The following is a 57,065-nucleotide window of genomic DNA, read 5'->3' as shown; positions in this document are numbered from 1 at the left end:
CAGCCAGAGCCTGTTGTCCACAGGTTGTACACAGGTTTATCCACAGGATGGCAGATCTCTGTGCGCAGCGCCGGGTTATCCACAAATCCCAGTTCACAAGCTGTGTAAAACGGATTCTTCGGCTTGCCTGGGGGGCGGACGGAGGACGAGGGGCGGGTTATCCACAGGTTGAGGTTATCCACAGGGCGGCTCGGATGTGGACGCGCCACACCCTGTGGACAACCGGTTGTCCACAGGGTGTGGCGCGGGCCCCGCGCGTGGTCCGCGCCACCGTCGCGCCCGCCCCTCGCCGGAGGGCGGGGCGGGGACGGGGGCGCCGTCTGATTTGACCCCGACCCGACCTGGTCGTATCTTCTTTATGCTTATGCCGATGATCTGCCCGCGCCCGTGTCCACAGGACGGCGCGGCCTCGGTTCATGCACCGTGAGGCCCCGCATATGCTTGGGGGTCTGTCGTAGTACTTTCCTGACACGCCCCTGGAGCCAGCAGTGAGCAAGCGTACGTACCAGCCGAACAACCGGCGTCGCGCGAAGGTCCACGGCTTCCGGCTGCGCATGCGTACGCGCGCCGGTCGCGCCATCATCGCCTCGCGTCGCCGCAAGGGGCGCGCCGCGCTGACCGTGAGCCACTAGGCCACGCCCAGCGCCACGTTCCTCGGGACCGGTCCGGCCTCTCGCCGGCCGGTCCCTTTGTCGTGGGACGAGGCCCGAGTCCCGGAGGGAGTCTCCATGCTGTCGTCGCGGAACCGGATGCGCCGTAGCTCCGAGTTCGGCTCCGTCATGCGCTCGGGACGCCGCGCCTCGCGCGGGGCCGTGGCCGTGGTCTACCTCCCCCCGCCTCCGGACGCCCCGGAACCCGCCGAGCCGCCGCGTGTCGGTTTCGTCGTGAGCAAGGCGGTCGGGGGAGCGGTGGTCCGCAAGCGGGTGCAACGCCGCCTCCGTCACGTGATGCGGACCCGGTTGGCTGTTCTGCCAAACGGTAGCCTGCTGGTGGTGCGTGCCAAGCCCGCCGCCGCCACGGCGCGGCAGGCGGAGCTGGACGCGCAACTCGACAGTGCGATCGCCGCGGCGATGCGGCCCCGAGGGACGTCCCGCCGCCGGCGGGGCCGAGGCGGATCGCCCGCGTCGGCGGCCGTGCCGACGGGGAACGGGACGGCGTCCGGGCGCCGCCCGGACGGGGGCGGAGAACGGACGGGCCGATGACCGAGCACAGACCGACGGCTTTCGCGCGGCTGCTGATCCTCCCGATCCGGGGCTACCAGCGCTTCATCAGTCCGCTCTTCCCCCCGGTCTGCCGTTTCTACCCCTCGTGCAGCGCGTACGCCGTCGAGGCGTTGCGCGTGCACGGGGCCCTGCGGGGGGTGTGGCTGGGAACCCGGCGCATCGCCCGCTGCCACCCCTTCAACCCGGGGGGTCTCGACCCGGTGCCGCCGCCGAGGACGCGGGGGCACACCGGGTCCGAGGAGTCGGCGGGCGGAGCCGGAGGCACCGGACCCGCTCCCGGGGACCAGTAGCTGAACCGAGGCAAATAGGAGTTGGCCGGTGCTCGACTGGCTTTACAACATCGTCGGCTGGACGTTGGCCAGGATCCATGAGGGTCTGACCTTCGTCGGTCTCAACCCCGACAGCGGGTGGGCGTGGGGTCTGTCCATCCTGCTGCTCACCGTGCTCATGCGGCTCCTCATGGTTCCGCTGTTCGTCAAACAGATGAACACGCAGCGGAAGATGCAGGAGATCCAGCCGAAGATCATGAAGCTCCGGGAGCGCTACAAGCACGACCGGGAGCGCCTGAACCGCGAGTCGATGAAGCTCTACCAGGAGAGCGGCACCAACCCGATCATGGGTTGCCTTCCGCTCCTCCTGCAGATGCCGGTCTTCTTCGCGCTGTTCAACGTCCTGCGCAGCGTCGCCGAGGGCAACGCCCAGTACGGCTTCTCCGAGGAGCTGGCCGACAGCGCCCGCCAGGCGCTGATCTTCGAGGCGCCGATCGCCGCCCAGTTCAACAGCTCCCCCGAGGAGCTGCTCGCCCTGGGCGCCTCGAACGCGGTGCTGGCGAAGGCCGTCATCGCGATCGCGTGCGTCATCATGGGCACCACGACCTTCCTCACCATGCGTCAGAGCATCAAGCGCAGCACCGCGCAGATGCCGGACAACCCGATGATGCAGACGCAGAAGATCATGATGTACATGGCGCCCCTGTTCGGGCTCTTCGGCCTCATGATGCCGGTGGGTGTGCTGGTCTACTGGGTCACCTCCAACGTCTGGACGATGGTGCAGCAGCACTTCCTCTACAAGAACCAGCCGACCCCCGGCGCCGAGGGCGCCAAGACCGACGGCACCCCCTCCGGTGGTCCGGCCAAGGGCATGCTCGGCAGGAAGAAGGCCGCCGAATCCGCGCCGGAGCCGAAGGAACAGCCTAAGATCGAACGCAGGCAGCCGAAGAAGCAGCCGCGCTCCAAGCGCGGTGGCGGCGGGTCCCGCTAGGGGCGTCGTCACGTCGGCCGCGGAGGATCTCAACGAAGTGCGCAGGCGACACAGCCCCTGAGGCGTACGACGGTCAGGGCGTGCATGATGAGGAGACGGGAACGCTGTGGGACATAGTGAGGAAGAGAGCGGTGGAGTAGCGGTGGCCGACGCGCCCGAGCCCGAGATCGACATCGAGGCCCTGGAGAACGAGGGCGACATCGCCGCGGACTACATCGAGGGGCTCCTCGACATCGCGGACTTCGACGGTGACATCGACATGGACGTCGAGGGCGACCGGGCGATGGTCTCGGTCGTCGGCGCCACGCTCGACGAGCTGATCGGCGACCACGGCGAGGTCCTGGAGGCGCTCCAGGAACTGACCCGACTCGCCGTCCACCGGGTCACGGGGGAGCGGAGCAAGCTGATGCTCGACATCGGCGGCTACCGCGAGGAGCGTCGCCGGGTGCTCACCCGGATCGGCGCCGACACCGCGGAGAAGGTGAACAGGACCGGCGAGATCCAGGCGCTGGAGCCGATGACGCCGTTCGAGCGCAAGGTGGTGCACGACGCCGTCGCCGCGGCCGGTCTGCGGAGCGAGTCGGAGGGCGAGGAGCCGCACCGCTACGTGGTGGTCCACCCCGCCGACTGAGCGCGTTCTCCCGCCCGGGAGGGAACGCGGGGGCGATGTTTCACGTGAAACATCGCCCCCTTGTCGTGTGCGGGGGTCGAGAAGTCGACGGGTCGACACGGCGTCCGGGCCGCGGCGCGGCGCACCGACCCGTGGCCGGGGGGACATCCCGGGGCGGGCGCATGTTTCACGTGAAACCATGGTGCCTCGCGACCATAGGATCAGTGGGAAGTGATGATGGACGAGTTCCGACAGGTGGTGACCGATGACCTCGGGCGCTGAGGAGTCCGGCGCCGTGCCGCCCGCCCCGCCGACCGCGGCGGAGGCGGTCTTCGGTGACACGCTGCCGAAGGCACGGCGCTACGCCGAACTTCTCGCCGACGACGGTGTGCGGCGGGGGCTGATCGGTCCGCGCGAGGTGCCCCGCCTCTGGGAGCGGCACCTCATCAACTGCGCCGTCGTGGAGGATTTGCTCCCGGAGGGGGCGGAGGTGGTCGACATCGGTTCGGGCGCCGGTCTGCCCGGTCTGGTGCTGGCGCTGCTCCGTCCCGACATCAGGGTGACGCTCCTGGAGCCGCTCCTGCGGCGGACGGTCTTCCTGAACGAGGCCGTCGAGGCCCTCGACCTGACCAACGTCGTGGTACGGCGCGGGCGAGCCGAGGAGGCGCACGGGGAGCTGTACACCGACTTCGTGACCGCCCGGGCGGTGGCCCCGCTGCCCCGCCTCGCCGGGTGGGCGCTACCCCTTCTGCGCAAGGGCGGCAGTCTGCTGGCGCTCAAGGGGGAGCAGGCGGAGGCGGAGTTGGCCGCCGCGCGCGACGACGTTGTCAAACTGCGCCCGAGTGAGTGCGATGTGATCAGGGTCGGCCGGGGTAAAGTCGATCCCGCTACCACGGTCGTTCGCGTCACGGTGACATCCGAGGGTGGTCCGCCTCCGTCAGTGGGATCCCGGAAAGGGCGGGGCGGCAAGAAGAAGCGCGGACGGAAGAGGTGAACTCATTCGTGCCCCAGAACCCAGCCGACCACGACGGTGTTTCACGTGAAACCTTCGCGGGTGCCCACGGGGACCTGCTCGATGTTTCACGTGAAACCTCCCCCGACGACCAGCGCCGTGTTTCACGTGAAACATGGGCCGGTGACGCCCCCGCCCCCGGTGGAGCGGACGTCCCCGACACACCCCTGGCGCGCGCGGCGCGCGCCGCGATGGCGGTTCGCGGGCACGATGACGCCTGGCCCCGCCCGAAGTCCTGCCGCGTGATCAGCGTCGCCAACCAGAAGGGCGGCGTCGGCAAGACCACGACGACGGTCAACATCGCGGCCGCCCTGGCGATGCACGGCCAGCGCGTCCTGGTGGTCGACCTCGACCCCCAGGGGAACGCCTCCACCGCGCTCGGCATGGAGCGCGACAACCAGACCCAGTCCATCTACCACTGCCTGGTGGAGGACGAGGAACTGCGCAAGCTCGTCCAGGCGGCGCCGGACATCCCGAACCTGTGGTGCGCCCCGGCCACCATCGACCTGGCGGGGGCGGAGATCGAACTGGTCTCCCTCGTCGCCCGTGAGGCCCGGCTCAAGCGCGCGCTCGACGCCTACGACACCTCGGAACTCGACTACATCCTCATCGACTGCCCGCCGTCGCTCGGCCTGCTCACGGTCAACGCGATGGTGGCGTGCGACGAGGTCATGATCCCGATCCAGTGCGAGTACTACGCCCTGGAGGGTGTGGGGCAGCTGCTCCGCAACGTCGAACTCGTCCAGTCCCACCTGAACCCGGGACTGGCGATCAGTACCGTCGTGCTGACGATGTACGACGGTCGGACCCGTCTCTCGCAGCAGGTCGCGGACGAGGTGCGCTCGCACTTCGGCAAACTGGTGCTCACGACGCTGGTGCCGCGCAGCGTCCGCGTGTCCGAGGCGCCCAGCTACGGCCAGTCCGTGATGACCTACGACCCCGGGTCCACCGGTGCGGTGGCCTATCTGGAGGCGGCCCGGGAGATCGCGCACCGCGCGCCGGGACTCGGCGGCTGACGGCGGTGTCGCCCCGGCGCGGAGCCGGGGCGCCGATGTGTTCGAGCAGAGTGGAGGTAGTTGCCGGTGAGTCAGCAGCGGCGCGGACTGGGCAAGGGACTGAACGCGCTCATCACGCAGGGGCCCGCGGTCCCCGCGCCCTCAGGGGGCGCCCCGGAGACGGCGGGCCTCTCCGACGGGACGTACCTGGAGGAGATCGAGCTCGGCGCGATCACCCCCAACCCGCGCCAGCCCCGTGAGCGCTTCGACGAGCAGGCGTTGGAGGATCTGCGCGACTCCATCCGGGAGGTGGGGGTGCTCCAGCCCGTCGTCGTGCGCAGGATCGAGGGCGAGGCGGGGGTTCCCCGGTACGAACTCATCATGGGGGAGCGGCGGTGGCGCGCGAGCAAGGAGGCCGGTCTCGACCGGATCCCCGCGATCGTCCGTGAGACCGACGACTCCGAGCTGCTCCGCGACGCGCTCCTGGAGAACCTGCACCGGCAGGAACTCGACGCCCTGGAGGAGGCCCTCGCCTACCAGGACCTGCTGGACGACTTCGGCATCACCCAGGGCGAGCTGGCCGAGCGCGTCGGCCGCTCCCGGTCGCACATCTCCAACACGCTGCGCCTGTTGAACCTGCCGCAGAAGGTGCAGAACCGCATCGCCGCCAAGGTCCTCAGCGCCGGACACGCCCGCACCCTGCTCTCCGTGGACGACCCCGAGCGCCAGGAGCGGCTCGCGCAGCGGGTCGTGGAGGAGGGCCTGTCGGTCCGCTCGCTGGAGGAGATCGTCCACCTGGGCGAGGAGATGGACGAGCCTCGGGAGAAGCGGCCCCGGATCACTCCGACGCGTCGGTCCACCCCGCCCCAGGTGGAGGAGTGGGCGAGCCGTCTCGCCGACCGCCTGGACACCACGGTCAAGGTCGACCTGGGCAAGAAGAAGGGCAAGATCGTCGTGGAGTTCGCGACGATGGAGGACCTGGAGCGCATCATCGGCCAGATGGACTCCCGCGAGCCCTGACCCCTGTTTCACGTGAAACATCGCCCGCCGCCCCGGCCGGACGTCGAGTCCGCGCACGGGGCGGCGGGCTGTTCGGGCGCCCTCGGGGGGCGCGTGGTGGCCGTGGGGGCCGTGGGGGCTCCCAGGGGTGAGCGGTGGACCCCAGGGGTGCCCGTGACGGCGGAAGGCCCCCAGGGTCGCCCTGGGGGCCTTCCGTCTCGCTTCGCCGGTCACAGGAAGTCGGCGAGCTCCTTCTCTAGCAGGCGCAGCGGCTTGGCGCCGATGATCTGCTTGACGACCTCACCGTCCTTGTAGAGGTTCATCGTCGGCAGGGAGAGGACGTTGTACTCGCGAGGAGTGTCGGCGTTCTCCTCGGTGTTGAGCTTGACGACCTCGATCTTGTCCCCGTGGGCCGCCGCCAGCTTCTCCAGGACCGGCTCCATCTGCTTGCAGGGACCGCACCAGCTCGCCCAGAAGTCGACGAGGACCGGCTTGTCGCTGGACAGGACGTCGTCCTTGAAGGACGCGTCGGTGACGTGCTTGAGAGTGGACATGGTGCTCCTTGGTTCGGTGAGACCGGGGGCGGGCTGGACGGGCCGGGACTCGGGGCTCAGTTCCCCATCTCGGCGAGGTGGCGCTCGGCGTCCAGGGCGGCGGCGCAGCCGGTCCCGGCGGCCGTGATCGCCTGGCGGTACTGGTGGTCGACCACGTCACCGGCGGCGAAGACACCGTCGAGGTTGGTGCGGGTGGACGGGGCGTCGACCTTGACGTAGCCCTCCTCGTCCAGCTCGACCTGCTTGTTGAACAGCTCCACGCGCGGGTCGTGGCCGATCGCGATGAAGACGCCGGTGACGTCGAGCGTGCTGGTCTCGTCGGTCTGGTTGTTGACGACCTTCAGGCCGGTGACGCTCTTCTCCCCGAGCACCTCGACGACCTCGGTGTTCCACACGAACGAGATCTTCTCGTTGGCCTGGGCGCGTTCGGCCATGATCTTGCTGGCGCGCAGCTGGTCGCGGCGGTGGACCACCGTCACGGACTTGGCGAAGCGGGTGAGGAACAGCGCCTCCTCCATGGCGGTGTCGCCACCGCCGACGACCGCGATGTCCTGGTCGCGGAAGAAGAAGCCGTCGCAGGTGGCGCACCACGAGGTGCCGCGGCCGGACAGCTCCTTCTCCCCGGGCACGCCCAGCTCGCGGTAGCCGGAGCCGGTGGCCAGGATCACCGTGTGGGCGAGGAAGGTCTCGCCGCCCGCGACGACCTCCTTGACCGGCTTGGTGAGATCGACCTCGGTGACGTCGTCGGGGACCAGCTCGGCGCCGAAGCGCTCGGCCTGCTTGCGGAGGTTGTCCATCAGGTCGGGTCCCATGATGCCGTCGGGGAACCCGGGGAAGTTCTCGACGTCGGTCGTGTTCATGAGCGCGCCGCCCGCGGTGATGGAGCCCTCGAACACCAGGGGTCGCAGTTCGGCGCGCGCGGCGTAGACGGCCGCGGTGTACCCCGCGGGACCGGAACCGATGATGATGACATTGCGGACGTCACTCACGCTCGTAGGCCCTTCACACAGTCGCTGCCCTGGCCACGGACGTGACCCCAGGGGAAAGTCGGTTAGTCACAACCGATGGTAGGCGCACCGCATTCCCGGTCGGACATCGCCGCAGCGTACGGGGGTGGGGTATGGGTGGGGGGCTCCGGACGGCGGGGGCCGGGATCCGTAGAATCCTCGCATGACACGTCAGTCCGGCCGCCGGGACGTCATCGTCGACGCCCTCCTCGGGATCGCGGTCTTCGCCGTGGTGGCGATCGCGGCCGGGGCCGACGTCACCGGGACCGGGAACCTCACCCCCCTCGCGTACGCGCTGGCGGCGACCCTCGGCGGCCTCATGCTCGTCCGGAGGCGGTGGCCGGTCCCGGTCGTGCTGGCCACCTCGGTGCTCATCGTCATCAACTACGTGCTCGACCTGCCGACCATCGGCCTGGCCGTGCCGGCCGCGGCGGCCCTGTACTCCGCGGCCGAGGCGGGGCGGACCGCCTGGTCCGTGGGGTCGGCCTCCGCGTTGCTGCTCGTCTCCACCCTGGCCCGGCTCGGCCAGGGGACCGACCCCGCCTACCTGCTGGGGTACGAACTGGCCTCCAGCGTGGCGATCATGGGCGCCGCCACCGCTCTCGGACACGTCCGGTGGCAGCGGTTCCGGGCGGAGGGGCAGCGGGCGCGGATCGCGGCCCTGGACGCGCAGGCGCGCGCGGCGGAGGCGGCGGAGATCGTGGCGCTCGAACGCACCCGGATCGCCCGCGACCTGCACGACGCGGTCGGCCACCACCTCTCCGTGGTCTCCCTGCACGCGGCCGTGGCCGCCGAGGCGCTCGACGACGTTCCGGCGGACGTCGACGGGGCCCGCGCCGAACTCGGGCACGTCCGTCAGGCCTCCCGTGCCGCCCTCGGCGAGATGCGCGCGACCGTGCGCGCGTTGCGGGGCGGTGACCCCGACGGAGGACGCGTGGCCTCCCTCGCCCGTCTGGACGAGCTCGTGGCGCCGGTCCGGGCGGCCGGGGTCGAGGTGCGGGTGGAGGGCGTCCCGAGGGCGGGCGAGATCCCGGCCCTGGTCGACGCCACCGCCTTCCGGATCGCCCAGGAGGCGTTGACCAACACGCTCCGGCACGCGGCGGCGAACCGCGCCCGGGTGGTGTTCACACGTGAGGGTGAGGAGTTGGACGTGGTGGTGACCGACGACGGCGGGGGACGGACCGAGGACCCGTCTCGGGGCAGCGGTCTGGCGGGCATGCGGGAGCGGGTCCGCATGGTCGGCGGGACGGTGGCGGCCGGGCCCGCTCCCGGGGGCGGGTTCCGGGTGCGTGCCCGGCTGCCGCTCGGGGGAGACCGGTGATCCGCGTCCTGCTCGTCGATGACCAGCCCCTCGTTCGCGCGGGGGTGCGTTCACTCCTGGAACGGGACGAGGGCGTCGAGGTGGTGGGGGAGTCCGGGGACGGCCGCGCCGCCCTGGCCGACATCGCCCGGCTGCGGCCGGACGTGGTCCTGCTCGACCTGCAGATGCCGTCCGTGGACGGGCTCGCCGTCCTCCGGGAGTTGGAGCGGCGCCGTGTCGACACGTCGACGGATCGACGAGCCGACACGGGCCGACACGTCGACACCCGGGTGGTCGTGCTCACCACCTTCGGGGAGGACGACAACGTCTTCAGCGCACTGCGGCTGGGCGCCTCCGGTTTCCTGCTCAAGGACGCCGAACCGCGCGCGCTGCGGGAGGCGGTGCGTACCGTGGCCCGGGGCGAGGCGCTGCTGTCGCCGGGGGTCACCCGCCGGGTGATCGAGCGGCTCTGCGACACCACCGTCGCGCCCGAGGCGTCGGCACGGCTGGACGTGCTCACCGATCGCGAGCGCGAGGTCCTGGCCCTGGTCGGGCGGGGGATGTCCAACCAGGAGATCGGGGCGCGGCTGCATCTGAGCCCCGCGACCGCCCGCACCCACGTGGGGCGGGTGCTGAGCAAGCTCGGGGCCCGCGACCGGGTCGGCCTGGTGGTGATCGCCTACGAGAGCGGGCTGGTCCGCCCCGGAGGCGGGGACTGACCCGGGGACGGAACGGAGGGGTCAGGGGGCGTCGACGGTCGTCCGGTCCAGGACGCTGGGCTCGACGTCGCCGTTCTGGGCGCAGCGCGGATCGACCACGAACACGTCGAACCGATCGCCCTGCCGCGCGTACAGGACCCAGGCGGGCTCGGCGTCGGCGCCGTAGAAGGCGTCGTCGACCAGGTCGACCCGGGTGCCGAACTCCTCCTCCAGCAGATCGGAGCAGCGTTCGACGGCGGGTGTGAGGGACCGCTCCTCCAGCACGGCCGCCCCGCCCGCGGCCCCGCCGTCGGGCTGGGCTCCGCCGTCGGACGGCGCCTCGGCGTCGCCGACCGACGCGTGTCCGAGGGTCCGGGCCGCCTGCTCGTCGAGCGCGGCGGCGGTGTAGACCGTCCCGCTGCGCACCACCTCCGGCGCGTAGGCCAGGGCGGCCTCCCCGTCGTCGGGGGCGTCCTCCATCTCCAGCAGCGGAGTGGCGCCCTGCATCGCGTCCTCGCCGCCCGAGAGTACGCCGTTGACGACGGCGACGCCCCCGCCGACGACGAAGACCGCGGCGGCGGCCGCCGCCAGGAGCCTGGGCAGACCGTTGGAGGAACGCCGGCGGCGCGCCGCGGCGAGGGGGACCACGGCGGCGTCGGCGGAGGGGTGCTCCGCCGGCACCGGGTCGGTGGGTTCGGTGTCGGGCCCCCGCTCGGCGCGTTCACGCACGGCGTCCGCGATGCGCCGGTCGAGGAGGTCGGCGACGTCCTGCGGCAGTTCGGGAGCCGGGGTGGCGGCGAGGACGCGGGACACGCCCGTGAGTTCGTCCAGGGTGGCGGCGCACGTGGCACAGGTTTGGATGTGGGCGGTGACGGTGCGTTCCTCGGAGGGGTCGAGCAGGTCCTCGGCGAGGAAGGCGAGTGCCTCCGCGTCCGGGTGGGGCGTCACGATGGGTTGGCACCTCCTCTCCCAGATGTGACGTCTGGCGGAGGCTGAGGGTTCCTCAGATGGGCCAGAGAGGGAAGAAGTTTCGCGCGGCCCCGCGCGCACCTGCTCTTCACCGTTCCCGCGGCCACGTCGAGGATCCGGGCGGCCTCCTCCACCCGGTAGCCGAGCATGTCCACGAGCGTGAGCGCCAGGCGCTGGTCCAGCGGCAGCTGCTCCAGCGCGGCCTGCACGTCGAGCCGTGACTCGGTCTGCGAGGCGTGGTCGGGAGGCCCGCCCAGACGCCCCAGGCGTTCGTTGGACATCACGTCGAGGGTGTCGTCCTCGGTCGGGGTGGCCGGGCGCACCTTGCGGCGGCGCAGGCGGTCGTGGCAGGCGTTGACCACGATCCGGTGCAGCCAGGTGCTCACCTGGGCCTCGCCCCGGAAACGGTCGGCGGCGCGGAACGCGGACAGGAAGGCGTCCTGGAGGGCGTCCGAGGCCTCCTCGGGGTCGCCCATCATCCGGACGGACACAGCCCAGAGGCGCTCACGGTGACGGTGTACCAGGACCCCGAAGGCCTGGTCGTCACCCTGAGCGTGCCTCGTCAACAGCTCCTTGTCGGGGAGCTCCTGGACCGCGTCCATCAGTTCAGCTCACGTATCTCCGCACCTAGGCCACACCTCGGATCTCGACCTGGTTGACGGCGCCGCGGTAGCGGTCCCCGTCCGTGGGAAGCTCGGTGAACCACACCACGACGTACCGGCCCGTAACACCGCCCTCGATGCTAATGGTCTCCGAGTCGTTCACCGTCCCCTCCCAGTGGGAGGGCAGGTCGGCGTCCAGACCGGCCGGGTCGTCGACCTCACGGTTGTCGCCGATCCGGATCTGCACACCGTAGTCGCTGGCGGGTACGTCGAGGACCACCTCGTGGACCTCCCGGCTGGAGCCGAGGTCCACCAGCAGGCCCACGCCGGACTTCTCCACGCCGAGCTGGTCGAAGTAGCCCTCGGTCTTCCAGGGCTCGCCCCCGGGGTCGCCGTCGATGGCCCGCTGCGCGTTGTCGCCGTGCTCGCTGCCGTCACCGAGCGGGTCGAAGCCGTCGGCCGCGGTGGGCTCCAGAGCCACCAGCTCGGGGCCGTCCGAGGTGCTCTCGGAGGGCTGCGCGTCCGGCGGCGGTTCCTCCCCGCCGGAGCTCATCATCGAACCGACCGTCCACGCGCCCACGACCACGGCGGCGAACACCACCAGCGCGACCACGCCGATGAGGACCTTCCTGAACGATCCCTGGGCGCGCGCGTCGCGCTCCTCCATCCGGGTGGGCTGACGGCGCTCGGCCGCCGCGCCCCGACCCTGCGTGGAGCGTTCCGGGGGGCGCGGCGCCGCCCCGTTCCTGGCGCTGCGGCGGGGGCCCGTCGGCTCGAACTCACCCGTCCGGCGGGAGGTGCCCGGCTCGGGCTGCGGAGCGGGTTCGGCCGGGGTGACGGGGAGTGGGATGAGCCGCGGCACCTCGGCCAGCTCGGCGCACAGCGCCGCGGGCGAGGTGATCGGCGCTCCGGGCACCATCTGACCGGCCAGGTGCGGCAGGGCCGCCCGGGTGGTGATGGTGGCGAGGGGTTCGGTGAGCCCCGTCCGCACCTGCGCGGGGGGATAGGGGCCTGCCGGGCCCTGGGGCGCGGGAGGGAGGCCGTCCTGCGGGCCGCCGGGCCAGCGGCCGGTGAGCGCGGCGTACAGCAGGTTGCCCAGTCCCTGGGCGTCGACGGCGCCGGGGTCGGCGACGTTCGCGCCCAGCAGGGCGGCGTCCACCCCGATTCCGACGACCTTCACCGCGCCGCCGCTGCTCCACATGAGCTTGGCGGGGGTGAGGCACAGGTGGTGCAGGCCGCCCGTGTGCGCGGCGGCGATCGCCTCGGCGGCCTCGGCGACGAGACCGGCGGCGCGCTCGGGCTCCATCGGGCCCTGGGCGATGAGGTCGGCGAGGGAGGAGCCGGTGACCCACTCCTCGACGACGTAGGGGGTGGGGGCGGAGTCGTCGGCGTCGAAGACCTGCGTGACGCGGGCGTCGGGGATGCGGCTGGTGGCACGGGCGGCGCGGACGACCTCGGAGGTGCGCGGGAAGCCGTCGGCGAAGGTCCACACGCCGACGGGGCGCGCGAGGGTCTCGTCGGTGGCCTTCCAGCGGGTCGCTCCACCGGTCTCGCTCACGACGTGGTCGAGTCGGTACCGGTTGGCCAGCTTCGCCCCGGGCTCGATCAGAAAGGTGCTCATGATGGGAGTGACGGGCGCCAGTGCCGACGGCTCACGCGTGCCACCGCCGCGCCGCGGGACGCGGTGCGTGCCGGTTCGGGGGTGTGTCGCGTGCGGGGGTGTCGGCCCTGCTTGCTGTCCCCAGCCTCCCTTCGGGCAGCTCGGTCGGAAGTTGCTATGTCGATTGAGCGATGCCAGTCCATGCTAGGACGCTTGAACAGCATCTTTGGAGGACAAGGGGGCACTGTTCACCTTCTCGGGCGATCGGGGGATCGACTACCCAACGTCATCCATTCCTGGTGATCAGCGACGTCGCAGTCGGGTTCTCAGCAATTCGAGGAAGGATGTGACTTCGGTCACTTTCAGGATTCTCGCGGTGAGGACGAACAGGACGGCGCCCCCCGCCCCACCTGCGGCCATCGCGGCGAGGGCGGGCCACACGTCACCGGGCAGCCCCCGGAACGCGTGGATCATCGCCCAGCCGAGGAGAGCCGCGGGGACGGTGGCGAGGTGCAGCTTGGCCAGGACCAGCGCCGTGCGGCGGCCGTCCAGGCCGTTGAGCCTCCGGTGCAGCAGGCCCCACATGATGATCGCACCGATGACGTAGTAGAGGCCGTACGGCACGGGCAGCCACAGGACGACGTGTTGCGGCTCCATCCACCACAGCAGGGCGAACGCCGTGGTCGCGTGCGCGGTCTCCGCCGGGATCGACACCAGCGCCGGGGTCCGGGTGTCGCCCAGGGCGTAGAACACCCGCATCTGGAGCTGGAAGAGCGTGAAGGGGATCAGCATCACGACGAAGACCATCAGGATGCGCCCGATCGCCTCCGCGTCCGCCGTGCTGGTGCTGCCCTGGGCGTAGATCATCACGCAGAACGGGACGGCGAAGACCAGCATCGCCACCGAGATGGGGACGATGAGCACCGACGACAGCCGGAACCCCCGGGAGAAGTCCGAGCGGACCTGGTCCTTGCGTCCCGCGGCCACGTGCTCGCTCATCCGCGGCAGGAGCGCCGTGATCACCGACACGGCGATGATCGCGTACGGCAGTTGGAACAGCATGGACGCGAACTTGTAGGCCGCGATGCCCGAGCCCGTCTCGTACCCGAGCCCGGCCGCCGCCGCGCCCGCCCGCGTCGCCACGTTCGTGGAGACCAGCGCCCCGGCCTGGGCCACGACGATGTAGAGCATCATCCACGACGCGGCCCCGGCCGCCTCGCCCAGGCCGGAACCCCGCAGGTCCAGCCGCGGTCGCCAGCGGAACCCCGCCGAGGCCAGCGCCCACACCAGGACGGCCGCCTGGACGACCTGGCCGAGCGCGGTGCCCAGGCCCAGCAGGGCGATCCGGGACGGGTGGGCGAGCAGGTCCTCGGGCGTGCTGCCCGGACCGGCGATCGACAGGAACCACAGGCAGATCCCGATGATGACCAGGTTGTTCAGGACCGGTGCCCACATCGGGGCGCCGAACCGGTGCCGGGCGTTGAGCATGGCGCTCGCCAGACCGCTCGCCCCGATGAAGAAGATCTGGAGGACGAGGTACCGGGCGAGGATCACCGAGACGTCGTACTGGGCGCCGGAGAACCCGCCCGCGTAGATCCGGATGAACCACTCCGCGACCAGCACCGACACCGCCGTGACGGCGAACAGGACCAGCAGCATGAGCGTGACCAGCCGCTGTTCGGTCCGGTCGCCGCCGTCCGCGTCCAGCCTGCGCCGCTTGACCAGGAACGGCACGAACACGCTCGCCAGCAGACCGCCGATGAGCAGGTCGTAGACCATGTACGGGACCATGCCCGCGACCTGGTAGGCGTCGCCCAGCAGCTGGGTGCCGATGGCCGCCGCCAGCACGATCGTGCGGACGAACCCCGTCACGCGCGAGCAGATCGTGCCGACCGCCATGACGGCGCTCGATCGGGCGACGTTGCCCGGCGCGGTGTGCGCGGTGCCGCCGATCTCGTCGCCGTCCTCCAGACCGGCCCGGTCGGCGGTGCCCACGTCACCGATGTCGCTCGGATCCCGGAGCGTCGCCAGCCCCGTCTCCGGCTCGGTGTCCGGCTCCTCGCGCTCGTAGGTGTCGAGCACGTCCTCCGGCATGACCATGTGCCGACGGTGGTCCTCACGCGCCTCCGACCCGGGCTCCGGGACGCGCGCCTGCTCTCTGGGGTGGTCGCTGGGCACCGTCGGGCTGTCCTTCCCTCAGGGGGTGTTCCGGGCGGCGGGGTCAGTGCCGGACGGACGTGTACGGGGTCATCGACGCAGGCGGCCCCGGATCAGTTCCACGGCCGAGGAGAGTTCCGGGACCCGCAGCAGTCTGGCCGATCCCAGGAACAGGACCGCTCCCACGAGGCACCCCACGGCGGGGGCGCCGAGGTAGCTGGCGAGGCCGGGGCCGACGTGGGAGTCGAAGAGCCACAGCACGCCGAGTCCGGCGGCGATGCTCGGGACGACGGCCACGTGCAGGCGCAACAATGTGCCAACCGCGTGCCTTCCGTCAAGCCCCCCGAGCCGACGGCTCAGCACGTTGCCCGCGATGGTCAGGCCGGACACGAACGAGAACATGAACCCGGCGGCCACGCCGACGACCACGCGGTCGGGCGGCAGGAGGAGGTAGGAGGTCAGCGCGAGGGCGCTGTGCACGGCCAGGTTGGCGATGGCGATCATCGCCGGGGTGCGTGTGTCGCCGAGGGCGAAGAACACGCGCAGCATGAGCTGGAAGATCGTGAACGGCACCAGGCCCAGGGCCATGACCATGAGGATCTGGCCGATGTTGGCGGCGTCGGTCACCGAGATCGACCCGCGGGCGAAGGCCAGGACGGACAGCGGAACGGCGTACATCGCGATCGCGAAGGACAGCGGCACCAGGACGAACGACGAGATCCGCAGCGTGCGCGAGAAGTCGGAGCGCACCGCCGTCCAGTCGCGGTCCTCGGCGTGCGCGCTCATCCGGGGCAGCAGCACGGTGATCAGCGAGACCGCGATGATCGCGTACGGCAGCTGGAAGAGCTGGTACGCCAGGTTGTAGGCGGTGATGCCCGCGCCGACGTCGCGGCCCTGCTCGATCCCGGCCACGTTGGCGGCGTTGGCGATGTTGGTCGTGATCCACAGACCGGCCTGGGTGAGCAGCGTGTAGAGCATCATCCACCCGGCGGTGCGCAGGGCCTCGCCCAGGCCGCTGCCGCGCAGGTCGAGGCGGGGCCGCCACCGGTATCCGGAGCGGCGCAGCGCGACGAACAGCACGAGCGCCTGGAGGGCCATGCCCGCCGCCGTGCCCGCGCCGAGCAGGGTCAGCTGCGCGTCGGGCACCGGCGGCTCGCTGCCCGGCCCGGCCACCCACAGGAACATCCCGCCGACGGCCATGATCACCAGGTTGTTGAGCACGGGCGCCCACACCGGCGCGCCGAACCGGTTGCGGGTGTTGAGCATGGCGCTGAGCAGGCCGCTCATGCCCACGAAGAAGATCTGGGTGAGCAGGTACCGGGCGAGGAACACCGAGTCGTCGAACTGCGCCTCGGTGAACCGCGAGCCGTACATCCAGATGAGGAACTCGGCGGCCAGCACCGCGACCGTCGTCAGCAGCAGCAGCGCCAGCAGCGTGGTGGTGAACAGCCGGTCCTCGGTGGCCTTGCCCCCGTCGGCGTCGCGCTTGCGCCGCTTGACCAGGAACGGCACGATCACGCTGGCCATCAACCCGCCGATGAGCAGGTCGTTGAGGATGAACGGGATCGTGTGCGCGGTGTGGTAGGCGTCACCGAGCAGGTGGGTGCCGATCGCCGCGCCCAGCACGATGGTGCGCGCGAACCCGGTGATCCGGGAGGCCATCGTGCCGACGGCCATGATCGCACTCGACCGCATCATCCCGCCGGAGCCCGACCCGGAACCGGAGCTCGAACCCTCGTCCGCCCCGCCGCGGCGGGTGTCCTCGCCGAACGCGGGCTCGGGCAGCTCACCCTCCTCGAAGGTGGGGGCGGGGCCTCCGCCCGGACGGAGGGGACCCTCACCAGGGACGGGGCCCCGACGGTGGCGCGGCTGGTACTGGGGGGAACGGTCGGCTTGGTGTCCGCCGCCGTTCGGGGAGTCGGTGACCACCGTGGATCAGATTTCCTTTCGTAGGACCGGGGAGGGCCCGGCGGCGCCGTGGGGCGCACCGGCCGGGCCGTGCGGGCGGCTCAGCGCCGCGCGTGTCGACAGGGGAACGTGTGGCCGTGTCGACATGGCGACCTGTCGGTGAGGGAACATGTCACTTCGTCGCGCCGTTCCCGTCCGCGTCCGTACCAGTGTGACCGGTGGCGCCGGTCGGGTTCTCCCCGCCGGTCGAATCCCTGTCCGCGCCCCGCGCGCCCCCGGCGCCGCGGGCGGCCTGGCGGCGCGTCCACTTGCGCACCGCGCGCGGGGCCAGGGCCGCGACGAGGATCAGCAGGCCGATCCCGCTGATGAGCAGCGCCTGGGTACCCAGACCCGTGGCGTTGACCGGGATCACGGTCGCCTGGGCGCTGATCGGCTCGCCCGCCCCGTTCTGGAGGCTGGCGTGCAGCTCCGTGCGGCCGTTGATCCTGGCCGACAGCGGGATGTACACCGTCGTCTTCGCCCCGGGGGCGATCTCGAACTCGTCCGAGTACTCGCCGATGCTCAGCCGTTCGGAGTTCTCCGAGTACACGGACAGCCGGACGCGGATCGCCTCGTCGGGCAGGTCGTTGGCGACGAGGACGCCGGTGATGCCCGTGCTGCTGGCCAGGGTGACCGGCTCACCGGGGATGATCCGCACGTCGCCGAGGTGCTCCTGGACCGCCTCCGAGACCAGCAGCCGCGTGGCGCCCGCCAGTGTCTCCCGCTCACGCCAGTGGACCGACTCCATTCGCAGGAGCGCCGGACGGAACGGGTCGTCGTCGTCCACCAGGATGCTGTTGAACAGGCGCACCTCGCGGCTGACGTCCGTGATCTGCCCCAGGTAGGTGGAGCTGAGCTCGTCCGAGTAGGCCCCGCTCGGGTACGTGAGCGGCTGACGGGTCGTCTCCCGCTCGTCGGGGTCGGCCAGTTCGACGTCGTCCAGCCGCTCGGGCGTCAGCCACGGCAGGGAGTCGCTGGCCTCCAGCACCCCGCTGGCCAGCGCGCCGCTCGGGTTCCAGTCGGGGCCGGGGTAGGCCACCACGACCCGGTCGCCCCCGACGTTCTCCCCGGCGATCATCGCGGTCTCGGCGGCGAACCGCTGGAGCGCGAGTTCGGTCTCGCCCGGGCCCTGGGACGGCATGGCCAGCACGTCGGCCAGCCCCTCGTCGGCGACCAGCGCGAACGGTTCCTCCTCCGGTCCGTCCTCGACCGGGTGCAGCGCGGCCTGGGCCGTCGGGGTGGTGGACAGCCAGGACGCCGCGGGCTTGGCCGTCTCGTCCAACAGGAACCGATGGGCCCCGTCGGCGGCCAGGAACTCGTACACCGCGTCGTCCATGAGTCCGTCGGCGGGCAGGGCGAACGACTCGTCGGCCGTCAGGCCGAGCGCGCGCAGGACCGAGTCGCGACCGATCTCGAGCGAGGCGGCGGCGTCGGCGTGCATGTCGTTGCGCAGCAGGGACGCCAGGTCCGCGGCGGCGTAGGGGGTGGCCACGACGGTGTCGCCGGCCAGGGCCGTCCTGGCCTCGCGCAGCCACACCTGGGCGGCGACGTCGGCCGGGCGCTCCTCGCGTCCGGGGTCGGATCCGGCGGAGACCGCGACCGGGTCGTCCAGGACGTCGTGGGAGGCCCGCGCCAGCCGGACGATGTCGTCGAGTGTCGAGGGGTCCACGGCCCAGGTGACCGGGACGCCGCCGGTCTGGGCCGCGTCCCCGGCGTCGGCCTCCGCGTCCGCCTCCCCGTCGCCGTCCCCGCCCTCCTCCGACGCGTCCGCGGAGGGGGCCTCCCCGGTCGGCTCGGCGGCGGAGGGTTCGGCGGTCGCCTCGCCCGTCTCCTCCGGTTCGGGGCCGGACTCCCGCGGCTCCTCGTTCAGCCCGAGCAGCTCGACCAGGTCCTCGTCACCCGCCTCGAAGGCCAGGTCGGTCTGGGCACCCGCCGCCAGCAGGCGACCCAGACGGCCGTCCTCGCCGACCGACTCCGAGAGCGCGTCGCTGAGGAAGGTGTCGTCGTCGGCGCGCTGGGGAGCGGCCATGAGGGGCCACACCCACGCGATGCCCACGGAGGGGATGTCGTCGTCCTCCTCGCCGGTGAACGGGAGGAAGGTGTACTGGGCGCCCAAGCGTTCGCCGTCGCCGTCGAGCGCCTCGATCACCAGCGGGTACACGCCGTAGGAGGACAGCCCCAGGTCCTCGACCGGGACGCTGAGCGAGAACTCCTGGCTGCCGTCCGGTTCCAGGGAGTCGGCCACGTCCGTGTCCGGGCCGGGGGCGTTGGGCTGCCAGCCGGTGCCCGACGCGAACTCGTCCAGCTCGTCGCGGCCGCCGAACGGGTGCCGGGAGTAGCGCATCCGGACGGTGACGTCCTCGACACCCTCGGCGGTGGTGTTGGTCACCACCCCGGACACCCGGAGGGTGCTGCCGGAGTCGACCGCGTCGGGTGTGACGCGCTCGACGACGAGCGGCTCGACCGACTCGTCGTTCTCGGGCTCCGCCAGTGCGGGTGAGAGCGCGGCCGGTGTCGGAAGCAGACCGGCGGTCATGGCCATGACCGCGGCCGCGGAGGCAAATCGACGCAACGCTTGACCGGTTTCCTGATTCGGGTCCAGGTGGCCGTCCCGCCGGGGACACGGCGTGGGGCGGGATCGGTCTCGGTGCCCGCACGGCGCACGCGGCGGACTCGGGCGGGGGACGTGAGGCCGACGGATCGTCCCACCACTGCACCCGAAGATACCGTCCGGGACGCTCCGGCGCTCCCCTGAGGGCGTCGGGCGCTTCGGCGAGGGGAGGTGCTCCCACGGAACATGCCCTAACCTGCGTGGTGTGCCGAACACAGAGTTTTCGAGTGAGAACGACACCGCCCGGCGCCCGGAGGCCGTGGCGGAACCCGCCGCGGACGCGCTGACCGGCGAGCAGCGGTCGGCGATCACCGCGCTGGTCGACTCGATCCAGCCCGTCTCCGGTGAGCTCGGCGACCGTTTCTCCGCGCACGACCAGCAACTCGCCATCGTGGGCGGACCGGTGCGCGACGCGCTCCTCGGCAGGGTCTCCAGCGACGTCGACCTCACCACCGACGCGGTGCCTCAGCGGATCCTGGAGATCGTCGACGGCTGGGCCGACTCCGTGTGGACGGTGGGCATCGAGTTCGGCACGGTGGGGCTGCGCAAGCGCGGCCTGCAACTGGAGATCACCACCTACCGCAGCGAGTCCTACTCGCCCAAGTCGCGCAAGCCGGACGTCAACTACGGCACCGACATCCACGACGACCTGTTGCGCAGGGACTTCACCGTCAACGCGATGGCGGTGCGCCTGCCCGGCCAGGAGTTCGTCGACCCCTTCGGGGGACTCGCCGACCTCCGCGCCGGGGTGCTGCGGACGCCGGGGCGCCCGGAGGACTCCTTCAGCGACGACCCGCTGCGCATCATGCGCGCGGTCCGCTTCGCCGCCCAGCTCGGCTTCACGCTCGCCCCCGAAGTGGCCGAGGCCGCGCGGAACATGGCGGACCGGCTCACCATCGTCTCCGCCGAGCGGATCAGGGACGAGCTGGTCAAGCTCATGCTCAGCCCGAACCCGCGGCGCGGGATCGAACTCATGGTCGACCTCGGCATCGCCCGGTACGTGCTGCCCGAGGTGCCCAAGATGCAGCTGGAGATCGACGAGCACCACCGGCACAAGGACGTCTACGAGCACTCGCTCACCGTCCTCGACCAGGCCATCGACCTGGAGAAGCGGCGCGGTCACGCACCCGACCTCGTCCTGCGCCTGGCCGCCCTGCTGCACGACATCGGCAAGCCCAAGACGCGCGCCTTCGAGTCGGGGAACCGGGTCACGTTCCACCACCACGAGGTGGTCGGCGCGTCGATGAGCCGCAAGCGCCTGACCGCGCTGCGCTTCCCCAAGGACGTGGTGTCGGCCGTCAGCACCCTCGTCGCGCTGCACCTGCGGTTCCACGGGTACGGCAAGGGCGAGTGGACCGACTCGGCCGTGCGCCGGTACGCCCGCGACGCCGGGGACCAGCTGGAGCGGCTGCACATCCTCACCCGCGCCGACTGCACCACCCGCAACCGGCGCAAGGCCGCCGCGCTCTCGCGCTCCTACGACGACATCGAGCGCCGGATCGCCAAGCTCGCCGAGCAGGAGGAGCTCGACAAGATCCGTCCGGACCTCGACGGCAACGAGATCCAGGAGATCCTGGGCGTCAAACCGGGCCCGACCGTCGGCCGCGCCTACCGGTTCCTGCTGGAGCTGCGCCTGGAGAACGGGCCGATGTCCAAGGAGGACGCGACCGCCGAGCTGCGCGCCTGGGCGGCCGAGCACCTGGACCAGGAGACGGCCACGTAGTCGTGGGCCTCCGCTTCGCTGAACCGGGATTCAGCGCCCCGGCTTGACCGCGGTCACCGCCATCGCCATGCCGAACACCCGCAGCGGGGTGCCCTCCAGGGAGTCGGAGACCGACTGGAGCGCCCGGGGCCTCCGGTCGAACGGCGGCATGATGTAGCTGATCGCCCGCACCCGCAGGCCCGCGCCGCGCAGCAGGCGGCCCATCTCCTGCGTGGTGAACGCGCGCGCGTCGGACATGCGGTCGTGCAGCGGCCGGACCCACGGCAGGAACGGGGCGGTCAGCGCCGAACGGCGCCGCTCGCCCCACAGCACCCCGTGGGTCTCGAAGGGGAACCAGCGGTTGGGCGTGGTCAGGGAGAACGCTCCGCCGGGCTTGAGCACCCGGTGGATCTCCGACAGGCTCCCCTCCAGGTCCGCCAGGTGCTCCAGCACCTCGAACGCGGTGACCCGGTCGAAGGTGTTGGCCTCGAAGGCGAGGGCGTCGGCGGACATCTTGTGCACACCGATCCGGTGCTCGACCTCGGTCCCCGCGATCCGTTCCGTGAAGGCGTTCAGGCGCTCCGGCTCCACGTCGACGGCGTCCACCCGCACGTACCCCTGGGCGAGCTCGACCGTGTAGGTGCCGTCCCCGCACCCCACGTCCAGCAGCCGGTCACCGTAGGTCGGCAGGTGCTGGGACACGGCTCCCACGCGTTTGGCCACCCCTCGGGCGCCGAAGGCGCTCGTCGGGTTCCCGAGCCCGTAACCGCCGGTCATCGCACACCATCCCCTGTTCGTCGACGAGATCCCTTCCCCGGGACACTACATGAAGTGACGGAACCATCACCCTGGGATGACTGTGTTGACTCCTGGTTCCCTGATCACGCCGGTGAGCGAGCACAGCACACCGGACCAGCTCGTCCTGGACGGTCAGGTCGAACCGGCCCGGCGCGCCAGGCGCGGTGCCCCGACACGGATGAAGGCCAGCGGAACGGTGAGCGATCTCGTGGGGAGCGGCGCGGGGGCCGTCGCCTCCCCGACGCCCGTACGGCCTCCGCTTCAGGTCAGCAGGAGCAGGACGGAGCCCCGACGGGGACGACCAGGGGTCGGCCGGTCGGCGCTCCACACCGCGGGCCGTCTCGACGGGGAGGCCCTCACGCACCCGGTACTCCATGCCGCCGACCATCTCCTTGACGCGGTAGCCGAGGGTGGCCAGGGCGAGCGCGCCCCGGGCGGCTCCGTCGCACGCCGGACCCCAGCAGTAGGTCACGACGGGGAGAGCGATGTCATCGGCGGCTACACCGCCGTCGTGGACCCGGAACTGTTCGGGTTCTCCGCCCTGGCCTTCGTCCGGCTCCGTTATCCCGTCGGGAACCGCAAGCCCTGCCTCGACCTCCTCGCCACCACCCTCGAGATCACCGAGGCCCGCCACGTCACGGGCGAGGACTGCTACCTGATGAAGGCGGTCGCCCGCTCCATGCGCCACCTGGAGGAGGTGGTCGGCAGAATCGCCGCGCTGGGGCCGGTCACCACCAACGTCGTCTACTCCAGCCCCGTCGCGGGCCGCTCCCCGATTGGGGGCGCCGGTCCGGGCGGAGCGGGGTGAACGGGAAACGTCAGGTCCGGCGGCCGGTCAGGGCGAACTGCGCCCCCACCCCGATCATCAGCGCCCCCGACACCGCCCCGGTGACCTCCATCCGCCGCGGTCGGGCGGCGAACCACCCGCGCACCGTCCCCGCGAGCAGCCCGTAGCAGGTGTCGGAGGCCACCGCGGTCAGCAGGAAGAGCACGCCGAACAGGGCGATCTGCGGTGCCACCGGTCCGAGCGAGGGGTCGGCGAACTGGGGGAGGGCGGCGACGAAGAAGACCAGGGTCTTGGGGTTGGTCGCCCCGACCACGAAGCCGTCCCACAGCGAGCGCGCACGGGACAGCGGACCCGCGGCCGGTCCGTCGAGGGCGGCGGCGGTCGCCTTCCGGTGCCGGACGGTCTGGATCCCGAGGTGGACGAGATAGGCGGCGCCGAGCAGTTTCACGGCCGTGAACAGCGGGGTGAACGCCGTCACCAGCGCCCCCACGCCGAGGGCGACCGCCAGCACGAGGACCAGGCCGCCGAGGGCGTTGCCGAGCACCGAGAGGACGGCGACACCGCGCCCGTGGGCGACCGCGCGGCCGACGACGAAGAGCACGCTCGGTCCGGGGATGACGACGAGCAGGGCGGAGGCGGCGACGAAGGCGAGGAGGGCGGGCGGATTCGGCACGGGGTCTCCGTTCTCGGTCGCCGGGGTGGGACCGGAGACGGAAGCCTAACCACCGCTTCGGCCGGGAGGCGAGGGATTTCTCGAAAAGGTCTGACAGAGGTGTCGATCCGGAGTGTCCCCGTGCGACGGGACGATGAAGGCAGCACACAGGAGAGACCGAGGAGACCCACGATGCGCCCCCTGATCGTCACCGCGTTCATGTCCGTCGACGGCGTCATGGAGGCCCCCGGCGGTGAACCCGGGTACCGCAACACCGGCTGGACCCTCAAGAGCGTCGAGATGGATCCGGCCGCCTACGAGATCAAGACCCGGGAGCAGGAGGAGGCCACGGCGCTGCTCATGGGGCGTCGCAGCTACGAGGCGTTCGCGCCGGTCTGGCCGACGATGACGGAGGAGTTCGCCGGATACAACGCCATGCCCCGGTACGTGGTCTCCACGACGCTGGCCGAGGAGGACCCGCGCTGGCCCGCCACGATCCTGCGTTCGGTCGACGACGTCGCCGAGCTCAGGAGGACCGAGGGCGGCCCGATCTCCGTCCACGGCAGCGCCACCCTGGGCCGGGCCCTCGCCGACGCCGGTCTGGTCGACCGCTACCACCTGCTGGTGTTCCCCGTCCTGCTCGGCGCGGGCAAGCGGCTGTTCAGCGACACGGACAAGGACGCCCAGAAGCTGAGGCTGGTCGAGCACGAGGTGTACGCCAACGGTGTGCAGAAGCAGGTCCTCGACGTCGTCCGCTAGGGTCCGCCGACGTCGGCTCGTCTCCCACCGCCGTCCTCCGGCGCCGTCCACCGGTCCGGAGGAGGCGCGGGCACCCTCCTCAGACGGCCCGCCTGGACGCCTCGTCCTCCCCCGGCGCGGCGGTCCACCGGGCCCGGGCCGCCCACCCGGCGGCCATCGCCAGGTACACGGCGGCGGCACCGGCCACCACGGGGACGCTCACCCCCGACGGCGGCACCAGCCCGGCGGTGAGCGCGGCACCCAGGACGAACGTCGCGTTGAACAGCACGTCGTAGACGGAGAACACCCGGCCCCGGTACGCGTCGTCGACATGTCGCTGAACCAACGTGTCGACCGTGACCTTCACCCCCTGGGAGACCAGCCCCAGGACGAACGCGGCCAGGGGGAACAGCGCGGGGGAGAAGGGGAGGCCGAAGGCGGTCAGGGCGACGGCCGCCACCGCCAGCAGCAGCGCGATCCACGCGCTCGGGCTCATCCGCGCGGTCGCCCACGGGGTGGCCACCGCACCCAGGAAGAACCCCACCGCCGACACCCCCATCGCCACGGAGAAGCCCGCGAGCCCCGCGACGCCGCCCGCGGTGAACGTGTTGTTGTACAGCAGCAGCGTGATCAGCGTGGCGATACCGAACAGGACCCGGTGCCCGCCCATCGTCAGCAGGCCGTCCCTGGGCGCGGGGCGGTGCCACACGTGCCGGAGCCCGTCGACCATCCCGCGCACCACGCTGGCGACGGCCGCCCGCACGGCCTCCGGTTCGCGTTCCAGGTGGGGGCCCAGTTCCCGGTACCCCAGGGTGAGCGACACCCCGGCCGCGCCGACGAAGCCCAACGCGGCGGTGAACAGGATCAGCCCGGTGCCCAGCGCGGCCTCGCCGCCGACCAGGCCGATCGCCGCGCCCGCGCCCGCCCCCAGGAAGCTTGCGACGGTGCCGCTCGTCGGGGTGACCGCGTTGGCCATCATCAGCTTGTCCCGGGGCACCACGTACGGAAGACCGGCGGAGAGCCCGGACAGGAAGAAACGGTTGACGCTCAGCACCAGCAGCGCGGCGACGAAGAACGAGAGCCCCTCACCGTCCGACACCAGCACGGCCGTCAGCGCGGCGAGGGCCGCCTTGGCCAGGGAGGACAGGAGCAGGACCTGGCGGCGCGGCCACCGGTCGATGAGGACGCCCGCGAACGGGGCGACCACGGAGAAGGGGAGGAGCAGGACCGCGAAGGCGGCCGCGACGGCGCCCGCGCTCGTGTGCTGTTCGGGGGTGAAGAAGACGAACCCCGCCAGCCCGGCCTGGTACACCCCGTCGGAGAACTGCGAGACCAGACGGGTGCCGAACAGCCGACGGAACCTCGGTCCCCGCAGGACCACGCGCAGATCGCCGAAGAAGGACACGGGTTCAGGTTAGGGCGTGGGCGGTTGGCCCGGGGCCCTGGGGACCCCGGGCGCACACGGGTCAGCCCTCGTCGTCACCGGCGATGAAGCGCTCGACGGCGTCGTGCGCCTCGCTGTCGCTGTACTGCACGGGCGGGGACTTCATGAAGTAGGAGGACGGCTCCAGGATCGGGCCGCCGATCCCGCGATCCTTGGCGATCTTCGCCGCGCGGACCGCGTCGATGATGATGCCCGCGGAGTTCGGGGAGTCCCAGACCTCCAGCTTGTACTCCAGGTTCAGCGGGACGTCGCCGAACGCGCGCCCCTCCAGGCGGATGTAGGCCCACTTGCGGTCGTCCAGCCACGGCACGTGGTCCGACGGGCCGATGTGCACGGCCCCGGCGTTGAGTTCGTGCGGGATCTGGGAGGTGACGGACTGGGTCTTGGAGACCTTCTTCGACTCCAGGCGCTCGCGCTCCAACATGTTCTTGAAGTCCATGTTGCCGCCGAAGTTGAGCTGGTAGGTCCGGTCGACGATGACGCCGCGGTCCTCGAACAGCTTGGACAGCACGCGGTGGGTGATGGTCGCGCCGATCTGCGACTTGATGTCGTCACCGATGATCGGGACGCCCGCCTCGGTGAACTTCTCCGCCCACTCGGGGTCGGAGGCGATGAACACCGGCAGGGCGTTGACGAAGGCCACACCCGCGTCGATCGCGCACTGGGCGTAGAACCTGTCGGCCTCCTCCGAGCCCACCGGGAGGTAGGACACCAGCACGTCGGCCTTGCTGGCCTTGAGCGCCGCGACGACGTCCACGGCGTCCTCGGGGGACTCCTGGACCATCTCGCGGTAGTACTTGCCGAGCCCGTCGTAGGTCGGGCCGCGCATGACGGTCACCCCGGTCGGCGGGACGTCGCAGATCTTGATCGTGTTGTTCTCGCTGGCCACGATGGCGTCGGCCAGGTCGTGACCGACCTTCTTCGCGTCCACGTCGAAGGCCGCGACGAACTCGATGTCGCGGACGTGGTACGGGCCGAACTGGACGTGCATCAGGCCGGGCACCCGGGACTCCGGGTTGGCGTCCTTGTAGTAGTGCACGCCCTGGACGAGCGACGCCGCACAGTTGCCGACGCCCACGACGGCTACACGTACCGAACCCATTGGTCCTTGCTCCTTCTTCTCCGCGAACATGGATTCCACAGCGCACGACGGCGGAACCGCTCCGGCCGGGCCGGAGGCCGTCGTCCCGCGTCCGTTATCCGTATGTGGTCAGCAGCGCACGCGGCGGTTCTGTTCCCGTACACGGCACGCGGGCCCGGGGAGAACATGTATGTCTGGCTGGTTTGTTCAGCAATGACTCTATCCCCGCCCGTCGGCGGAACCGCATGTCATCCGGGTGACACGCGGGTACGGTCCGCGACGCCCGGCCGGTCACGCCGGCGTCCGGCCCGCCGGTCCGCGTGGAATCTCACACGGGGTCGCCGCGCCCGCGCGCTCCGCCCCCGGTCCGGCCGTCCGGCGGGTTCGTCCCCCGCCGTGCCCGTTCGTTCCGTCGAGCGCGTTACCCTCGCGCGTGGGTTGTGCTATACCGTTCCATCGCTCTAACGTGACCTGTGATTTGCGTGCGCGGCCAGGAGCACCCCGGACACCGTCCCCGCCGCGGCGGCGTCCTGCCGGAGTAGGGCACCGGCACGGGGTTCAGCCCACGCAGGCCAACGATCAGGAGGAAGCAGCGGCCAACGTCTTCGCGACCCGTTGAAAACCCGCGCGCGCGTTCGGGCGTCCTTCCGACAAGCCTCCGACGACGGGCGCACCCGCGGAGTCGGACGTCAGGGAGCCGACCCGCGCCGGTCACCGCGGACGGGTCGCGGACCACTGATCCCCCAGGGGGACCTCCCCCCGTTCCACCCAGGAATCGTCAGGCCGACCGGCCGTGAGAGGCAATCGAGGACCACGTGAGTACCGAACGACGACGGAATGCCGATGGCGGCCGTCGCAGGGCCGAGGGCCCGGGCGACGGTCCACGAGGCGGTGGACGGCGCAGGGCGGACGGCCCGCCGCCGGGAGGACGCGCGGGTGGCCGTCGGCGCCCCGACGACGAGGGCGGATTCTTCGGTGACGGCCCCGCGGAGCGGCCCCGACGGCCCCGTCCCCAGCCCGACGGGATGCGCGCGGGGGGCGATCCCCGCAGGCGCCCCGACGGTCAGCGCCGTCGTCCCCCGGAGGGCGGCGAGCGGCCCCGGCGCAGGCCGCCGGAGGACGGGGACCGTCAGCGTCGCCGTCCCGAGGGCGACCGTCCCCGTCGTCGTCCGGAGCCGGCGGCCGCGGACGGGGGCGCCGCGGGCGGTCGTCGGCGTGCCAACGGTCCGCGTGACCCGCGCGAGCGGGAGCACCGCGCCCGCTCCGAAGGCGGCGGCCGCGGTTCCGGTCGGGGTGGTCCCGGCCGGGGAGGTCGCGGGTCCGGCGGTGGTGGCGGCGGACGTCGTCGCGGGCGCCAGGAGGAGCCGGACGACCGTCCGTGGATCAGGCGGGCCTGGTCCAAGACCTGGAAGCCGCTGCTGGCCTTCTGCGGGCTCATGATCATCGGCGGCGTGGCCGCCTTCGCGGTCCTGTACGCGATGGCCCCCGACGCGCAGGAGCTGCAGGACGCGGCGGAGGAGCCACCCTCGGCCACCCAGATCTTCTGGGCGCCGGAGGAGGAGGGAGCCGAGCCCGAGGTCGCGGTGACCACCGGTGACGTCCAGCGGGTCACGGTGACGCGGGAGGAGATCCCCCCCGCGGTCGTCAACGGCGTGCTCGCCGCCGAGCAGCGGTCCTTCTACGAGGACGGCGGCATCAACTTCAGGGGAATCGGGCGCGCCGTCGTGACCGGAGGGTCCGCGGGCGGCGGCTCCACCATCACCCAGCAGATGGCGCGCAACTACTACACCAGCGAGCTCAGCACCGAGCAGACGATCAGCCGGAAGATCAAGGAGATCTTCATCGCGATCAAGCTGGACCAGCAGGTTCCCAAGGACGAGATCCTCACCACCTACCTCAACACGATCTACTTCGGCCGCGGCGCCTCGGGCGTCGAGATGGCCGCCGAACGCTACTTCGACAAGGACCTCGACGAGCTGACCGACGCCGAGGGCGCGTTCCTGGGCGCCATCATCCAGCAGCCCAGCAGGTTCGAGAACGTCAAGGAGGGCGACGGCTACTGGTACGACTACCTCACCGGGGAACGCTGGGACTACATGAGGGAACAGCTGGCGCTCATGTACGAGGAGACGGGCGGCGAGCGGGGGCTGCCCCGCGATGAGGCCATGGCCCTGGAGCTCCCCGAGCGGGTCGAGTACAACCCCGAGGCGACCGGTTCGGGCGACCCCAAGTTCGGCTACGTCCGCCAGGAGGTGATCAACGAGATCATCGCGCGTTACGACGGTGTCGACGCCCAGGCCCTCGCCACCGGTGGCTACCAGGTGCAGACGTCGCTCGACCCCGACCTCATGGACGCGGCCCGGATGGCCTTCGACGAGGCGCTCCCGGCCGTGGCCGGGTTCGACCAGAGCCTCCTCATGGAGGGCCTGACCGCCGTCGACAACGAGACTGGTCAGATCCTGGCGTTCCACGGCGGGGACGACGTGGTGACGGACCCGGAGAACTCCCTCACCCACGTGGCCCAGGCCGGGTCGTCCTACAAGCCCTACGTGCTGGTGACCGCGCTCAAGCAGAACATCAGCATGGAGACCACGTTCAACGGCGACTCACCGCAGACGTTCGCGGGTGTGGGCGAGGTGAGCAACGCCGACCACCGGAGCCGCGGCGCCGTCAACCTGATCGAGTCCACGGCCGACTCCATCAACACCAGCTACGTGCACGCGGCCGAGGTGGTCACTGCCCCGGCGGTCGAGCAGACGGCGATCGACCTGGGTGTGAACCCGATCCACACGGAGAGTTCCACCACGTCTCCGCTCATCGCCCTGGGCACCCACGTCGTGAGCACGTACGACCAGGCCAACGCGTACTCGACCATCGCCAACGGGGGCACCAGCATCCCCGCGCACATGGTCGTCGAGCTGCGCGACGGCAAGGGGAACGAGGTGGAGCCCAACGACGCGGACGCGCTCCAGGGCGACCGGGTGATCAGCCCCGACATCGCCGCCGACGCCACCTACGCGATGCGCCAGGTGGTCGAGGCCGGCGGTGGCGGTCGCGCCGCCCTCGCCGACGGGCGTCCGGTGGCGGGCAAGACGGGTACGTCGAGCAACGCGGTGTCGGCGTGGTTCGTCGGGTACACGCCGCAGGTGACGACGGCGGTCAGCCTGAGCCGGCACGACAATGGAAAGCTGGCCTTCGAGGGCATCCCCAACACCTCCGTCTTCGGTGGCACCACCTCCGCCCTGGTGTGGAAGCACTTCATGGACACCGCGATGGCGGGCATGGAGGTCCGGGACTTCCCGCCGCGCGCGAACGTCGGCGAGGTCGAGGACTTCGGTCCGAGCCCGAGCCCGAGCCCGAGCGAGAGCCCGTCGGAGGAGCCGAGTGAGGAGCCGAGCCCGAGCCCGAGCAACGACGACGTCTGCGATCCGGACCGGCCCGGGAACGGCAACCCGAACAACCCGAACAACCCGGACTGCCCGGACGGCGGTGACCCCGGCGAGTGCGACCCGACGGATCCCCTGTGCGAGGAGCCCGATCCCGGTGGCGGGGACGACGACTGCGATCCCATCTTCGACTGGAACTGCCCGGACCCGACCGAGGACCCCACGGACGAGCCGACCGACGACGGTGGTGGTGACGGCGGCGGTACCGGCACCGGCACCGGTAGGCCCGGCGGCGGCACCAACGCCATGATCCGCCCCTCACGGGAGGACTGACCGGACCGTCCGGCCGTGAGAGGAGGGCCGGTGCGCGGGGGCGACCCCGCGCACCGGCCCTTCGCGTGTCCACGGCCCCGCCGAGTCTTCTTGTCGACTTGTCCACGGGTATCCGCGACACCGCCGATCCGGTGCGTGCCGACTGGTAATCTTGGCTCCCGTATGGCTCAGAGTCCGCACGGTGCCCCGCTCGCAGGGAGCGGAACCGGCCCCGGGCTCCTGACCTCCTGCCATGGAGATTCCATGGCCGCGACAGTCCAGAGGAGGAACGTACGCCTATGCGTCGTTACGAAATCATGGTCATCCTCGACCCCAACCTCGACGAGCGCACCGTCGCCCCGTCGCTGGAGAACTTCCTGGGTGTCGTCCGCAACGACGGCGGCTCGGTCGAGAAGGTCGACATCTGGGGCAAGCGCCGTCTCGCCTACGACATCGACAAGAACGCCGAGGGCATCTACGCCGTCATCGACCTCACCGCCAAGCCGGACACGGTCAAGGAGCTGGACCGCCAGCTCGGCATCAACGAGTCCGTCCTGCGCACCAAGGTCCTCCGGCCCGAGGTCCACTGACGGGGCGTTCCCGCCCGCACCCCCCGCCGTCCCGAGACGTCCGTAGTGTCACTAGCGGCACGGATGATCGGGGGAGCAGGCGACCCCGCCTGATCCGACTATCTCGAACCGGAGCCGATCCATGGCAGGCGAAACCCAGATCACGCTCGTCGGCAACCTCGTCGACGACCCTGAACTGCGCTTCACGCCCAGCGGAGCCGCGGTCGCCAACTTCCGTGTGGCGTCCACGCCGCGCACCTTCGACCGCCAGTCGGGTGAGTGGAAGGACGGCGAGTCCATGTTCCTCACCTGCACCGTCTGGCGGCAGTACGCGGAGAACGTGGCCGAGTCCCTTCAGCGCGGTATGCGCGTCATCGTGCAGGGCAGGCTGAAGCAGCGCTCGTACGAGACCCGTGAGGGCGAGAAGCGGACCGTCTTCGAGATCGACGTCGACGAGGTCGGCCCGGCCCTGCGCAGCGCCACCGCCAAGGTGACCAAGACGCAGCGCCAGGGCGGCGGCTTCGGCGGCGGAGGCGGCGGCGGTTTCGGTGGCGGCCAGCCCCAGGGCGGCGGCTACGGGAACCAGGGCGGCGGCTTCGGCGGCCAGCAGGGCGGCCAGGGTGGCCGACCCCCGGCCGACGATCCGTGGGCGACCAACGGCGGTGGCGGTTTCGGTGGTGGCGGCGGCGGAGGCTTCTCCGACGAACCGCCGTTCTGACCGGCCGCGCCCGCACCCGGCCCGGTGTCCGCCTGAGGACGCCGAGTCACTTTCCACTTGTCACAGACCATCCCCGGGAGGACCCCGGGGCTCTTGCGAAGGAGCACCACGATGGCGAAGGCGGCAGCTCGCAAGCCCAAGAAGAAGGTTTGCCTTTTCTGCCAGGAGAAGCAGTCCTACATCGACTACAAGGACACCACGCTTCTCCGTAAGTTCATCTCCGAGCGCGGAAAGATCCGCGCCCGCCGCGTCACGGGTAACTGCACCCAGCACCAGCGCGACGTCGCGACCGCGATCAAGAACGCGCGCGAGGTGGCCCTGCTGCCCTACACCAGCACCGCGCGCTAGCCGGGATTTTCCGAGGGAGGTTTTTGTCGTGAAGCTGATCCTGACCCACGAGGTCAACGGTCTCGGAGCCCCCGGCGACGTCGTCGAGGTGAAGAACGGCTACGGCCGCAACTACCTGCTGCCCCGCGGGTTCGCCATCCGGTGGACGCGCGGCGGTCAGAAGCAGATCGACCTGATCCAGCGGGCGCGCGCCGCGCGTGACATCCGCAGCCTGGACGAGGCCCGTCAGGTCGCCGGTCAGGTCGGTGCGCTCACCGTGCGCCTCAAGCAGCGCGCCGGTGAGGGCGGTCGTCTGTTCGGTGCGGTCAAGCCCGCGGACATCGTCGAGGCCGTGAAGGCCTCCGGCGGTCCCGAGCTGGACAAGCGCCGGATCGAGATCAAGAACCCGATCAAGTCCGTCGGTGCCCACAAGGTCCAGGTCCGCCTGCACCCCGAGGTCTCCGCGCAGATCAAGCTGGACGTCGTCGGCGTCTGAGCTGATCCGTCCGACTCGTCGGTACCCCGCTTCTCCACGGGAGAGGCGGGGTATCCGCGTTTCAGGACCGTGTCGTGGGTGGGGTGCCCGAGACACGCCAAGGAACCGGAACGCACTCTTTAGTTACTCATTGTAACTTATCGTGTTCTCTGTGTTGGTATCACGCATAGTGACGCCCCGCACGGAGAGGACGACGAACCATGTCCGGTCACAGACGACCCACTCCTGACCATCCGCCACTCGTGGATCGCAGAACCATGCTCCGGGGGTCCGCCCTGGCGGCCGGGGGAGTGCTGCTCGGTGGAACGATGGCCGTGTCCGCGACGGACACGGCCATCGCCGCGGTGCGGCCCAAGGTGTACAAGCGGTCCGACTGGGGGGCGCGTCGGCCCAAGACGTCGGTCGACATCCTCGATCACCCGCCGACCCACATCGTCGTGCACCACACGGCCACGCCCAACACGTCCGACCTGTCGAAGTCGCACGCCGCCGCGCTGTCCCGGGCGATCCAGCGACACCACATGAACAACAACGGGTGGAACGACACCGGCCAGCAGCTGACGATCAGCCGGGGCGGTTACATCATGGAGGGGCGGGACAGGTCGCTGTCGTCCATCTGGGACGGCAGGCACGTGATCGGGGCGCACACCGCCAACCACAACTCGCACACGATCGGGATCGAGAACGAGGGCCTCTACAGTTCGGCCAAGCCGCCGGGGAAGCTGATGGAGGCGCTGGTGGAGACGTGCACCTGGCTGTGTCTCGTCTACCAGCTCAACCCGGCCGACGCGATCGTCGGACACCGGGACTTCAACGCGACCGCGTGCCCCGGTGACAAGCTCTACTCGATGCTGCCCGAGCTGCGCAGGGACGTGGAGTCCAGCCTGCGGGAGAAGCTGCGGCACCTGAGCCGTGTCGCCGGTACCGAGTTGACGCTGGAGAAACTGCCCAGCTACCCGCCCACCCCGAACGGGGAGCGGAGCATGCCCTTCTACCACGGCCCGGCCCTGGGGGAACTCGACGTGTCCGCCTGACCGCTTCCGGAACCGGGCGGACCTCCGGGGGCCGGGGCCATCCCCCACCCCAGGCTCCCGACGCCCGTCGACATGTGGTGATCACGCTTCGTCGCCTTGTCGACCTGTGGCTTCGCCGACACCGGTCACCGCGCCCCGTTCCTCGTGCCGCTCATGGGTCGCACCTCTCCGCGCGACCGCCAAGGGCGGGGTGCCGGGACGACGCCGACCACGTCCCTGGGAGGCTGGCCGGTACCGGGCGCACGGAAAGGGCTCCCGGGGTCAGGCACCGCTGGGAGGACACGTGGACACAGCCGCCCGTACCGTCGATGTCGCCGTGATCGGGGGAGGCCCGGCGGGGCTGGCCGCCGGGTACTTCCTGCGGCGTGCGAAGGCGGATTTCGTCATCCTCGACGGGCAGGGGGCGCCGGGCGGGTTCTGGAACGGGTCCTGGAGCGGGTACTGGGACTCCCTGCGGTTGATCTCCCCCGCCGAGCACAGCTCCCTGCCGGGTTGGCGGATGCGGACGGAGCGGGGGCAGGAGCTCCCCTCGGCGCGGCACGTCGCCGACTACCTGGCCGAGTACGAGAGCCGCCACGAGCTGCCCGTGCTCCGGCCGGTGACCGTGACCGGGGTGCGCCGTGCGGACGGAGCGCTGGAGGTGGTCAGTCCCGCGGGAACGTGGCACGCCCGGCACGTGGTCAGCGCGACCGGGACCTGGCGCCGTCCGTACACGCCCGACCACCCCGGTCGGGAGCTCTTCGCCGGCCGACAGCTGCACACGGCCGACTATCGCAGACCTGAGGAGTTCGCAGGTCAGCGGGTGGTGATCGTGGGCGGCGGCAACTCCGCCGCGCAGCTTCTGGCCGATCTCTCGGAGGTCGCGCACACCACGTGGGTCACCCGACGCCCTCCCCGGTTCATGCCCGACGACGTGGACGGCCGCGTGCTGTTCGACGCGCCCACCCGGCGCGCCCTGGGCGGGGGAGTGGACCGGGGCGCGGGCTCCCTCGGTGACATCGTCATGGTGCCCGGCGTGCGCCGCGCACGGGACCGGGGCGCGCTCAAGGCGGAGCCGATGTTCGAGCGGTTCACCCGGACCGGCGTGGCCTGGGCCGACGGTAGCGAGGCGGAGGTCGACGCGGTCGTGTGGTGCACGGGGTTCCGCCCGGTCCTGGAACACCTGGCGCCGCTGGAGCCGTTCGACGCCGACGGCCGGATTCCCGTGGACGGAAATCGCAGCCTCCGGGAGCCGCGGCTGCACCTGATCGGTTACGGGGACTGGACCGGGACCGCCTCCGACACGCTGGTCGGCGCGGGCCGCACCGCCGAGGCGGCCGTCGCCCGGATCATGGCGGCCCTGCGCGAGGAGTAGGTCCACGACACGGCCGGGGGTTCCCGGCGCCCGACCCGGGACGTCCGGTGCCGTTCGGCCCCGGTGAGCCGCCGCGACCCGGAGCCGCACGGGTTCCGGGTCCGTTCGAAAACGTCGCTCGGGGAGGCTAGAAAGGGGGACACCCGCGCGCCCACATCCCGACCCTTGCACCGGGCGCGCGGGGTTCCCACGTCGGGGCTCAGGGGCGGGTCGCCCCGGTGACCAACCAGGCCGTACCCCGCGCCCGGACCCCGAGCGTGACCGCGCGGGCGAGGATCCACACCGCGAACGCCGTCCACAGGCCGACCAGCCCCCACAGTTCGGTGGTCGCCCATCGGGGCAGCAGCAGGGCGAACGGCAGGAAGGTCAGCATCGTCCACAGCGACGCCCACGCCAGGTAACGCTGGTCTCCGGCGCCCATCAGCACGCCGTCCAGGACCATCGTCACCCCGCTCAGGGGTTGGAGGAGGGCGGCGACCACGAGCGTGGCCGTGATGAGGACGCGAACCTCGGGGTCGGTGGTGAACGGGATCGGTGCCCAGGGCAGCACGGCGAACACCAGCACCATGAACACCAGACCGAGCAGGACACCCCACTCGACCATGCGCCGGGTCGCGTCGCGGGTTCCGGGCACGTCCCCGGCCCCCAGGTAGCGGCCGACGATCGACTGACCGGCGATGGCGATCGCGTCCATCGCGAACACGAGCAGCGCCCACACGTTGTAACTGACCTGGTGGGCGGCGATCGACTCGTCGCCGAGCCGTGCGGCGACGGCCGTGGTCACCAGGGCCACCACCCGCATCGACACGCTGCGCAGGAACAGCGCGAACCCCGCCGCGGCGGAGGAGCGCAGTCCACCCAGGCTGGGTGCCAGGGACACGCGCTCGCGCCGGGCGGCACGGGCGATCGTCGCGACGTACCAGAACGCCCCGCCTCCCTGCGCGATCACCGTCGACCAGGCCGAACCCGCGATCCCCCAGTCGAGGACCAGCACGAACACCGCGCACAGCGCCGCGTTGCCCACGTACGAGGCGACCGCGACCACCAGAGGGGTGCGGGCGTCCTGGAGGCCCCGCAGAACCCCGGTTCCGGCCATGACGATCAGCAGGAACGGTGTACTCAGCAGACTGATCCGCAGGTAGGTGAGCGCGTACGGACGGACGTCCGCCGAGGCGCCCAGCATGTCGACCAGTACCGGCCCGAGCGGCCAGCCGATCGCGACGGCGGCCACACCGAGCAGGAGCGCGAGCCAGAGGCCGTCGACGCCGTCCCGCATCCCCCCGGGAACGTCCCCCGCGCCGAACCTCCGGGCGACCGCCGCCGTCGTGCCGTAGGCGAGGAAGATGCACACCGCGACCAGGGTGAGGAGCACCTGGCTCGCCACCCCCAGCGCGCCGAGCGCGTGGGTCCCCAGGGTGCCGACGATCGCCGTGTCGGTCAGCAGGAACAGCGGTTCGCTGACGAGGGCGAAGAAGGTGGGGATCGCCAGAGCCAGGATCTCGCGGTCGTGGCGGTGGCGGAGCGGGGCCGCCGAGAGGAGTTTCGGCATGACCCCGCCACAGTACCGGACAGGCGTTCGACGGCTGTTGAGAGGTTGTCCACAACCCCTCCGAAGCCTGTGGATAACTTGTGGAAACGGGGGTCGTGAGACATCTTTCACGTCTCGGGTCACGCTGCGTTTTCGCAGGTGGAAGCCGGTATGTGTGGATGTGGGGAAAGTTATCCACAGGTGATGTGCACAACCGTCGTCCCGGATGCCCGGCACAACACCGGAGACGGTGGTAAAGGACGGGCACACAACCCGCTCCGCGGCGTCCCCGCTCCCGGCCATACGGCATGCTGGAGAGGTCGGTCCGCGTCCGGGCCCGACACGAGGCACGTCCCCTGGGAGAGAGTTCGTGAGTGTTGCCGAGCCACCGCCCGAGACAGGCGGATACGAGCGCACACCCCCGCACGACATCCAGGCGGAGCAGAGCGTGCTCGGCGGCATGCTCCTCTCCAAGGACGCCATCACCCAGGTCGTGGAGATCATCCGGTCCGCGGATTTCTACCGCCCGGCGCACCAGATCATCTACGACTGCATCGTCGACCTCTTCTCCCGGGGCGAACCGGTCGACGCCATCTCCGTCAACGCCGAGCTGACCAAGCGCGGCGAGGCCACCCGGGTCGGCGGCGCCACCTACCTGCACACGCTGACCGAGGCCATCCCGACCGCGGCGAACGCGGGCTACTACGCCAAGATCGTCTCCGACCGCGCCGTGTTGCGCCGACTGGTCGAGGTCGGCACCCGGATCGCCCAGATCGGGTACGCCGGGGACGGCGAGGTGGACGACCTCGTCGACCACGCCCAGGCCGAGGTGTACAAGGTCGCGGAGAAGCGTACGGGCGAGGACTACGTCATCCTCGGCGACGTCATGCCCGGGGCCCTGGACGAGATCGAGGCGATCGGCGCCCACGACGGCACGCTCACCGGTGTGCCGACGGGCTTCGCCGACTTCGACGCCCTGACCAACGGTCTCCACCCCGGCCAGATGATCATCATCGCCGCCCGTCCGGCTATGGGTAAGGCCCTGGCGCTGGACACCCCCATCCCCACCCCTGAGGGCTGGACCACGATGGGCGAGCTGCGGGTCGGTGACGAGGTGCTCGCCGCCGACGGCACGCCCACGCGGGTGGTCGCCGCCACCGAGGTGATGGTCGGTCGGCCGTGCTACGAGATCACGTTCGACGACGGAACGAAGGTCGTCGCTGACGCCGAACACCAGTGGTTGACGGACACGCGGGCCTCCCGACGGGCCGCGCAGGAGGCGCGGAACCGGGGAGACGCGACTCCCCGCGTGCTGCCCGCCGTGCGCACGACCCGGGAGATCGAGCGGACGCTGCGCCTGGAGACGGCCGACCGCCGGCTGAACCACTCGGTGTCCAACGCCGAACCCCTGGACCTTCCGGAGAGGGAGCTGCCGCTTCCGCCGTACTTCCTGGGGGTGTGGTTGGGTGACGGCGCCTCGGCCGCGGCACGCGTCACCACCGCCGACCCGGAGGTCCTCACCAACATCGAGGCCGAGGGCCTGGTGACCAAGCCGGTGGGGTCCACCGGGATCACCTATGAGGTGTTCCTGCCGGAGGAGGACACCACGCCCGTCGGACGAACGTGTGTGGTGTGCGGTACCGTCTTCACGCCCAAGCTTCCGTACGTGCGCAGTTGCGGACAAGCCTGCGGAGGGAGGGCACGGTTCGTCTCCGAGCCGGTCCCGCACACCAGATGTGCGGACTGCGGTCGCCCGTGCTTCGGCCGGTCCCGCTGCCGTGACTGCATCCGCGACCACGGCAGCGTCCAGGCTCTGCTCCGGACGATGGGTGTCCTCGGTGACAAGCACATCCCGGACGCCTACCTGCGAGCCTCGCTGCGACAGCGCCGGGCCCTCCTGGCCGGGCTGTTGGACAGCGCCGGCAGTGTGAACGCCGACGGTTCGGTCCGGTTCGCCGTCACCGGCGAACGCCTCGCCAACGACTTCCGTGAGCTGGCGCACAGTCTTGGTCATCGCACGGGAATGTTCGACAAGCAGGTCGGTGGACGCGGTGAGCGCTCCTCCACCCGCTACACGATCACGTTCGATTCCCGGTACGAGGTCTTCGGAATCGAAGGCAAGCGGGCGGCGCACCGAGAGCGCGGTGAGGGACGACGGTACCGTCGGATCGACTCCAGGTTCATCACCGGCGTGCGCCGGGTGGAGAGTGTCCCGGTCCGCTGCATCCAGGTGGAGCACCCGGATCAGCTGTTCCTGGCGACCAGGTCGATGATCCCCACCCACAATTCGACCCTGGCCCTGGACTTCGCCCGGTCGGCGTCGATCAAGCACAACATGACCTCGGTCTTCTTCAGCCTGGAGATGGGGCGCAACGAGATCGTCATGCGCCTGCTCTCGGCCGAGGCGCGCGTGGCCCTGCACACTATGCGCTCCGGCCAGATGACCGACGACGACTGGGCCCGCCTGGCCCGCCGGATGGGCGAGGTGGCCAGCGCCCCGCTGTTCATCGACGACTCCCCGAACATGTCGATGATGGAGATCCGGGCCAAGTGCCGACGGCTCAAGCAGCAGCACGACCTCAAGCTCGTCGTGGTCGACTACCTCCAGCTGATGACCTCGCCCGGCCGGGTGGAGAGCCGTCAGCAGGAGGTCTCCGAGATGTCCCGGTCCCTCAAGCTCCTGGCCAAGGAGCTGGAGGTTCCGGTCATCGCGCTCTCGCAGCTCAACCGCGGTCCGGAGCAGAGAACCGACAAGCGCCCACAGGTGTCCGACCTGCGGGAGTCGGGATGCCTCCCCGCTGACACGAGGGTGTTGAGGGCCGACACCGGGGCTGAGACGACCATTGGCGAGCTCTACCGCACCGGTGAGCGGAACGTCCGGGTGTGGTCCCTGGACGAGCGGCTGCGTCTCGTCCCCCAGACGATGACCCATGTGTTCTCCAGCGGCGTGAAGGAGGTCTTCCGGCTGAGGTTGGCCTCGGGCCGTGAGGTCCGTGCCTCCGCCAACCACCCTTTCCTGACGCTGGACGGCTGGAGACCTCTGGAGGATCTGAGCGTCGGCAGCCGGATCTCGGTGCCCCGGCACGTTCCGGCGCCGGTCGCGGTCACAAAATGGCCTGACGCCGAGGTGGTCATGCTCGCGCACATGATCGGTGGCGGGTCCTTCGTCCGGCGCCAGCCGACCCGCTACGCGAGCGTCGACGAGGAGAACCTCGCCGCGGTGGCCGAGGCGGCGGAGCACTTCGGTGTGAGGGCGGTACGGGACGAACACGCGGCCGCGGGTGTCACGACGCTGCGGTTGCAGGCGCCTTTCCGGCCCACGCACGGGAAACGCGACCCCGTCGCGGCCTGGTTGGACGGCCTCGGACTCTTCGGGCTGCGCAGCCACGAGACATTCGTCCCCGAGGGGGTCTTCGGCCTCGCGGACGACCAGATCGCCCTGTTCCTCCACCATCTGTGGGCGACGGACGGTTCCGCGCGGTGGGACGCGGGGAACGGTCAGGCCCGCATCCACTACGCGTCGACGAGTCGGCGGCTCATCGATGGTGTCGCTCTGCTCCTCGCACGCCTCGGGGTCATGAGCCGGATCGAGGCGACTGGTGAGGGTGGGCGCAGGGTCTGCTACCGCCTGCACATCACGGGGGCCGACGACCAGGCGAGGTTCGCCGAGGTGGTCGGATGCCACGGCGCCCGTGGTGAGAGCCTCGCGGTGTGCGCCTCCGAACTGGCCGCGAGGAAGGGCGGCACCGACCTGGACACGATCCCCGTGCAGATCTGGGACCGGGTTCGCGTGACGCTTCAGGAACAGGAGATGACGCACAGGGAGGTCGCCACGGCGACGGGGACGGCCTTCCGCGGTAGCTCGCCGTGGAGGACGGCACCCAGCCGTTCCCGGCTCTCACGAGTGGCCGGGGTCCTCGACGACGCCGACCTCGATCTGCTCGCCACCAACGACGTCTTCTGGGACGAAGTCGTGGCGATCGAGTCTCTGGGAGAGCAGGAGGTCTTCGACGCCACGGTCCCGGGTACGCACAACTTCGTCGCGGACGGCGTCAACGTGCACAACTCGATCGAGCAGGACGCGGACATGGTGATCCTGCTGTACCGCGAGGACGCCTACGACCAGGAGTCCCCGCGGGCGGGCGAGGCGGACATCATTGTGGCCAAGCACCGTAACGGCCCCACCGCCGACGTCACCGTGGCCTTCCAGGGCCACTACAGTCGCTTCGTCGACATGGCACCCGGATAGACCACCGGGGCGTGCCGCCGCGCGCCACGCCCCGGGGTATCGGTCGGTCTCTGTCTCGTTTTATGGTCAAGCCGATTTGTCGACAAAGAGTCATGCCGACATCACTCCTGGTGAGTGTCGCTGATGATCGCCCCCTCCCAGAGCTGCAGGTGCCGTCCGGTGAAGCGGGAGCGGGTCCGGCGGTCGTGCGTGACGATCACCAGCGTCCCCGTGTAGCGGGTCAGCGCCTCCTCCAGATCCTCCACCAGGCCGGGGGAGAGGTGGTTGGTCGGCTCGTCCAGGAGCAGCAGGCCGTGGACGCCCGACGTCAGCCGGGCCACCTCGATCCGGCGCCGCTGTCCCACGGAGAGTTCGGCCACCGGCCGGTCCAGGTCCCCGGGGCGGAAGAGCCCGAGCGAGGCGAGTTCGTCCCGGTACTCGTCCGGATACCCCGGGCGGCCCGCCGCGTAGGCGCCCAGGACCGTGGTGGCCGCGGTCGGCGGCACCTCCTCCTGCCGTAGGTGGCCCACGCGTCCGGGGACGGTCACCGTTCCGGACCCGGGGGCCAGTTCCCCGGACAGCAGTCGCAGGAGCGTGCTCTTGCCCGCTCCGTTCGGGCCGGTGACCAGGACGCGTTCGCCCTGGGCCAGCTCCAGGCGCGGCACGTGGATCCGGTGGCCGACCGACACGTCCTCCAGGACGGCGGCGGGGGCGCCGCCCGCCTCGGCCGCGTCGAAGCCGGCGGTCATCCGGAGCGGGACCGGCGGCGGCGCCACCGGGTTCTCCGTCAGCCGGTGCAGACGCTCCTTCGCGATGCGGATCCGGCTCCGGGCTCCGTGGTCGCGGCCCCGGAGTTTGAACGCGCCGTGCCCGAAGGCGGCCTTGGCCATCTTGCGCGGGATGCCGTCGAGGCGTTGGGCGTTGGCGTCCGCGAGCCGACGCTGACGCGCGACGTCCATCGTCCACTCCTCGTACTCGCGGATCCAGCGGGCGCGGGCAGCGGCCTTCGCCGCGAGGAACCCGTCGTAGCCGTTGCCGTACCGGTTGATCCGGCGGGCCTCGCGGTCGACCTCCAGGACCGTGGTGGTCACCCCGGCGAGGAAGGCGCGGTCGTGCGTGACGGCGACGACCGTGCCCCGGTGCCGTCGGAGCCGCTCCTCCAACCAGGCGACCGCGCGGTCGTCGAGGTCGTTGGTGGGCTCGTCGAGCAGCAGGAGCTCGGGCGAGGCCGCCAGCATCGCGGCCAGGGCCAGCCGCGAGCGCTCCCCGCCGGAGAGCGTGCGCAGCGGACGGTCGCGGTCCAGGCCGGGCAGGCCCAGCCCGTGGAGGCCCGCGTCGACGCGGGCGTCGGCGTCGTAGCCTCCGCGCGCCTCGAACTCGGCGACGAGGTCGCCGTAGGCCGTCAGCTCCTCGGGTGTGGCGGAGCCGAGGGTGGCCTCGGCCGCGTGGATGCGGGCCTCCAGGTCGCGCAGGACGGACAGCGCGGAGTCGACGGCGTCCGCGACGGTGCCGGTCAGGACCCCGCCGGAGACCCCGTCCAGGGTCTGGGGCAGGTAGCCGATGCCGCCCGGTGCGCTGACGGTGAGTTCCCCGTTGTCCGGCTCCTCCACGCCGGCGAGCAGTCGCAGGAGCGTGCTCTTGCCCGATCCGTTGTCACCGATGACGCCGACGCGTTCACCGGGGCTGATGGTGAGGTTCGCGCGGTCGAGAACCATGTGGTCCCCGTAGCGCTTGGTGACCTCGGTGAGGTGGAGCTGGGACGTGGACGGGTGCGGTGCGGTGAACAAGGCGGGCCTCCTGATCCGTGGTGTGAGCCTGTTGTGGGCGGGGCCGCGAATCGGTGGGGTGCCCGTGTGACGAGGTTTCGGACAGGAACACACGGCCATCGCGGGTGCGTGTGAGCCTGGGAAGACGAGTTCGTCGAGGCTGCCCTGATCGACCGCGGTTCGGTGACGCCGACGGAGCCGCGCCGCCGGGTGGCGGGCGTGTGTGCTCGGAACGTGGGCGTCTGGCGCGGGATGACAGGAACTAGATCAGCCTCATGGTGCAAGACGATACGTCTCGTCTCGTCTGACGTCAATCCAGGGCGAGTGAGACCGGTATCACTCTTTGGATGGCGTTGGGGGCCTACTTCCGGACAGTCGAATCTCCATTAACGGCTAAGCCGATTTGTCGACAAAGCGGTTCGGGGTGTCCGGAGGAGCCCGGCGGAGGCCGGCCCGGGGCCTGGAACGGCGAAGGGCCGCCCCGTGGGGACGGCCCTTCGTGTGTTCGTCGTGGTCGGCGTCGGCGGTCGTGTCCGCCGCGGCGCCCGGGGGCGGCTCGTCAGAGCCAGCGCGCCTCGGGGCGGGTTCGGCCGTTCTCGTCGGTGACCAGTACCCAGTGCATGATCGGGTGTCGCGACGTCGTGGTGTCGGCGCCCTCGCGCGGCTGCGGGACGCACGCGGTCCTGTTCGTCAGGCGCTGTCGGGTCCCGGACGCGGTGCGCGTGCGTCGGCGGCTGGTCGTGGAGCGAGCGGGGCGCGGCGCACGTTCTGTCCTGCGTGCCATGAGACCCTCCTCGTTTCCGCATCAGATGGTACGAGTTAACCCTATGTTCACCTAAGAGTCAATCCGTATCCCCCGTGGAGGCTTGCGGGGAGGGCGCGGTCGCTCCTCGTCAGATGGCCGGGCTGCAGTCGGGTTCAGGGTTTCATCCCAGTTCAGGGGGATTCTCTGGGGATGAGTCCCGGTGCCGCGGCGGCGGGCGTGTGAGATGGGGAACTGTGGTGCCGAGGCAAGGTGAACGGAAGGTTAACAACAGCCGAATCAGAGCCGCGCGCACCGCCCGGGGAGGGGCCCGGGCCGCGCACGGAACCCCGCAGACACGAAGGGCACCCACCTCCGCGGTGGGTGCCACACGTCTTCCGCCGGTGCGCCCGGGCTACTCCTTGAAGATCAGACCCACGACCTCCAGGTAGAGCTGTTCCGGGTAGGGAATGAAGTTGATCTTGCTCAGCGCCTGGTCCTGACCCGCGGACTCCATCACGAAGGTGCCGTACCCGAGGAAGCGACCCAGCAGGCTCCGCTCGAACCTCATGTCGGTGACCTTGCCCAACGGCATCATGTTGACCTGCCGCGTGATCAGCCCCGTCGTCAGCAGCAGGCGGGCCGACGTGATGACGAAGTAGTCGACCGACCACTCGGCGACGCGCCAGACGAACCACACCAGCACCAGCAGCCACAGCCACCAGATGATCGCCAGCGCCGCGCTGTCGGCGGCGATCGATGTGTTGCTGAGGATCCCCGCGGCGATCAGGGCGCCGAGGACGGCTCCGACCGGGCCGATGAGGACCGCGGGATGGCGCCTGATGGTCACGACGTCCTGCTCGTGGGGCAGGAGGTAGCGGTTGACCGACGCAGGAGCGCTGTTACTCGACGCTACGAGCCGCATGGAACCGGACCCAACTCCCCCACTACGGCAGCAGCGCGTTGACGAAGCGGGACATGGACTCTGCGCCGCCCATCAGGCCACCCAGGGCGCTCTGGATCACTCCAGCGGCGCTTTCCGGTTGCGTGAGCAGATAAAACGCCACGAAACCGATGAGCGCGTAGCCGCCCCATTTCTTCAACTTCGCCACGACTGACTCCTTTTGGAATCCACCTGACCCACCGACCCAGCAGTGATTGTTCCATTGACGGTCATGCCCGTAAAGCCTGGGGTGCACCCTCGGCGTGGCGGTATGTCGGCCGTTCGACGACTTGTGGGCTCTGTCCGGTTCCGGTGGTGTTGGTAATCCTGGAACCGACGGTCCGGAAAGCGGGCGCCCCCGTGGGGCGGGGCCGCTAGCGCTGTTCGGCGAAGGCCAGGGCCAGGACCTGGAGGTGTTGTCGGGCGATCCGTTCCACGAGCTCGGGGGCGGCCGACCCGGTCACCTCCTGGGCGCCGTGTCTGGCGGCGTCCACGCACCGGGTGACGGTCGCGGTGTGGTGCACCCCCGAGAACTCCGACGCCAGCCGGCTGACGACGGGGCCGTAGTGCGGGTCCGGGGTGAGCTCGGTGGTCGTGGAGGCGGAGGTCTCGGTCATCTCACTCCTTGTGGGCCGTGGGGGGTGGATGGCAAAGCGTGGTCGGTCGGGGGCTTTGGGTAGTCGCCTCCGGGGTGCGTGGACCGTCCGTCGGAACCGGGCGGCACGAGCTGGGGGCGGACCGTGCCCGGTTGGTGGTTCCGGGCGGGGGTCGTGGAGGTTACGGGTGGCCAGGAACCATGATCACTCTCGTCTGTTACGTTCCCATCTCAAAACGAATTCGGCTAATGCAAAGCCGTGTCGTCGGTTGCGTCGTGCTCGGTCGCTACCAGGGGCGACACGGCGCCACAGTCTCTCTGCCCGATTTTTGGCTGTTCATTCACTCCGTACAGAAAAGAACCAAAAAGCACCCAGCCGGTGGCCCGGCTGGGTGCTGACGCCTCGTGTGGCGGATGTGGTCCGTGGTCTCCGAAGTCAGGCGCAGCCGTACAGCCGGTCCCCGGCATCGCCCAGGCCAGGGAGGATGAAACCGTTCTCGTCGAGGCGCTCGTCCACCGCCGCGGTCACCACGCGCAGGGTCGCGCCGTGCCCGGGGTCGAGGGTTTCGGTCAGCTTCTGCTCCACGGCTCTGAGCCCCTCGGGGGCGGAGAGCAGGCAGATCGCGGTGATGTGGTCGGCGCCGCGCTCCACCAGCAGCTTGAGTGCCGCCGCCAGCGTGCCGCCCGTGGCCAGCATCGGGTCGAGCACGTAGCACTGGCGTCCGGACAGGTCCTGCGGCAACCGGTCGGCGTACGTGGCGGGCTGGAGGGTCTCCTCGTCGCGCGCCATGCCGAGGAAGCCCACCTCGGCCGTGGGCAGCAGGCGGGTCATGCCGTCGAGCATGCCCAGGCCGGCCCGGAGGATGGGCACCACGAGCGGCGTGGGGCGCGACAGCTGTGCCCCCGTGGTCTCCACGAGCGGCGTCCGGATGGTGACCTCGGTCACCCGAACGTCCCGCGTCGCCTCGTAGGCGAGCAGCGTCACCAACTCGTCGGTCAGGCGCCGGAAGGTCGGGGAGTCGGTCCGCACGTCGCGCAGGGTGGTCAGTTTGTGCGCGACCAAGGGGTGGTCGACGACCAGGGTTTCCAAAGCGTTCTCCGGTTGAGCTGGGATAACGGGACGATGGCTGGGGAGGTTTCGGCCAGCCCGAGTCTAACCGTGCGTCCCACCCCGGAGGGGGGCCGACCGCCGGGCCCACCGCCCTTCGCGGCCGTCGGCCGCGGCCGGAACGCGGACAGGGGCGGAAAGAGTGCCCCGACGGGTGACCGGACACCCGGTTCTCATGAGAACGTGGGCGCGTTGACGGGTGACAAGGGCGAGCCCGGAACCGAAGTGATCGTTACCATGTCAGTCGCACGGGCGATCAGGCGTTCCTTCGCCCGCACCGATACACCGGCCGGGTTGGGGTGACGATGACAGTGCTCGATCATGGCGACGACGACTCGGGGGACTTCGCGGCCGTCGCGTACAGAGAAGAGGACTGCTGGGACGTCGACCTGCTCCCGGTGGCCCTCACACACGACCTCAAGGGCCTCATCCACGCGCTCCGCCAGCAGCCGAGCATCAGCGGCTCCCTCGGGCTCGTGGCGGTCGGGGACGACTTCTTCATCATCGTCCGGGTCTACGGCGAGGAGGTCTCGCTGTTCCTCTCGGACGTGACCGCCTCGGTCGACTGGCAGGTGGCGCGCGACGTGCTCGACTACCTGGACATCGACCTGCCCGACGACGACGATCTCGACCAGGTGCTGCCCGCCGGCGACCTGTCGATCGTCGCCGATCTGGGCCTGGACGAGATGGAGTTGGGCGCTCTCGCCGGAGACCTCGACCTCTACCCGGACGAGGTGCTCGCCAGCGTCTCCGAACGCCTGGGATTCGCGCAGTCCTTCCAGCGTGTCCTGGACGGTATGGGGTAGGGCAGACCTGGAGAACCACCACGGAGAACAGGAGAGCACGAGGTGCCGACCTTCGCAGCTGTCTTCGCTCCCAACGGTAAGGCGTGGCGGGGAACCGAGGTGGACCTCGGGGACGTGGACGTGATCGACGACGTCACCGACCTGATGATCGACTTCGCCGTCGAGCGGGGGAGTGACCTCTCCCTTCTGCTCGTGGAGGCCGACGACGAGTGGTTCGCCATCGTGCGGGCCGAGGAGACCGGTGATCCCCACGTCTACCTGTCCGACGCCCGGATGGTGCACGACCATCCGCTGGCGATGGTGCTGGCCGAGGCGGGCGGCCTCGTCGAGCCCCAACCCCAGGAGAGCGCGGGGGCGCGGCCCAACCCGGTGCCGACCGGGGACGGTGACCTGCTCACCGATCTCGGGGTGACCGAGGACGAACTCCGCTCGCTGTCGACCGGAGGGGGCGTCCTGCCCAGCGACGCGCTGGCGGTCGTGGCCGAGCGCGCCGGCTTCGGCGAACTCCTCGACGGTATGCGGCTGTGACCGGGTGATCGGACGGGACGCCGCGGACGCCGCGCTGCGGTTGGCGGTCGAGGAGGGCGAACGGGCCCTGGAGACGGGGGACGTCCCCGTGGGCGCCGTGGTGCTGGACGCCGACGGCTCCGTCCTGGGGGCGGGCCGCAACGAGCGTGAGGCGACCGGTGACCCCACGGCGCACGCCGAGGTGCTGGCGCTCCGGGCGGCGGCGCGTGCGCGCGGTGAGTGGCGGCTGAGCGGCTGCACGCTGGTCGTCACGTTGGAACCGTGCACGATGTGCGCGGGGGCGCTGGTGCTGGCGCGGGTGGACGGGCTGGTCTACGGCGCGCGGGACGCCAAGGCGGGGGCGGTCGGATCGATGTGGGACGTGGTGCGCGACCCCCGACTCAACCACCGTCCGGAAGTCCTTCCGCCGGATCTGGTCAGCGAGGACGTCGCCGAACGGTGCTCCGATCTGCTCTCCCGGTTTTTCGCACGCCGTCGTATCCGGTAGAGTTCCTCTCGGTGGAGTCGCCTAGTGGCCGATGGCGCCCGCCTCGAAAGCGGGTAAGGGGCAACCCTTCGAGGGTTCAAATCCCTCCTCCACCGCACGAGGCCGACGTTCACGCAGGTGAGCGTAGGGCCGGTAGAGGTAGCGAAGGCCGGTTGGTCCGGGCCGGTGCACATTCAGTGCACATGGTTCGGAGCGACCGGCCTTTCGCGTGTCCGGGGTCAGTTCCCGGGGTTTGGGCCACGTGGGGTCACGCGGCGGGGGCGAGCGCCAGGACCCGGGCGGCATCCATGGCTTTGGCGACCTCGTCCAGGCGGTCCGGGAAGAGGTGCCCGTACCGGTCGAGGGTCATGGTCGCGGTGGCGTGGCCGAGCATCGCTTGGACGACCTTGACGTCCGCCCCGGCCGCGATGGCGAGGGACGCGGCGGTGTGCCGGAGCTTGTGCGGAGTCAGGCCCAGACCGTCGAGCTCAGCGCCCCTCACGGCCTTGTCGAACTCCCGCCGTCGCCAGTTGCGCAGACGGAGGGGCGCGCCCCGCTTGGTGGCGAACACCAAGGCGTCATCCGGTCGCCCGTCGGCCAAGGGCGCCAGCTCGGGGACGAGGGACGGCGGGACGGGGACGGTACGGCTCTTGCCCGTCTTCGGGGACTGTTCAACCAGCTTGCCTTCGACCTCGGCGAAGGCGGTCGTGATCCGGATCCGGCGTCCCTTCAGATCCACCCTGCCGACCCGCAGGGCAGCGGCCTCGTTGAAGCGCAGGCCCGTGTAGGCGAGCAGGAGAATGAGCGGCCGGTTGATCCGAGCGCCCGCCGCCACCTGGTCGTAGGCGGTGCGCAGAGACTCAGCGGCGTTCGCGAGCCGTTCCACTTGGACGTGGTCGAGGTAGACGTGTTCGGCCTCGGACGGCTTGGGCAGCGGGACGCCCTTGGCCGGGTTGAACGGGATGCGCCGAGGGACGCACCAGCCTAGGACCATGGACAGGACGCTGTGCACGTGCCGGGTCTGGGAGGCCCCGAGGTTCGAGCCGCCTTCCTCCCGCGGCTTCTGCATCTCCGCGATCCAGACGGCAATGTCCTCGGTGTGGATTGCCGAAAGAGGGATCTCACCCCACCGGGAGAGGAGGTACAGGTCCAGCAGGCCCCGGTACTTCCACCAGGTCGACCGCTTGATGTCGGTGCGGGTGATCAGCCACTTCTCGGCCTGTTCCCCGAAGGTGGCCTTGCCGTCGTTGGGGTTGCGGTAGGAGCCCTCGTGGAGGCTGTTCTCGATCTCGGTCTGCTTCTTCTCCGCGTCGGGCTTCTTCTTGAAGGTGCCGCCGCTCTTGATCCGGCCGGAGGGGTCGTAGTAGCGGACCATCCACCGGGCGGGTGGGGTGCGTTTGGTGTCCTTGGCCTTCCTCACGGCCTCGTTGTACGTCTTGTCCTTGGTGCGGTCGTAGACCCACGCGCGAGCCATCAGAGGTGTTCCTTCCAGGGGGTAGGGGTTAGCGGGATCGGACCCAGGCGTGGACCTCGTCGGGCAGGTAGCGCACGTACCGGCCGACACGGTGAGAAGGCGGGCCGTCGCCCTTGTACCGCCACTCATAGAGCGTCTTGGCTGGAACACCGAGGTAGGCGGCTGTGTCCTTCACCGACCACAGCGCCGATGCTGGCCGGGGCTGTGGGGCGGTCTGAGTGGTTGTCGTGGGGGTCATGCGGCCCTCGTCTCGTGCGTTGCCGAAAGATCGTTCTGCCGTGCCGCGTCCAGTTGAGCGCGGCGTTTGAGGGACTCACCGACCGCCCGGAGTAGCCGCCTCTCGCGGGGAGCCACGTCCGGATCAGTGGGGCGTGCCAGTTCCCACGCGAACTTTCCGGATTTGACCGAGGTCAGCGCGGGTGGACGGGGGTCGTTCTCGTCGCCCTGGTCCTCGTTGGCGGGGTCGATCCCGAGCGCGTTGAGTACCCAGGTGAGCCGGTCGGCTTTGTGGTCGGCGAGGGTCTTGCCCGACCATTTCCGGGAGACCAGGACGCGACGGCCCGCGTAGCCCAGGTGTTCGCGGCGGTGTGCCTTGGACCGGCAGAACCCGGGGCGAAGGCCAGCCTTGGGCTGGTCGGGTTGGATGCCGTAGCGGAGCCAGTTCGCGCACCGGGGCGAGCACGGTTCGAACCGGAGCGCGTCCAGGAGTCGGTCCACGTGCTGTTCCTGCGAGATCGTTTCGACCTCGTGGCACTCGGCGATGTCCTTCGTGAGGTACTTGGCCAGGTAGCGCACGCACCGGTCAGCGTCCGCCGAGCCCGCAACCACGCCTTTGGCGTCCACCTGTCGGCCGAACTTCACCACGTGGTGGGGTTCCGCGTCCGGGGCCTCGTCCATAGCGTCCAACGCCTGTTCCCAGGTGGGCAGGAGTTCGCCGGTCGACGGGTCGACATAAGCACCTGTCGACTCATCCCAGACGGGGAGCCGATCACCCTCAAAGCGAACGGTGTCGGCATTGGGCCACCACACCTGGTGGTAGGTCGCGGCGGCGATCTGGCGCAGCTCGGCCCGGGGGATCGTGCCCCGGGTGGCCATGTGCAGGTGCGGAGCCAGACGCCGTTGCGGTTCCACAGTCGCGAAGTACTGGACATCGAATCCGGCGACCCGTCGCAGGTTCTGCACGAACCGGTCCACGAGCTTGGAGAAGTGGAGGGCGTCCCGAGCCGCCCGCCGGTAGTCGTACGTGGCCGGGTCGACGGGGGTGCCGTCTGACTTCACCCGCCCGTAGGAGTCCAGGGTGAGCGTGATGAACAGCGACGGACGGAACGTCCGGCCGGTGTTGGGGTCGGTGTAGGCCCGCCCGACCGTCTTCCTGGTCATGGGTCGCTTGGGAAGGTCCGGGACGTCCTGACGACGCTTGGTGGAGCGCACCCGACGCGACCCCAACGAGGAGGAGCCCGAGCGGGTCACCGAGCCCCGCAGCCCGGAGCCGCTGATCTCCTCATCCAGGTCCGAGATAGCAGCGTCCAGGCGAGCCAACTCGTCAGCCGAGGCATCCCCCGACGCGACGATCCGTTCCCGTTCTGCGGTGACCACGGCCCGCTGTTCCACCCAGCCCCGTTGCGTCTCGGTAGGCGGGTCAGGTTCCACCACGGGTTCAGAGGCGAGGTGCCAGCCCTCTTCACACTGAGTCCGCCGTAGCGACCGTTTGCGTCGAGCGCAGGCGGGGCAGCGGGATTCGAGGGTGGACCCGCAGGGGACGTCGATGATCTCGGTGGCACCGGTGGTGATGTCGGTGCGTCGAAGGGAGACCGGGCGGATGCACACCCCGTGGTCGGCGGCCACCTGTTCGGCGACCTCACGGGCCAAGGGTTGCGCCAGCCGTTCAGCCCGGGTCGACTTACCGGTAGGAGTCGGCATCAACCCACCCCCCACAATGCTGAAGATGCGGAGCACGCGTGTTACGTAGCGCTGGAGTCTTGAACCTGACGTGGGCACTCGTGTCGGTGTTCGTCGTTGCCACCTCTGACCAGAGCGGCGGCCTGGTGGACTTCTTCCGCGTCTTCAACGCAGTGCTGTTCTCTGCGCTCACAGTCATCTGGATCGCCTTGGAGCTAGTCCAATACCGGGCTCGAAAGAGGTCCAGGCGACATGAGGGCACATCTGAGCAGCAGGAGCAGTGACCCGCATGGCAGAAGACCGCACGCCTCTCAGTCCCCGGCAGCTCCGTCACCTGCTCTTGGTCAACGTGCTCGTAGGGGTTCAGGCGTTGATCATGCTGGCCAGTTCGCTCGCCGGAGCACTTCCCTTGGTGTTCATACCGTTCGCGGTCCTCTTGCTCCTGGGCGCAGTGGTCAGTTACCAGTGGGAAGTGCGCAAAGTCAGGCGTCACAGGTCTACTCCGTTCGCAGAAGACCCGTAGGCACTGGTCATCGCGGTGATGTCGTCATCGGACACATACGCCGCCCGCACCCGGACCGGTGCCGGGGAGCCCTCCATGCGGACGTAGCCCACCCCGGGAAGGCCCGGGTCGATCAGATGCGCGTTGGCCCCCCGGTCGCGGGCACCCTCGCCGAGGATCATGTCGACCTGGGACGCCTCATCCAGACGGAGCGCGACCTTGTCCGGAAACAGGTTGCGCAGGTTCATCACCTCCTTACGCGGATCCTGCAACGCGGCCAGGACCGAGAACCCGACCGAACGCCCCTGTGAGGTGAGCGTGGCGATGGCGTTCTCGGCGCGGCGGCGGATGTCGCGGTCGGGGTGGTAGGCGGTCAGGAACGCCACCTCGTCCAGCACCACCAGGACGAACGGATCCGTGTTCGTGGGGACGTGGGAGCGCTGGCGACCGGCGTAGCGGCGTGCCCGGTCCTGCATGTCGGCCACCGCCGATTCCAGCACCGTCACTGCGGATTCGCCGTCGTCGGCGTAGCGGGCGAAGAGAGAGCGGCCGTAGGACAGCTCCATCCGTTTGGGGTCGATCGCCCACACCTGCGCGGTACCGTCCGCCACGGCGGGGAGCGTCGCGCGGATGGCGGACCAGATCACCGACCCCTTCCCGGAGCCGGTCACCCCCGCCACCAGGACGTGAGTGCCGTGCAGGCGTAGCCGCCACTCCGAGCCGTCCTCGCACACCCCCACCGGCAGCGCGGACAGGTCCGCCTCGTCCGCAACGTCGAAGGCGTGGAGGGGTTCGGCCAACGTGTCGTGTCGGGGGAACTCCAGGGTGATCCGCCGAGGCCCCTCCACCACCACACGGCAGGACGGGGCACCGAACCCGTGCGCCAGCTCGGCCACACGGGTTTCGAAATCAGTGGGGGAGGTTCCGGCCACGAGGGTGACCCGGACCTGGTCGGCCCAGGAGGTGCACACCACCCGGCGGATGCGGGGCAGGTAGCGGCGTTCCTGGTAGGACTCGGCCAGGCCGGAGATGACCAGGACGGGTTGCCAGTGCCGACGGTAGACGAACACGTGCCGCCACCATGCCAACAACCGCAGCGTCACCCACTGGCGGTAGGAATCGGGCCAGGCCCGCCACCACACCAACGCGACCACCGAGGCGGTTGCCCACAACACGGCAATGCCCAGCCAGCCGAACCACCACCACGCCGCAGCCGGGGAAGCCAGCGAGGCGACCATGACGGGGAACCGGAACGGCAACGTGACCAGGAACCGCACCAGCCGCCACACCCACGAGGCGAGCACGACGATGCCCGGGGTCTCCACGATCGGGGTCGTCCACCGCACCCCCTGAGCCGGAGACGGCAACGTCGGAGAGGTCTGGGTGGCACCCACCTTGGACGGCATCAGACGTCACCGCCCATCGTGGCCTTGTTGAGGACCCGCTCCCGGTTCGTGCGGGCGCGCTCGGCGGCCTTGGCCGCGTCGGGGTTGCCGTCCCGCTCCGCGATGAGCGCGAACACACGGGCCTTGAAGTCGAAGAACTCCGCCCACTCAGCCGGAGTCGTGCGCGGCATGTCCACCGCGTCCAGGAACAGCCGGACCAGGCGTGCGCCGGAGAGCCCGGACAGGTCGGTGGGGTAATCGGACATACTGAGAACACCTCTTGTGAAAGTTGGGAAGCTTCCAGGGGTTCAGGGGCGGCTAGGTGCGCCAACACCAGGCCGCCCCGCTTCATGCGCGAATCAGGCAGCATCCTTGGCCTGGGAGCGACGACCACCAGCGGCGCCGGGAGCCTTCACACCCCGAGCCCGCAGCGAGTACGCCACCCGAGGGCGACGACCGTTGTCGTCCACGTAGGGCATCACCGCCATCGCTTCGAATTCGACCGGGCGGAACGGCAGCCCCGGAACCTCGTCCGGCAGCGTCGGGCACACCTCGGCGGCGACCTTGACCTTGACCGACTTGGCCTTGCCCCGCGCCTCCGGGTCGGCATCGATCACGTCCACCGCCCACAACGGCAACCCCGAGTCCTTGTCCAACTGCGGACGCTTGGTCTCGAAGTCCGTGATCGCTTCCACCCCCAGAGCGAAGGCCCCGTGCGGGAACACCGTGGCGAACTCCACCGGCAACGCACCCTGAATAGCCATGGTTGTCTCCTCATCAGATATCCGCTTGACCACTTGTTCGGTCAAGTAAGTTGCACTCTAGCCAACTCAACTTGATCAGACAAGTGGATGAGTGGCCAGAGGGGCGAGTGTCTACGTCGCCGGGTAGGTGTCCTCAAGCTCGTGCAGGTCACCGGGGAGCACAACGTCAGTCACGGCGATCACATCCCCGGACCCGTCGAGGACACGCGCGATGATGCCCAGGACGGGGGTTCCCTCGTCCAGGCGGAGCGCTTCGGCTTCCTCGTCCGTGGCCAGCCTGGCGGAGAGGCGTTCGTTGATCGTCGCGGGTCGAAGCTGTTTGACCATCTGTAGGTGCTCACGGACGCCGATGCTGATCATGTCGTCACTGCCGACATCCGTGCCGGACGCCACGTCGAGGGGGAACCACAGGGTGACGAGTTCACTCGGTTCGCCGTCAACGAGGACCAGGCGCCGACGCATGACGGCCGGTGAGCCGTCCGGCAATCCCAGTGCAACCGTGATCGCTGTCGGAGCGGAGACACGTCCGGCCCTGATGATCCGGCTGGTCTTGGCGTCCTCGGAGGAGTCGAACGCGCTTGCTCCCGCATGGGAGCGCTCAGCCGTGGATCGAGGAACCCCGCGAACGAACGAGCCCCGTCCGTGTTCACGTTCGATCCATCCTTGCATGCTCAGAATCTGAAGAGCCCGGACCACTGTGGAACGGCCCGCGCCGAACTCACGCACCATCCGAGACTCGGAGGGAAGCATGTCCCCCACGGGGTATGTGCCGTCCTCGATGCGCTCCTGGATCGCGTGGACGATCTGCACATACTTGGGAGGGGCATACTCCAAGCTCGCCATGTCAATCACCTGGTGACTCTAGTACTCGTGTGGACAAGCAGCCTACTTTGACCGCTCGCTCCTGTCAGGACCCGGGGTCGTTCAGGAGGCCAGCGGAAACAGCGGTAAGTCCGTGATGGGACACGTCGCCGTTGAGGGAGGAGCCGCACGCCCCGGATGCGCGAAGTGGATGACAGAGAGGCGTCCGGGGCGTGCGGGGTCTAGAAGGGCCTCCAGTTGAGACAGCGCTGAACCATGTACACGCGGAGGTTGGAGACCGTGGCGCCACAGACGTCGCGGCGTTCCTCCTCCACCTGCGCACGGGCGACGAGGGCGACGCTGTTGGCCAGGTCCTCACCACTGGCCGAGATCACCGGAGGGACGACCCGCCGAACGTGGTTACAGGTCGAGCCCTTCACGTTGTGCCACATGCCGACAACGAAGGTTCGACGAAGGCGGCGAAGGGCCTCCACCGGGGGAAGCTCGAAGCGCACCTGGCGGACCGATCGGCTACCGTCCGGGGACTCCGCCACCGCCTCGTAGGTGATCGAGTCCCATTCCTCGGACGCCACACGCACCCGCACGCCCTGGGCACGAGCCCACGCGTCGAGGCTGTCCCGGTCGTTGAGCATGACGGGTTGGTTCTCGTTCATGACCGCCCCACACCCATCGCGACCGCCGTGCGCACCAGGTCACGCAGCTCAGTCATGTCATCGAAGGCGGGAGCGGGTCGCGCCATCCGGATCAGCAGTTCGATCCCTCGCTGGTCGCGTTCGCGGCGAGCGGTTCGCTCACGTTCCCAGTGCGTGTAGTAGGGGCGAGGGACCATGTAGGCCCGGGGATCTCCACCGTCCATGACGATGGGTTCCGGAGCGGGCAGCAGCTCCGCCCGGGGCGGTGGGGGTGCCTCGAACGGGCGAGGCGTGTTCCGGTGGTGCCTGCCGCGTTGCTTCGGTTGGATCAGAGTCACCAGCGCCCGAATCAGGGCGATAAGGTCTCTCACGTCAGCCTGCCTCAATCAGGTTGTCCGTGCCCCCGGACGCCTTCCACCGCGTCGCGGGGGTCTGCTGTCTGTGAGCGGTCGTGATCGTGGCCGCGAGTCCATCCGGCCGTGATCCTTCGCGCGTGAGCCTCAAGAACTCGTTCCGGTCCCCCGGCAAGCCGTACAGGCCACGACGCGTGTCGCCGGTTCTCGCGTAGTCGAAGAGCGGACCACGATCAGGCGACGAGAGCGGACGGTCTTACGTCCGCGCCCGCGACAGGACTTGCACCGCTTCGAAGCTGAGACGGCGACGGCATCCACGAAGCACGCTCCCCGGGGGACTGGGGGTGCGCTGGGTTGTCGAACCACAAGCGCACCGCTCAAACGAACCCTGCCAACTCATATACATAGGACAATCACATGCACTCATGTATATGAGTTGTGGTGTACAGGTTGCCTCACTCATGTACATGAGTCAACCCCGTGGAGCCAAGAAGCCTGTCTACCTCGGACGTTCCGGGACTCAGTCAGTGGCGGGTATGCGGTAGTCGAGGACGAACTGATCAGCCGCCATGATCGTGTCGCACACCTCCACCACACGCCCAGCCGTGGTGACGGCGTTCCGTGTCAGGTGGATGATCGGAGATCCGGGGCTCAGGCTCAGCGCACTCGCCTCCTGCTTGGTGGCCAGACGCGCCCGCACGGTCTCGGTGTACTCGGCGAACTCGTGCCCGTGCTCTTCCAGACGGGCGTAGATGCCACCGCCGCCCGGATTCTCCTCGAAGAGTTCGGGGATGTCCCGCGCCACGTCCCACGGCAGGTAGGACGTCGCCTCCTCAGTGGGAGTGCCGTCACTGAAGTAGAGACGACGACGGGCAAGGACCTTGTCGCCCTCGTTCACGTCCAGGCGCTCAGCGATCTCGGCGGGAGCGGAGACGGGTCCGATGGAGAGGACCTGAACCGTGGGCTTCACCCCGGCTTGTTCGGTCTCCGCGATGTAGGCCGCCTTGCCCGCGCGGCGGTGCGAGCGCCGGAACCGGTCCGAGGACTTGCGCGTGACGGGAGGCCGGGACTTCACGAAGGAGCCCTTGCCCTGGAAGGTCTCGACCAGGCCCGTCGCGCGAAGCTGGGCGATCGCTTTGCGGACCGTGCCGGAGGAGACGCTGTAGCGCTCCATCAGGACGGTCTCGCTCGGTATCTCCTCAGCAGGTGCCAGGCGACCAGCCTTGATCTGCTCTTCGATGTCGTCCGCGATCTGGAGATACCGGGGCTTCGCCGACTTCGCCCCTACAGTGCTCGCCATAGTCCTTCTGTGCCTCCTATGCTCATGTACATGAGTAACAGCACCGGAGACAAGCCGTCAACGCCGCTGCATTCCGTGTCCGTCGCAGGGGCCGTCATCCGCGAGGACGGACGCATGTTGGCGATCCAGCGCAGAGACAACGGCCGGTGGGAACCACCGGGCGGGGTCCTGGAGTTGGAGGAGACCCCGGAAGAGGGGGTTGTCCGTGAGGTGCTAGAGGAGACCGGTATCCGCGTCGAGGTGGAACGACTCACGGGCGTCTACAAGAACATGGCCCGCGGA

Annotated in this window: 54 protein-coding genes and 1 tRNA gene (1 of these 55 only partly in view); 26 read left to right on the top strand and 29 right to left on the bottom strand. The window is 70.2% G+C overall.

Annotated features, from left to right (window positions below; all coding sequences use genetic code 11):
• Window positions 1-488: 488 nt before the first annotated feature.
• The 8 genes from rpmH (at window position 489) to DVR05_RS20620 (ending at window position 6,120) form a co-directional block, all read left to right on the top strand.
• Entirely contained in the window at window positions 489-632 is a 144-nt protein-coding gene (rpmH, locus tag DVR05_RS20655; protein ID WP_013155858.1) for a 50S ribosomal protein L34, read from the top strand.
• A gap of 96 nt (window positions 633-728) precedes the next feature.
• Window positions 729-1,202: a ribonuclease P protein component gene (gene rnpA / locus DVR05_RS20650; protein WP_116247551.1), complete on the top strand. Its 474-nt coding sequence runs from the start codon at window positions 729-731 to the stop codon at window positions 1,200-1,202.
• Window positions 1,199-1,513: a membrane protein insertion efficiency factor YidD gene (gene yidD / locus DVR05_RS20645; protein ID WP_116247550.1), complete on the top strand. Its 315-nt coding sequence runs from the start codon at window positions 1,199-1,201 to the stop codon at window positions 1,511-1,513. The genes rnpA and yidD overlap by 4 nt, the downstream gene beginning before the upstream one ends.
• A gap of 28 nt (window positions 1,514-1,541) precedes the next feature.
• Window positions 1,542-2,483, top strand: coding sequence for a membrane protein insertase YidC (yidC, locus tag DVR05_RS20640; protein ID WP_116247549.1), 942 nt, complete (start codon window positions 1,542-1,544; stop codon window positions 2,481-2,483).
• A gap of 142 nt (window positions 2,484-2,625) precedes the next feature.
• Complete coding sequence (locus DVR05_RS20635; RefSeq protein WP_116247548.1) at window positions 2,626-3,114, top strand: R3H domain-containing nucleic acid-binding protein; 489 nt, start codon at window positions 2,626-2,628, stop codon at window positions 3,112-3,114.
• 244 nt (window positions 3,115-3,358) lie between these two features.
• Complete coding sequence (rsmG, locus tag DVR05_RS20630; protein WP_116247547.1) at window positions 3,359-4,087, top strand: 16S rRNA (guanine(527)-N(7))-methyltransferase RsmG; 729 nt, start codon at window positions 3,359-3,361, stop codon at window positions 4,085-4,087.
• A gap of 209 nt (window positions 4,088-4,296) precedes the next feature.
• Window positions 4,297-5,121 (top strand): AAA family ATPase, encoded by an 825-nt coding sequence (locus tag DVR05_RS20625; RefSeq protein ID WP_198659262.1) that lies wholly within the window; start codon window positions 4,297-4,299, stop codon window positions 5,119-5,121.
• A 66-nt stretch (window positions 5,122-5,187) separates the two neighbouring features.
• Complete coding sequence (locus tag DVR05_RS20620; RefSeq protein ID WP_116247546.1) at window positions 5,188-6,120, top strand: ParB/RepB/Spo0J family partition protein; 933 nt, start codon at window positions 5,188-5,190, stop codon at window positions 6,118-6,120.
• A gap of 209 nt (window positions 6,121-6,329) precedes the next feature.
• On the opposite strand, the gene trxA is transcribed toward DVR05_RS20620, so the two are convergent.
• Window positions 6,330-6,653 carry a thioredoxin gene (gene trxA, locus DVR05_RS20615; RefSeq protein WP_116247545.1) on the bottom strand — a complete coding sequence of 108 codons (324 nt, stop codon included), beginning with the start codon at window positions 6,651-6,653 and terminating at the stop codon, window positions 6,330-6,332.
• 56 nt (window positions 6,654-6,709) lie between these two features.
• A complete protein-coding gene (trxB, locus tag DVR05_RS20610; RefSeq protein WP_116247544.1) occupies window positions 6,710-7,642 on the bottom strand; it encodes a thioredoxin-disulfide reductase in 933 nt (310 codons plus the stop codon).
• Window positions 7,643-7,823: 181 nt separating this feature from the next.
• Between trxB and DVR05_RS20605 the strand changes: the two genes are divergently transcribed.
• The gene (locus DVR05_RS20605) at window positions 7,824-8,981 is read left to right on the top strand and encodes a sensor histidine kinase (RefSeq protein WP_116247543.1); all 1,158 of its coding nucleotides are present in this window, start codon (window positions 7,824-7,826) and stop codon (window positions 8,979-8,981) included.
• The gene (locus DVR05_RS20600; protein WP_116247542.1) at window positions 8,978-9,679 is read left to right on the top strand and encodes a response regulator transcription factor; all 702 of its coding nucleotides are present in this window, start codon (window positions 8,978-8,980) and stop codon (window positions 9,677-9,679) included. The genes DVR05_RS20605 and DVR05_RS20600 overlap by 4 nt, the downstream gene beginning before the upstream one ends.
• 21 nt (window positions 9,680-9,700) lie before the next feature.
• On the opposite strand, the gene DVR05_RS20595 is transcribed toward DVR05_RS20600, so the two are convergent.
• From DVR05_RS20595 to DVR05_RS20570, 6 genes are all read right to left on the bottom strand, one after another.
• On the bottom strand, window positions 9,701-10,606 hold the full coding sequence (locus DVR05_RS20595) for a hypothetical protein (RefSeq protein ID WP_116247541.1): 906 nt from the start codon (window positions 10,604-10,606) through the stop codon (window positions 9,701-9,703).
• A complete protein-coding gene (gene sigM, locus DVR05_RS20590) occupies window positions 10,603-11,229 on the bottom strand; it encodes an RNA polymerase sigma factor SigM (protein WP_116247540.1) in 627 nt (208 codons plus the stop codon). The genes DVR05_RS20595 and sigM overlap by 4 nt, the downstream gene beginning before the upstream one ends.
• A gap of 25 nt (window positions 11,230-11,254) precedes the next feature.
• Complete coding sequence (locus DVR05_RS20585) at window positions 11,255-12,850, bottom strand: protein kinase family protein (RefSeq protein ID WP_116247539.1); 1,596 nt, start codon at window positions 12,848-12,850, stop codon at window positions 11,255-11,257.
• 282 nt (window positions 12,851-13,132) lie between these two features.
• Complete coding sequence (murJ, locus tag DVR05_RS20580) at window positions 13,133-14,929, bottom strand: murein biosynthesis integral membrane protein MurJ (protein WP_116247633.1); 1,797 nt, start codon at window positions 14,927-14,929, stop codon at window positions 13,133-13,135.
• A 147-nt stretch (window positions 14,930-15,076) separates the two neighbouring features.
• Window positions 15,077-16,915, bottom strand: a complete 1,839-nt coding sequence (murJ, locus tag DVR05_RS20575) for a murein biosynthesis integral membrane protein MurJ (RefSeq protein ID WP_116247538.1) — start codon at window positions 16,913-16,915, stop codon at window positions 15,077-15,079.
• A 151-nt stretch (window positions 16,916-17,066) separates the two neighbouring features.
• The gene (locus DVR05_RS20570) at window positions 17,067-19,475 is read right to left on the bottom strand and encodes a DUF6049 family protein (RefSeq protein WP_116247537.1); all 2,409 of its coding nucleotides are present in this window, start codon (window positions 19,473-19,475) and stop codon (window positions 17,067-17,069) included.
• Window positions 19,476-19,749: 274 nt separating this feature from the next.
• Between DVR05_RS20570 and DVR05_RS20565 the strand changes: the two genes are divergently transcribed.
• Complete coding sequence (locus DVR05_RS20565) at window positions 19,750-21,267, top strand: CCA tRNA nucleotidyltransferase (RefSeq protein ID WP_116247536.1); 1,518 nt, start codon at window positions 19,750-19,752, stop codon at window positions 21,265-21,267.
• Window positions 21,268-21,297: 30 nt separating this feature from the next.
• Here the strand turns inward: DVR05_RS20565 and DVR05_RS20560 are convergent, their stop codons facing one another.
• Window positions 21,298-22,023, bottom strand: a complete 726-nt coding sequence (locus DVR05_RS20560; protein ID WP_116247535.1) for a bifunctional 2-polyprenyl-6-hydroxyphenol methylase/3-demethylubiquinol 3-O-methyltransferase UbiG — start codon at window positions 22,021-22,023, stop codon at window positions 21,298-21,300.
• A 112-nt stretch (window positions 22,024-22,135) separates the two neighbouring features.
• Here DVR05_RS20560 and DVR05_RS27530 point away from each other — a divergent pair, with 112 nt between their 5' ends.
• Window positions 22,136-22,852: an Lrp/AsnC family transcriptional regulator gene (locus tag DVR05_RS27530; protein WP_232832237.1), complete on the top strand. Its 717-nt coding sequence runs from the start codon at window positions 22,136-22,138 to the stop codon at window positions 22,850-22,852.
• Window positions 22,853-22,862: 10 nt separating this feature from the next.
• On the opposite strand, the gene DVR05_RS20545 is transcribed toward DVR05_RS27530, so the two are convergent.
• Window positions 22,863-23,504: a LysE family translocator gene (locus DVR05_RS20545; RefSeq protein ID WP_116247534.1), complete on the bottom strand. Its 642-nt coding sequence runs from the start codon at window positions 23,502-23,504 to the stop codon at window positions 22,863-22,865.
• A 171-nt stretch (window positions 23,505-23,675) separates the two neighbouring features.
• Here DVR05_RS20545 and DVR05_RS20540 point away from each other — a divergent pair, with 171 nt between their 5' ends.
• Window positions 23,676-24,242, top strand: a complete 567-nt coding sequence (locus DVR05_RS20540; RefSeq protein WP_116247533.1) for a dihydrofolate reductase family protein — start codon at window positions 23,676-23,678, stop codon at window positions 24,240-24,242.
• A gap of 79 nt (window positions 24,243-24,321) precedes the next feature.
• On the opposite strand, the gene DVR05_RS20535 is transcribed toward DVR05_RS20540, so the two are convergent.
• Both DVR05_RS20535 and DVR05_RS20530 read right to left on the bottom strand, forming a co-directional pair.
• Complete coding sequence (locus tag DVR05_RS20535) at window positions 24,322-25,626, bottom strand: MFS transporter (protein ID WP_116247532.1); 1,305 nt, start codon at window positions 25,624-25,626, stop codon at window positions 24,322-24,324.
• Between the two features lie 61 nt (window positions 25,627-25,687).
• Window positions 25,688-26,767 carry an inositol-3-phosphate synthase gene (locus tag DVR05_RS20530; protein WP_116247531.1) on the bottom strand — a complete coding sequence of 360 codons (1,080 nt, stop codon included), beginning with the start codon at window positions 26,765-26,767 and terminating at the stop codon, window positions 25,688-25,690.
• Window positions 26,768-27,771: 1,004 nt separating this feature from the next.
• Here DVR05_RS20530 and DVR05_RS20525 point away from each other — a divergent pair.
• From DVR05_RS20525 to DVR05_RS20495, 7 genes are all read left to right on the top strand, one after another.
• Window positions 27,772-30,465 (top strand): transglycosylase domain-containing protein, encoded by a 2,694-nt coding sequence (locus DVR05_RS20525; protein ID WP_232832236.1) that lies wholly within the window; start codon window positions 27,772-27,774, stop codon window positions 30,463-30,465.
• A 278-nt stretch (window positions 30,466-30,743) separates the two neighbouring features.
• A complete protein-coding gene (gene rpsF, locus DVR05_RS20520) occupies window positions 30,744-31,034 on the top strand; it encodes a 30S ribosomal protein S6 (protein WP_116247529.1) in 291 nt (96 codons plus the stop codon).
• 121 nt (window positions 31,035-31,155) lie between these two features.
• Window positions 31,156-31,731: a single-stranded DNA-binding protein gene (locus DVR05_RS20515; protein WP_116247528.1), complete on the top strand. Its 576-nt coding sequence runs from the start codon at window positions 31,156-31,158 to the stop codon at window positions 31,729-31,731.
• A 111-nt stretch (window positions 31,732-31,842) separates the two neighbouring features.
• Window positions 31,843-32,079 (top strand): 30S ribosomal protein S18, encoded by a 237-nt coding sequence (gene rpsR, locus DVR05_RS20510; RefSeq protein ID WP_075925898.1) that lies wholly within the window; start codon window positions 31,843-31,845, stop codon window positions 32,077-32,079.
• A 28-nt stretch (window positions 32,080-32,107) separates the two neighbouring features.
• The gene (gene rplI, locus DVR05_RS20505) at window positions 32,108-32,554 is read left to right on the top strand and encodes a 50S ribosomal protein L9 (protein WP_116247527.1); all 447 of its coding nucleotides are present in this window, start codon (window positions 32,108-32,110) and stop codon (window positions 32,552-32,554) included.
• 200 nt (window positions 32,555-32,754) lie between these two features.
• Window positions 32,755-33,588 (top strand): peptidoglycan recognition family protein, encoded by an 834-nt coding sequence (locus DVR05_RS20500; RefSeq protein ID WP_116247526.1) that lies wholly within the window; start codon window positions 32,755-32,757, stop codon window positions 33,586-33,588.
• Window positions 33,589-33,871: 283 nt separating this feature from the next.
• Window positions 33,872-34,942, top strand: coding sequence for an ArsO family NAD(P)H-dependent flavin-containing monooxygenase (locus DVR05_RS20495; RefSeq protein WP_116247525.1), 1,071 nt, complete (start codon window positions 33,872-33,874; stop codon window positions 34,940-34,942).
• 199 nt (window positions 34,943-35,141) lie between these two features.
• Here DVR05_RS20495 and DVR05_RS20490 read toward each other — a convergent pair whose 3' ends face one another.
• Entirely contained in the window at window positions 35,142-36,491 is a 1,350-nt protein-coding gene (locus tag DVR05_RS20490) for an MATE family efflux transporter (RefSeq protein WP_116247524.1), read from the bottom strand.
• A gap of 349 nt (window positions 36,492-36,840) precedes the next feature.
• Between DVR05_RS20490 and DVR05_RS20485 the strand changes: the two genes are divergently transcribed.
• Complete coding sequence (locus tag DVR05_RS20485; RefSeq protein ID WP_116247523.1) at window positions 36,841-40,719, top strand: replicative DNA helicase; 3,879 nt, start codon at window positions 36,841-36,843, stop codon at window positions 40,717-40,719.
• 101 nt (window positions 40,720-40,820) lie between these two features.
• On the opposite strand, the gene abc-f is transcribed toward DVR05_RS20485, so the two are convergent.
• The 6 genes from abc-f to upp all read right to left on the bottom strand — a co-directional run bounded on the left by abc-f (window position 40,821) and on the right by upp (window position 45,834).
• The gene (gene abc-f / locus DVR05_RS20480) at window positions 40,821-42,485 is read right to left on the bottom strand and encodes a ribosomal protection-like ABC-F family protein (protein WP_369974562.1); all 1,665 of its coding nucleotides are present in this window, start codon (window positions 42,483-42,485) and stop codon (window positions 40,821-40,823) included.
• Window positions 42,486-43,023: 538 nt separating this feature from the next.
• On the bottom strand, window positions 43,024-43,248 hold the full coding sequence (locus DVR05_RS20475; RefSeq protein WP_116247521.1) for a hypothetical protein: 225 nt from the start codon (window positions 43,246-43,248) through the stop codon (window positions 43,024-43,026).
• A 373-nt stretch (window positions 43,249-43,621) separates the two neighbouring features.
• Window positions 43,622-44,131, bottom strand: coding sequence for a PH domain-containing protein (locus DVR05_RS20470; RefSeq protein WP_116247520.1), 510 nt, complete (start codon window positions 44,129-44,131; stop codon window positions 43,622-43,624).
• Window positions 44,132-44,153: 22 nt separating this feature from the next.
• Window positions 44,154-44,318, bottom strand: a complete 165-nt coding sequence (locus DVR05_RS27125) for a hypothetical protein (RefSeq protein WP_170293704.1) — start codon at window positions 44,316-44,318, stop codon at window positions 44,154-44,156.
• Between the two features lie 205 nt (window positions 44,319-44,523).
• Window positions 44,524-44,766 (bottom strand): hypothetical protein, encoded by a 243-nt coding sequence (locus DVR05_RS20465; RefSeq protein ID WP_116247519.1) that lies wholly within the window; start codon window positions 44,764-44,766, stop codon window positions 44,524-44,526.
• Between the two features lie 414 nt (window positions 44,767-45,180).
• A complete protein-coding gene (gene upp, locus DVR05_RS20460; RefSeq protein WP_116247518.1) occupies window positions 45,181-45,834 on the bottom strand; it encodes a uracil phosphoribosyltransferase in 654 nt (217 codons plus the stop codon).
• Window positions 45,835-46,157: 323 nt separating this feature from the next.
• Here upp and DVR05_RS20455 point away from each other — a divergent pair, with 323 nt between their 5' ends.
• The 4 genes from DVR05_RS20455 to DVR05_RS20440 all read left to right on the top strand — a co-directional run bounded on the left by DVR05_RS20455 (window position 46,158) and on the right by DVR05_RS20440 (window position 47,768).
• Window positions 46,158-46,658 (top strand): tRNA adenosine deaminase-associated protein, encoded by a 501-nt coding sequence (locus tag DVR05_RS20455; protein ID WP_075925907.1) that lies wholly within the window; start codon window positions 46,158-46,160, stop codon window positions 46,656-46,658.
• Between the two features lie 42 nt (window positions 46,659-46,700).
• Window positions 46,701-47,186: a tRNA adenosine deaminase-associated protein gene (locus tag DVR05_RS20450; RefSeq protein WP_116247517.1), complete on the top strand. Its 486-nt coding sequence runs from the start codon at window positions 46,701-46,703 to the stop codon at window positions 47,184-47,186.
• A 4-nt stretch (window positions 47,187-47,190) separates the two neighbouring features.
• Window positions 47,191-47,673 carry a nucleoside deaminase gene (locus DVR05_RS20445; protein ID WP_116247516.1) on the top strand — a complete coding sequence of 161 codons (483 nt, stop codon included), beginning with the start codon at window positions 47,191-47,193 and terminating at the stop codon, window positions 47,671-47,673.
• A gap of 10 nt (window positions 47,674-47,683) precedes the next feature.
• Window positions 47,684-47,768, top strand: a tRNA-Ser gene (locus tag DVR05_RS20440).
• Between the two features lie 152 nt (window positions 47,769-47,920).
• Here the strand turns inward: DVR05_RS20440 and DVR05_RS20435 are convergent.
• The 10 genes from DVR05_RS20435 to DVR05_RS20385 all read right to left on the bottom strand — a co-directional run bounded on the left by DVR05_RS20435 (window position 47,921) and on the right by DVR05_RS20385 (window position 56,783).
• Window positions 47,921-49,126 carry a site-specific integrase gene (locus DVR05_RS20435; RefSeq protein ID WP_116247515.1) on the bottom strand — a complete coding sequence of 402 codons (1,206 nt, stop codon included), beginning with the start codon at window positions 49,124-49,126 and terminating at the stop codon, window positions 47,921-47,923.
• Window positions 49,127-49,154: 28 nt separating this feature from the next.
• Window positions 49,155-49,364, bottom strand: a complete 210-nt coding sequence (locus tag DVR05_RS20430) for an AlpA family transcriptional regulator (RefSeq protein WP_116247514.1) — start codon at window positions 49,362-49,364, stop codon at window positions 49,155-49,157.
• Window positions 49,361-51,046 (bottom strand): replication initiator, encoded by a 1,686-nt coding sequence (locus DVR05_RS20425; RefSeq protein WP_116247631.1) that lies wholly within the window; start codon window positions 51,044-51,046, stop codon window positions 49,361-49,363. Before DVR05_RS20425 ends, DVR05_RS20430 begins: the two co-directional genes overlap by 4 nt.
• A 468-nt stretch (window positions 51,047-51,514) precedes the next feature.
• Window positions 51,515-52,933: an FtsK/SpoIIIE domain-containing protein gene (locus DVR05_RS20415; protein WP_116247512.1), complete on the bottom strand. Its 1,419-nt coding sequence runs from the start codon at window positions 52,931-52,933 to the stop codon at window positions 51,515-51,517.
• A complete protein-coding gene (locus DVR05_RS20410; protein ID WP_116247511.1) occupies window positions 52,933-53,178 on the bottom strand; it encodes a hypothetical protein in 246 nt (81 codons plus the stop codon). The genes DVR05_RS20415 and DVR05_RS20410 overlap by 1 nt, the downstream gene beginning before the upstream one ends.
• 93 nt (window positions 53,179-53,271) lie before the next feature.
• Window positions 53,272-53,676, bottom strand: coding sequence for a plasmid replication, integration and excision activator (locus DVR05_RS20405; RefSeq protein WP_116247510.1), 405 nt, complete (start codon window positions 53,674-53,676; stop codon window positions 53,272-53,274).
• A gap of 111 nt (window positions 53,677-53,787) precedes the next feature.
• Window positions 53,788-54,519, bottom strand: a complete 732-nt coding sequence (locus DVR05_RS20400) for a GntR family transcriptional regulator (protein ID WP_198659271.1) — start codon at window positions 54,517-54,519, stop codon at window positions 53,788-53,790.
• A gap of 200 nt (window positions 54,520-54,719) precedes the next feature.
• Entirely contained in the window at window positions 54,720-55,151 is a 432-nt protein-coding gene (locus tag DVR05_RS20395; protein ID WP_232832235.1) for a hypothetical protein, read from the bottom strand.
• Window positions 55,148-55,354: a hypothetical protein gene (locus DVR05_RS20390; RefSeq protein ID WP_116247508.1), complete on the bottom strand. Its 207-nt coding sequence runs from the start codon at window positions 55,352-55,354 to the stop codon at window positions 55,148-55,150. Before DVR05_RS20390 ends, DVR05_RS20395 begins: the two co-directional genes overlap by 4 nt.
• Window positions 55,355-56,003: 649 nt before the next feature.
• The gene (locus DVR05_RS20385) at window positions 56,004-56,783 is read right to left on the bottom strand and encodes a GntR family transcriptional regulator (RefSeq protein ID WP_116247507.1); all 780 of its coding nucleotides are present in this window, start codon (window positions 56,781-56,783) and stop codon (window positions 56,004-56,006) included.
• A gap of 24 nt (window positions 56,784-56,807) precedes the next feature.
• Here DVR05_RS20385 and DVR05_RS20380 point away from each other — a divergent pair, with 24 nt between their 5' ends.
• A protein-coding gene (locus DVR05_RS20380) for an NUDIX hydrolase (protein WP_198659270.1) crosses the window boundary here: on the top strand, window positions 56,808-57,065 show its 5' portion. 204 nt of this gene lie beyond the right edge of the window; 258 of the gene's 462 nt are visible here — the first part of the coding sequence; its start codon is at window positions 56,808-56,810; its stop codon lies beyond the right edge, outside the window.

Source organism: Nocardiopsis sp. FIRDI 009, assembly GCF_003386285.1.
Classification (GTDB): Bacteria; Actinomycetota; Actinomycetes; order Streptosporangiales; family Streptosporangiaceae; genus Nocardiopsis.
This window is presented reverse-complemented; position numbering and strand designations above follow the sequence as displayed.

Bases quoted from the DNA above. Each gene is read 5' to 3' on its own strand.
- DVR05_RS20425 (WP_116247631.1), bottom strand. From the start codon at position 51,046: ATGCCGACTCCTACCGGTAAGTCGACCCGGGCTGAACGGCTGGCGCAA.
- rnpA (WP_116247551.1), top strand. From the start codon at position 729: ATGCTGTCGTCGCGGAACCGGATGCGCCGTAGCTCCGAGTTCGGCTCC.
- DVR05_RS20625 (WP_198659262.1), top strand. From the start codon at position 4,297: ATGGCGGTTCGCGGGCACGATGACGCCTGGCCCCGCCCGAAGTCCTGC.
- DVR05_RS20405 (WP_116247510.1), bottom strand. From the start codon at position 53,676: ATGGCTATTCAGGGTGCGTTGCCGGTGGAGTTCGCCACGGTGTTCCCG.
- murJ (WP_116247633.1), bottom strand. From the start codon at position 14,929: ATGGTCATGCCGGAGGACGTGCTCGACACCTACGAGCGCGAGGAGCCG.
- trxA (WP_116247545.1), bottom strand. From the start codon at position 6,653: ATGTCCACTCTCAAGCACGTCACCGACGCGTCCTTCAAGGACGACGTC.
- DVR05_RS20455 (WP_075925907.1), top strand. From the start codon at position 46,158: ATGACAGTGCTCGATCATGGCGACGACGACTCGGGGGACTTCGCGGCC.
- DVR05_RS20500 (WP_116247526.1), top strand. From the start codon at position 32,755: ATGTCCGGTCACAGACGACCCACTCCTGACCATCCGCCACTCGTGGAT.
- DVR05_RS20540 (WP_116247533.1), top strand. From the start codon at position 23,676: ATGCGCCCCCTGATCGTCACCGCGTTCATGTCCGTCGACGGCGTCATG.
- DVR05_RS20605 (WP_116247543.1), top strand. From the start codon at position 7,824: ATGACACGTCAGTCCGGCCGCCGGGACGTCATCGTCGACGCCCTCCTC.
- DVR05_RS20470 (WP_116247520.1), bottom strand. From the start codon at position 44,131: ATGCGGCTCGTAGCGTCGAGTAACAGCGCTCCTGCGTCGGTCAACCGC.
- sigM (WP_116247540.1), bottom strand. From the start codon at position 11,229: ATGGACGCGGTCCAGGAGCTCCCCGACAAGGAGCTGTTGACGAGGCAC.
- DVR05_RS20385 (WP_116247507.1), bottom strand. From the start codon at position 56,783: ATGGCGAGCACTGTAGGGGCGAAGTCGGCGAAGCCCCGGTATCTCCAG.
- DVR05_RS20400 (WP_198659271.1), bottom strand. From the start codon at position 54,519: ATGGCGAGCTTGGAGTATGCCCCTCCCAAGTATGTGCAGATCGTCCAC.
- DVR05_RS20515 (WP_116247528.1), top strand. From the start codon at position 31,156: ATGGCAGGCGAAACCCAGATCACGCTCGTCGGCAACCTCGTCGACGAC.
- yidD (WP_116247550.1), top strand. From the start codon at position 1,199: ATGACCGAGCACAGACCGACGGCTTTCGCGCGGCTGCTGATCCTCCCG.
- rpsF (WP_116247529.1), top strand. From the start codon at position 30,744: ATGCGTCGTTACGAAATCATGGTCATCCTCGACCCCAACCTCGACGAG.
- DVR05_RS20570 (WP_116247537.1), bottom strand. From the start codon at position 19,475: ATGGCCATGACCGCCGGTCTGCTTCCGACACCGGCCGCGCTCTCACCC.
- DVR05_RS20435 (WP_116247515.1), bottom strand. From the start codon at position 49,126: ATGGCTCGCGCGTGGGTCTACGACCGCACCAAGGACAAGACGTACAAC.
- DVR05_RS20585 (WP_116247539.1), bottom strand. From the start codon at position 12,850: ATGAGCACCTTTCTGATCGAGCCCGGGGCGAAGCTGGCCAACCGGTAC.
- rsmG (WP_116247547.1), top strand. From the start codon at position 3,359: ATGACCTCGGGCGCTGAGGAGTCCGGCGCCGTGCCGCCCGCCCCGCCG.
- rpsR (WP_075925898.1), top strand. From the start codon at position 31,843: ATGGCGAAGGCGGCAGCTCGCAAGCCCAAGAAGAAGGTTTGCCTTTTC.
- DVR05_RS20390 (WP_116247508.1), bottom strand. From the start codon at position 55,354: ATGGACGGTGGAGATCCCCGGGCCTACATGGTCCCTCGCCCCTACTAC.
- DVR05_RS20465 (WP_116247519.1), bottom strand. From the start codon at position 44,766: ATGACCGAGACCTCCGCCTCCACGACCACCGAGCTCACCCCGGACCCG.
- DVR05_RS20530 (WP_116247531.1), bottom strand. From the start codon at position 26,767: ATGGGTTCGGTACGTGTAGCCGTCGTGGGCGTCGGCAACTGTGCGGCG.
- DVR05_RS20415 (WP_116247512.1), bottom strand. From the start codon at position 52,933: ATGCCGTCCAAGGTGGGTGCCACCCAGACCTCTCCGACGTTGCCGTCT.
- DVR05_RS20430 (WP_116247514.1), bottom strand. From the start codon at position 49,364: ATGACCCCCACGACAACCACTCAGACCGCCCCACAGCCCCGGCCAGCA.
- DVR05_RS20490 (WP_116247524.1), bottom strand. From the start codon at position 36,491: ATGCCGAAACTCCTCTCGGCGGCCCCGCTCCGCCACCGCCACGACCGC.
- DVR05_RS20525 (WP_232832236.1), top strand. From the start codon at position 27,772: ATGCGCGCGGGGGGCGATCCCCGCAGGCGCCCCGACGGTCAGCGCCGT.
- DVR05_RS20395 (WP_232832235.1), bottom strand. From the start codon at position 55,151: ATGAACGAGAACCAACCCGTCATGCTCAACGACCGGGACAGCCTCGAC.
- DVR05_RS20560 (WP_116247535.1), bottom strand. From the start codon at position 22,023: ATGACCGGCGGTTACGGGCTCGGGAACCCGACGAGCGCCTTCGGCGCC.
- DVR05_RS20475 (WP_116247521.1), bottom strand. From the start codon at position 43,248: ATGGCACGCAGGACAGAACGTGCGCCGCGCCCCGCTCGCTCCACGACC.
- DVR05_RS20410 (WP_116247511.1), bottom strand. From the start codon at position 53,178: ATGTCCGATTACCCCACCGACCTGTCCGGGCTCTCCGGCGCACGCCTG.